Raw genomic sequence first — 56,076 nt, 5'->3', positions numbered from 1 at the left:
GGCGGAGGCCATGGTCACGGCGCGAAAAATGGCGCGCGCCTTGTTCATGGTTTCATTCCATTCATTGCGCGGGTTGGAGTCGGCCACGATGCCGGCGCCGGCCTGAATGTACAACCGGCCATTCTTGATTACCGCGGTGCGGATCGCAATGGCGGTGTCCATGTTGCCGGACCACGAGATGTATCCGACTGCGCCGGAATAAACGCCGCGGCGCGTCGGTTCGAGTTCCTCGATGATTTCCATGGCGCGCACCTTGGGGGCGCCGCTCACGGTACCGGCCGGAAAGGTGGCGCGCAACACGTCGATCGCGTCCATGCCGGGTTTCAGCGTGCCCGTCACGTTGGAAACGATATGCATGACGTGGGAGTAACGTTCGATGACCATCCTGTCGGAGACCTGAACGCTGCCCTCCCTGGCCACCCGGCCGACGTCGTTGCGACCGAGATCCACCAGCATGATGTGCTCGGCGCGCTCCTTGGGGTCGGCGAGCAGTTCCTGTTCCAACGCCTGATCTTCGGCGTCGGTCGCCCCGCGCGGGCGTGTTCCGGCGATCGGTCGCACGGTCACCTGACCGTCTTCCAGGCGCACGAGAATCTCCGGCGAGGAGCCGACAATCTGGAATTCCTTGAGATCCATGAAATACATGTATGGCGATGGATTGAGCGTGCGCAGCGAACGGTAAAGATCTATGGGGGCGGCCGTGAAAGGAATCGCGAGGCGCTGCGACAGCACCACCTGCATGATATCTCCGGCGCGGATGTATTCGAGCGCGCGCGTTACCGCTTGTTCAAACCCCTCCTGGCTGAACGCGGAGACAAAATCGGTCTCATTCACGGAATTGATGCTGGGTGGTGAAACCGCCCGCGACGGTGTTGTGCCCAGTTTCGCCACCAGTTCATCCAGCCGGGCACTGGCCTTGTTGAAGGCGTCACCGATGGCCGGGTTCACGTGGATCACCACGTAAATCTTGCCTTTCAGATTGTCGAACACGACCACCTCGTCCGACACCGTAAGCAGGATATCCGGCGCCCCGATGGCGTCCGGCTTGGCCATCGGGCCGAGCCGGGGTTCGATGTAACGCACGGTCTCGTAACCGAAGTAGCCGACGAGGCCGCCGGTGAAACGCGGGAGTCCGGCCATTTCGGGCACGGTGTACTGGGCCTGGAACCGGCGCACGGCCGCGAGCGGATCGGGCACGGTTTCGTGCTGGATGGTTTGGCTATCCTTTTCCACTTTCATCTCATGGCCAAAAACCATGAGCCGCGTCCGCGCCGGCAGACCGATGATGGAATAACGGCCCCATTTTTCGCCGCCTTGCACGGATTCAAACAGATAGGAATACGGCCCGCGCGCCAGCTTGAGGTAAACGCTGAGGGGAGTATCGAGGTCCGCCAGGACCTCGCGCATCAGGGGGATGCGATTGAAACCAAGGGTGGCGTAGTTATCGAATTCTTTTTTGCTTAGCGGCATGAATCACCATGAGATCACCGGTTAAATGGTCGGACAGCATCACGGCTGGCGGCCCAAGGCCACCACCCGCGCGCGTCCTGCCATTTACGTATGTCGTGTCTCATGGGTGTCGTTCAAGCATCCAGCTGCAGGTATGTCGGCAATTCCAGCAGCGAATCCACCAACGCGTCCGGGTGCGATTCACGGATGGATTGACCGTGATTATAGCCATAAGTGACGCAAATGACAGGCATGCCCGCCGCCCGCGCCGCCAGGACGTCATTGGCTGAATCGCCGACGATAACCGCCTGCGAGGCAGAGATGCCGAAATACTCACAGGCATACCGCAGCGGAAGCGGATCGGGTTTCTGCGCCGGCAAACTGTCGCCCGACAGCACCAGCTTGAAGTAATGGGACAAGCCGAGATTCCTGAGGAGCGGCAAGGTAAAAGATTCGGCCTTGTTGGTGATGCAGGCGAGCGCGAACCCCTGGTCCTGTAGCCGCACCAACGCATCCACCGCGCCCGGATAGGGCCGGCTCAAGTCGGAAACGGCCGCGGCGTAATGCCGGCGGAACAAACCGAGCGCCTGCTCGAAGAGTTTGGGCTCCGGCTCAGCCTGCATCTCGCCGGTGAGCGAACGCTTCACGAAACGCAGCATGCCGCTACCGACCCAGGAGCGAAGCAACGCCGTGGCCCGGGCGGGCCGGCCGATATCGGCGAGCATCCGATTCGCCGCCACGGCCAGATCCGGCACGGTATCGATCAGCGTGCCGTCGAGATCGATCATGACCATCCTCACGGTCAGGGGGAAAACACCCCGGTTGCGGGCGGCGGGAGTAATCACTATTTGGCCTTGGCGAGCTCGTTGCGCATAGCCTGGATGACGGAATTGTAGCGCCGGGGGTCGGTGCTGTTGCCGGCACTGAAGATCGCCGAGCCGGCGACAAAGGTATCGGCGCCGGCTTCGGCAATCTCGCGGATATTTTCAAGTTTCACGCCACCGTCAATCTCGAGGCGAATTTTTCGCCCGCTGGCATCGATGACCTTTCTGACCGCGCGCAGCTTGGCGAGTGACGAGTGAATGAAACTCTGGCCGGCGAAACCCGGATTCACCGACATGAGCAGCACCATGTCGACCTTGTCCACCACGTAATTCAAATAGTCGATCGGGGTGGCCGGGTTGAACACGAGGCCGGAACGGCAACCCGAGTCACGCACCAGCTGCAGGCTGCGATCGATGTGTCCGGTGGCTTCCGGATGAAACGTAATATAAGTCGCGCCGGCCTCGGCGAAGTCGGGAATGATGCGATCCACCGGTTTTACCATCAGGTGCACGTCAATGGTGGCTTTCACGCCATGCTTGCGCAATGCCTCGCAAACCAGCGGGCCAACGGTCAGGTTCGGCACGTAATGATTGTCCATCACGTCGAAATGCACCATGTCGGCGCCCGAGGCGAGCACGTTGTCAACTTCCTCGCCCAAGCGGGCAAAATCAGCCGAAAGGATGGATGCGGCAATCAGGTATTCACGCATGGTTTCAAATTGTAACTGCCGCGAGGAAGAAAGCCACGTGCCGGTTTTCCGTTATCCCTGCCCGGAATGACGTCAACGCGTCAACAAGAACCGGCTGATGTTCCGCACGCTCTTGCCGACATATCGCGCCGTTTTTTCCAGCCACGTATTGCGGTCGCGGGCGAGCGCCTGCTTCTCGGTTTCGGTCAATAATTCCGGGGCGCGGCTGTTCTTAAGGCGCGCGACAGCCACCCGGTCGGCCTCACAGAATTTCCCGTAAATCCAACGGGCCGCCAGGTTCCATTCGCGTCCGCGGCGGAAGTGCGCCGTGAAATCCACCGCGTGCGGTTCGCCATCGGCGCCCACCAGGATGTTTCCCTCGCTGCGCAAATCGCAATGGGCCACGCCGAATTCATGCAGCCGGTCCACCAGCCGGTAAAATCTCTCGAAGAATTGTGGCGGCAATCCGCCGGCCGGGACCTCGCGCGCGCTCGTGCCCGGAATGTACTCCAGCAACAACGCGTTGTGTCCCACGATTCGCAGCAACCGCGGCACGCCTTGGACTCCTTCGAGTTGCTTGAGTGCGCGCGACTCCCGGCGTATCGACAGCGGGCCCACCAAACGTCCGAACCAGGGATCGGCCCGGCTGTAATCCTTCAGGACGGCTTGCTCATTGCCCGCTCTGATGAGCAGCACATCGGGGCGCGAACCGCCTCCCCGGCGAAATGTTTTCACCGCGCGGGCGCGCAAATCCTCGAGTGAAAGTTCACGGAGTGATGTCATACGGCAGAGAATAATATGATCGTCACAAGAAATCTTCTTCCTTTCACGACTCGGGGTATATGCCCGGCACCCATGACGTTGTTGGTGCTAGCTTGCTGATCCTAAACGTTTATTTTTGCCTATCTAGTGATGCGAAAACGGGCGCGTAAATTCGAAAACAATCCGATAGTTCATTCGTTAATTTAAAAATTAATAACGGTTCTGATTAGCGATTTAGTAGTCATGGAGCAGAACAACGTGAACTGAGGGATGACAAAACGGAGTTGCGCGACAACAATCGTGACTTTCGTGATGAATTAAAGGAATCGCGGCGGCAAGACCTTAGGCAAATGGCCGAGGCAATCTACGGTTAACATAGATTTCCTCCTCCACAATAATGATTACTGAAGGAGATTACGTTCGATAGGTTGTGGTCAGATAGTGATCGTCACTGGCGGCTGATATAACCAACAGCACCAGACAATGACCCCGATGAAGCCCCCCGCCAAACTAACAATCCACGCCGCCTTGGTTGATGCCATCCGCTCCGATCGTGAGCCGGAATCCTGTCAGCATCGATCGTCTCCGCTCCCGCCCTGTAGCAGCACGCGCCAGTCCACCTGTCGCCATCACCAGTTGTAATAGACAGAGGTGCCGATAAAGTGAACCCGCTTATCCAAATCCTCCATCAGTTGCGTGCCGTCGAGATATGTCCAGGTGGCCCAGGTCCAATCATCCGTGCTCCAGCGCTGATACCCGTAAACCACCCGGACACCCATATTCTTCTGAAGCGCGTACTTGGCCGTCAATTGCAGGCCGGTGATTTGGGTATTGATATCGGGCGGTGACGTGATGGCGGCGCCGGTGATGGCCTCCTGGCCAAACTTGTCGTTGTAGCTGGCGTATTGAAGCTCCGCCCCCAGCTCGAGTTTTTTTGTCGGTTTGTTGAGCAGACTCAGGCCGAACGCATCGCCGGTGCTGCGGAGGGCCGCGAACCAAAGCTGTCCACCCGAGGTACTCGTTGCCTGGTCGATCCGATTTTTGTTTTGGGAAATCCACGCGCTTCCCTGCCACGTATCCGAAAACACGTAGGTCGCGTCGAGTGCGTAGTTCTCCGCCTTGCCTTTTCGGATACCCAGATCCGCCGCGGTGCGCGAAGAATAGTCGTCTTCGGCGTAGTCCGTCATCAACTGGAACGACAACGGTTCGCTCGGCATCCAGTTCATTGTCAAGCGAACTTTATCGCGATCGCGGTCGGCCAGATGCACCGGCGCAATGAGATTGCTGCCCGCGGCACCGGTGGTCAAAACGGTCGTCAGAAAATCGGACCCTGTGCGGTTGCTGTGAATGTAAGTCAGGCTGCCGGTAACCGTTTCCGACATGGAGCGGCGCAGTCCAAGCCGATACGACGTTTCCTCGGTTTCTTCCCGCGCGCTCACGACGCGAACCGCCGAAAAGTTGCGATCCTTTATGTCATGCTCGATGCCACCGGTCAGGCGGAATCCCGCGGGCAAAGCGTAATTCGCCTCGACCTTTCCCGCGATGGTTTTGATGGAGCGCGGTTCGTTTTCGCCAGTCGCCGTGGTGCTCGCACCGCTGAAATAATCCTCCACGGGCGTCTTGTCGCTGCGGTTTTCGTAACGCAGATTGGCCAGCAGCGACAGCTTGGGCATGGGGCGCGCGGTTATGCCGGCCTGGAGCAAGGACGCGTCAATTTTGCCGCCTAAATCCGTCCGTCCCGGCAAGGATGGGAGGATGAAGGCGTCGTTCTGGGTCAGCCGGGAGTAGGCGGCCTTGAATGTCCCCCGCGTGGTGTTGCTGAAGCTGTAGCCCCCGGCCAGGAAAAGCTGGTGTGATTCGTTGTCGGGCGGCAATCCGATCGGGGTGAACCCGCTCAGCGAGGTCGAGCCTCCGGTTTCGGTGATGTTCAAGGCGGTATTGTGATTATCGTACGCGGTTCCGTAATAGCCGCCGGACAGTTGCAGTTGCTTTCCCGTATAGCCGACGGTGGCCTCGATCTGGCGGGTCGTGGAGTCGATCGGTTCCGGAGTGAATTGAAAAATTCCGGGCGTGCCACGCGCGAAAATCCGTTCTCCGGTCTTTTCCTGCTGCCGGAAACGCACTTGGATATCGAGTTCTCTGGAAAGGTGTTTGCCGAATCCAAGTCCAACCGTGTCGCGCCTGGTTTTCAGATCAACGGGTACGCCGGCCGTGGCGGCCGAAGGCACGGTCAAATCCGGCGTGCCAATGCCGGAGACGGCGGTAGTGGCCTGGAACGGCTCGTAACGGGGGGTCTGGTCGACCTCCAGGAAATACTTCCAGTCGCCTTGCTTGTTGTGCTCGAAGCGAAGCTCGCGATTGGGCAGTCCCAGGTTGCGACCATCGAGCATCGTCCAGGTTCCGGTGTCATCGTCCCGCAAGACCATGTCGAGATCGATTAACCCGTAAAAACCGTTGTCACGCAAACCGGTATACTGGCCGAAGCGCCGGTTATCGTCGGAGACGTAGCCGGCTCCCACACTGATAGTGCTCTCGGGTTTAGCGGAAACTTCATCGACTTCGGCCGCTTGACCCGGGCCGATCACGAAAAGCAGGGCCGCGGCCAGGGCGATCGGTGAGATAACTTTGTGCGTCAGAGTATTCATGATCGTTTACCCCATATATCGACTAACGCCGGAAGGTACGTTCATTGGAAATATCCGCCGGATTGTTGGTGCCATGAATATTGGTGTGGCAATTCAAGCAACCCCGCGCCGCCAGATTCGCGCTGGTGCTGGTCCCGGTGAGCGAACCGATGTTGCCACGGTGGCTGGTCGGCTCGTGGCACTCCTGGCAGAGATACGGCGGGCGCACCCTAAGCAGATTGGGCAACGTCGACCCGTGGGGGTTATGGCAAATGGCGCAGTTCTCCTGCACCGGCTGATGGGTGCGCACAAACGGGCCACGCTTTTCCATGTGGCAGGCGTAGCAGGTATCATTCACATTGTCGCGGACCAGTTGTTTTTCCCCGGCGGTACCATGCGGGTTATGGCAATCGGAACAGGCCACCTTGCCTTCGAGGATAGGATGACGCGAAGGCCGCCTGATCTCCGCACGCTTATCCTTGTGACAGGTGAAGCACACTTCGGTCTGGGTGTGTTTGTCGCGTACCTTGTCTTGGACTGCGTGAACCTGGTGGCATGTGGCGCAGGCCACGTCGTTCGCCGAATGCGCGCTCATCGACCAGTGGATGCGTTTTCCACCCTGATGGCAGGTCAAACACGTCTGATTGCGGACATCGACCGGTGTGGTGGAGTTTTTGGTGAACGTGCGGTCGGGTTTCACTTTATCCTGCTGACCCGAGATGATGCTCGCTATATGCGCCTCACTAGTCCCATGGCAGTTGGTGCAGGTAGGTGTGCGCTCATCGGCCTTCACACCATGGCGGGTCTTGCGCATGGATAGGATCGGGCCCTCCACGGTATCGACATGACACGTGGTGCAGACCGGTTTGACTTCCTTGGCTGGCTGGTCCTCAGCAACCGCCGGCTCAATTAAACCCGTGACCCCCCATAGCAGAAGAACGATCGATAGTCGCCACTTTGTTGACGATTTCATGTGTCCCTCGACCCTGCCGCGCGCTGCCTGCATAGAAAAAAGATTCATGTCCGTTCTCCAGTGACGATTGCGAAGCAAAAAATAATTTCATGAAACCGGGTATTTCGCTGATAACGGCGATCTGGTTGTCGTGACGCGCTCATTTCTCGGCCTTGACGAATTCCGCCCGCCTTGATCGAGGAAACACAGACTGATATATCTTCATACGCCACCTCGCGGACAACCGGGTTGGTACCTTAAATACTAATACCAGAATAGCAACGTGGGAATTTCCGACATTGATGCAGATCAATTTCTGATATGAAAAAAGTTTCCACCGACTTTCGTGCCGATAATTGAAATAAACCCGTGGCTTGTAATGAATGCCGACGAGTTTTCGCCTTGTGAAACCAGGGTAACCCGATGAACCGGTGGCTACCGCATGGGCGATGCCAAGCGATAAAAATTCGTAAAAAAATGCATCGAGCGTTTATTGACGACGGCCCGCGCGTGTGCCGAAAATCGTCATTCTTTTAGCCCAGACCGCTCCGACGCCGACCTGTTTCATGCCGCTGATTACTCGACATGGATTTCAAGAAAGGAAATAAAACCGAGGATAAACCGGTGCGGCCACGGCCGCGATTCGAAAACGTCGAATTACTGCCACGCGTTGAAAACGGCCAGCTGCGTTTTAGTCCTGTTTCAACTCAAGATATTTGATAACTTCAAGTCTGAATCAATACCCCTGTCGTATCAGTTGTTCTTCGCACCCTGGTCAATCCATTTTTTGATCAGGCCGATCTCATCCGTCGAGAGTTGTTCGCTAGACCATGCCAACAGATGTGCCCGGGATTTCCCGGTCAAATCCTTCCGGGGTTTCGGCATACTGATGGAGGGGTCAGCTTTGTGTTCGATCAGAAGGACCAAGGAACTGTTCAAGCTCGAGCCCGGCACGATTACGGGGCCGAATTTAGTGCCCTTCATCAGCATCTCATGATTTTCCATGCTCAGGCCACTCGCGGCGTAACCCTCGCCTCCGGGCTTGTGACAGGCAAGGCAATTCCGGCTCAGTACCGGATACACATCCGCTTTGAAGCTTACGTCCCGGGTGCAACCCGTGGCTGAAACCGCGAGTATTCCGGCTACAACGATGAATGAAATCCTGGTATCCATATATCCCTCCGCAACGCAGGATACCTCAATATCTTATAGTCTGGATACACCCGGCTTGTCATTGAGGAATATCAAAATATTGCAGTCAAGCCAGTACAGTAAACCATCGCCTGGGTTGAAACTGAATTTTTGTATTAGTAACACGATTCACGGTCAGCGGTATTTCTATCATATATATCACTGATCCCCTGGTACCCGTGAAATCCGGTAAAACAAAAAAAGAAAGGATGCCGGTTCGACCGTCGTGATTTGCCTCGCGGTCCCGGAACGTAAAGGCACACAAGTTCGGTAATATCCAAATCCTCCGACAGAATGAGCGCGGGGTTGTCACTCCGCTTTTTCATATCGGATTGCTAACGCGCTACCCGCATACCGCGGTACCTGCGCAACCAGCAGGTTTATTCGTATTCACCGGATTTTGGCAGTGTCACCGTCACGTCCCGAGGTTTACCCACCGGGAGATCGGCACTCACCGCCCCATGTCATCGAACAGTGACTTTTCCGCGCAGAACTCGGATCCTGGCGCAGGAAGCGAAGCGACACCGGCTGACTTGCTGGCATCTCACTGCGCGCGGGAGAACACGCACCGTTGTCGCCGATGGTCTCAATGGGACCGGTGCCCGACGCGAGCAGCGCCGATGGCAGGCGGATTCCGCGTATCATTCTTAGGCGCATATTTTTCCGGTTCAGCGGTAAATGCCTTGTGGCAGTCGTGGGAACAGAAGTAATAATTGGTTCCCTGATATTCGGCCTTGTCTACCGCCTTGTCGGGTTCAACGGCCATGTTGCATACAGGGTCTGTTGCCATAAAGTCCTCCTCAGGTTTCCTGCGCTCGCCTTTCCCGCCGTTGGGTACGCTGCAGCAGACCCCCACCGATCACACGACATGCGTGTCAGTGACAAAATGCTACAGTTGAACCACCGCACTGGTCAGCGTTGGATATTCTTGAACACACGTCCGGTCCGGCTCGGATAGCGAATATCAGCCAGGCGTTAAGTAGCCTTCCGTCTGGTGCGCGGGTCTTTCCTGATCAATCTGGGTATGCATCACGCGTTCCCGCAACTGCTTTTGCAGTGCCTCGGAACGATCACGCGCTTGCTTGAAGTACCCGGCGTTCTCCACGGATTCGCCAATATTCGTACACCCAGCCATGAACACAACCGCTGTTGCGGCGAGAAACATTTTCATATATTGCCCACTCATGACACGCCCTCCTTGCATTGACTGCCCGACTCGTTAATCAATTCATGAATCCTCAAACGTAGTTCAATATACAACATGTGTGCCACGCACAGGTCAATAGCGCAGGCCATTCAGGACCAAACTACATTCCGCCTCCCGTGTTTGCCATCTCACACACGGCAATTATGTCACGGTTTCCTGCCATGACGAGAGGCGTGGAAAGAACGCCGGCGTGCACGCCGCGTAGCGCCGGTACTCCGTGCCGAACTCGCGCTCGACTTCGCGCTCCTCGCGTCGCGCCAAGCGCACGTACATGTAGACCAGCACCGGGAACATGGCCAGCGTCAGGATTGTCGGCCACTGCACGAGAAAACCGAGCATGATGAGCACGAAGGCCACGTATTGCGGATGGCGGATGCGCGCGTAAGGGCCGGTAGTGGCAAGGGTGTGCGCCGCCTGCGCCGCGTACAGCACACGCCATGCCGCGGCCAGCAGCCAGAAACCGCCAGCGATGAAAACCATACTGAGCATATGAAACGGCCCGAAATGCGGGTTGGCCTTCCAGCCGAACAGCGTCTCGAGCAGGTGACCGGCGTCGTGCGCGAACCAGTCCACGCCAGGATAACGGCTTTGCAGCCAGCCTGAAAGAAGATAAATCGTCAGTGGAAAGCCGTACATCTCGGTGAACAGCGCCACCAGGAACGCCGAGATGGCGCCGAAGGAGCGCCAGTCACGCGTCGTTTGCGGCTTGGCGAAGCTGTAGAGAAAGATGATGAACACGGCCGAGTTGATCACGACCAGTGTCCAGAGGCCGTAGTCGGGAACACCGGTATCAGTGCTCATGATCGTCTCCTTTGCGTGATTCGCCGCCATGCCCGCCGTGTCCGAAGAAATGCAGCAGCGGGCAGGCGAGAAGCAGCAGGAACGGCAGGTAGTAAAGAAGCCCGGACAGATGCGCCTTGTGTTCCATAACCAGAAAATAGACGGCGATGGCGAGAAAGGTCAGAAATATCCAGCCCGTGCGCGAGCGCCAGAAGGGTTCGGGTCGATGCGGGTGCTCGTGATTCATGGTGCCCTCCTCGTGGATTCATTCGACGAACTGCCGGCGCGCCACAGCGCCCGGTGTTCGGTGACCAAAAAAGGCGGCGATCGCGGCGAAGGCCAGCAGCACCAGGCCCGATTTCGAATACCACCACGGGCCCGACCCTGACGGTTGGTTTTCAGTCATGGCGATACTCCGTGCGCGGCTTTATTGAAGCGCCCATAATTCATCGCATCCATTCGGCGATCGGTTTCAGGCAATCCGCGCGCCACGGACATTGGAAGTTCAGGCAGGTATAACGTTCGTCCGTGCCAAAACAGGAGGAACTCCCTTCGTGCCGTTGGATGGCCCTGATCAGAACCGGCATCGGGGTGCTCCAGCCATGATCGATACCCAGCGCAGACGCCTTGTCCCGCACCTCCTGTAAGTTCATCGCGACGCCCTCCTGTGTCTGATCCTTCCGTTTTCTGTCGGCTATTTTTCAGATTAGATATTCAGCGCCGCAATCCGTTCCCACCGTACCGGAAAAAAATCATGACGTGGTAAATTGAAACCGGTTTATCCTAAAACCTGAGTGTCGCGTACAGGTCTAGTCTACACTCCGTGGTCATTCGATCTGGGTCGGTACCAAGGGACACCATCACCCGATCCGACCATTAACCCAGGCGTCAAGTTGTCTGATTCCGTTCTTTTGGTTGCGGTGCCGCCGTGCAGAATCCCTGCGCTTCAACACCCAGGGCGGCGTTGAACTTGCTCGAGAGATTCTGAAACGCGATCAGCCCGGTCAGCTCGATAATGGCGTCATCGTCGAAATGGCGCCGCAGCCGCGCGAAGTGTTCCGCCGTGGGCCTGCGATTTGAAAAGGTGACCGCTTCCGCGTACGCGAGCGCCGCCTTCTCCTGCTCGGTGAACAGGTCACTCGACTCAAATCGATCCAGCGCGGCGAGCCGGGCCGGATTGCCCCCGCGTTTCAGCACCAGGGATGAGTTGATGTCGACGCAGAAGGCGCACCAGTTGATCTGCGATACCCGTACCGTAATGAGCGCGCGCAGCCGCGGTTCAATCGGCGATGCGCGGCGATCGAGGGCGCCGAAGAGCAGCGCCACGGCGATGAACACCTTGGGCGTGCGTCCCCACAGGCGGGCGGGCTCCAGCACCGCGCCGTAACGCCGCCGCTGGTTCCAGAAGAACAACCGCACGTACCACGGGAAACGATGATTTGCCGGCGTAACGATGACGGGCATGGTGACCACCTCCTGGGAATCAAGCCGGTATCACCCTGGATGAGGTGATGCCGGCGTATGTTACGTGGCGCAGTCGCGTTGACCGTTTTCCAGGAAGACGCGATGGAGCCACCTGAACCAATCGATGCCTGCAATCGTCCCAGTGTGGGCGCCGTTTTACCGCAGCGTTTGTGCTAGCAGATATACGCCTCTAGCGGATATATGCCTCGGTGGCATAGCGGCGCATCATGCGATGACTGTTGAAAAACGAGGCGCTCTTGCAGATCGCGCCTTTCATCACCGCGATCCACGCGGCCTGGTCGCCGGCATAGCCGTAATACAGCGGCAGGACCACGTGCTCCAGCTTGTCATACAGCGACGCCGCGTCCGCGCCGTCGGCGGACTGCGCGGAATCACCCACGGACCAGCCGGTCACACCCTCGATGCAACCCTCGATCCACCATCCGTCCAGCACGCTCAGGGATGGCACGCCGTTGAACGCCGCCTTCATGCCGCTGGTGCCGGAAGCCTCCAGCGGCTTGAGCGGCGTGTTGAGCCAGACATCCACGCCGGCGACCATCGCCAGCGCGATATCCATGTCATAGTCCGGCAGATAGGCAATGCGGATCACGTCGCTGAGTTCATGCATGTGACGATGCAGCGTTTCAATCAGTTGCTTGCCGCCGCCGTCGCGCGGATGGGCCTTGCCGGCCAGCACCAGTTGAAATGACCGCTGCCGCGCGATGGACTTGAGGCGTTCGAGATCGGAAAACAGCAGATCCGCGCGCTTGTAAGCGGTCATGCGCCGAGCGAAGCCGAGGATCGGAACTTTGGGATGCAGGCCGACACCGGTCAACGCCTTCACCTTCTCGATCAATCGATTTCTCGCCTCGACATGCGCCCCCCAGATGGCGGCATCCGCAATGCGGTCGGCGCGCACCAGCAACTCGGGTTCGTGGCACCAGCCGGGGAGATGGGCATCGTAGAGCTTAATGAAGCTTGGGCAAGTCCAGAGGTAAGGATGCACTCCGTTGGTCACGGCATGGACACGATAGCCAGGGAAGAACTGACGCGAGACCTCGGCATGACGCTTGGCCACGCCGTTGACAAAATCGCTCAAGTTCAAAGCCAGGCACGTCAAATTGAGCGCGTCTTCGCCGGCCAGTCGCTTCAAGACAGCCAGATCGACGTAATCGCCGAGGACCCGCTGCACCAGATCGTAGGGAAACTTGTCGTGCCCCGCCTCCACCGGAGTGTGCGTGGTGAAATTGCACAGCTCGCGCACACGCGGAATGTCATAGGGCGATTCGCCGGAGCGTACATCCTCGGGCGAGTAGGCATAGCGTCGCAGCAGTTCCAGCGCGAGCAGCGCGGAGTGCCCTTCGTTCATGTGATACTGGCGCACGCTGAATCCCAGCGCCTGCAACATGCGCACGCCACCGATACCGAGCACGATCTCCTGCTTCAGCCGGTAGGTTGTGTCGCCGCCGTAAAGATAATGCGTGATCTCCCGGTCGTCGGCACGGTTTTCATCGAGATCCGTGTCCAGCAGGATGACCGGCTCGCGGCCGTTCATGTGATCTTTTAATATATAGAGCCAGCCGCGCACCCAGACTTCGCGCCCCTCGATGGATACCGCGATCTTGGCTTCGAGCGGCGTGGCGAAGCGGCCGGGGTCCCACGGGTTCGGGTGCTCCACCTGCCGACCCTGCGCGTCGATCTCCTGGCGGAAATAGCCGGCGCGGCTGACGAGGGTAACCGTCACCAGCGGCAGTTCCAGGTCGGCACCGGTGCGCACGGTATCGCCGGCAAGCACCCCCAAGCCCCCGCTGTAGGTGGGAATTTCATTGCGCAGTGCGATTTCCATCGTGAAATAGGCGATGCGATCTTCGTGAATGAATTCAGCGTGCATCGGTTGCTCTCCAGCCGGTCACCAACGCAAGCCGGCGTGACTCATTCAGGCAAAAACAGCCGTCAGTATGACCAACAACGCCGAACGATTGCCGGTATTACTGATCCATCTCCTTCATGCGCGGCCACCATGACGATTACGCATAGCGCGATACGAAGACTTGTGCGTTGACCATGCATACATCCTTCACCTACATCCTGATCCGCCGCAACCGCAATGCGTTCGTGACGACCGACACCGAGCTGAAGCTCATGGCCGCCGCAGCGATGATGGGCGAAAGTAACAGGCCGAAGAAGGGATAGAGGACGCCGGCCGCGACCGGCACGCCCAGGCTGTTATAGATAAAGGCGAAGAACAGGTTCTCGCGGATGTTGCGCATGGTTGCGCGCGACAGCCGCCGAGCGCGGGCGATGCCGCGCAGGTCGCCCTTGACCAGCGTCACCCCGGCGCTCTCCATGGCGACGTCGGTGCCGGTGCCCATGGCGATGCCCACCTGCGCCTGCGCGAGCGCCGGCGCGTCGTTGATGCCGTCACCCGCCATCGCCACCTTGCGCCCTTCGGCTTGTAGTTTCTTGACGATCTCCGCCTTCTGCTCCGGCAGCACCTCGGCCTGCACCTGGTCGATGCCGAGCTTCGCGGCCACCGCCTGGGCGGTGGTGCGGTTGTCGCCGGTGAGCATTACGACTTGCACGCCTTCCCAGTGCAATACCTCCAACGCCTCCGGCGTCGAATCCTTGATCGGATCGGCTACGCCGATCAGGCCGCCGGGCTTGCCGTCGATCGCCAGGTACATGACGGTCTGTCCTTCCTGGCGCAGGGCGTCCGCGCGCGCCAGCATGGCCGCGGCGTCGATGCCCAATTCCTCCAGCAGCTTGCGGTTGCCGAGGGCCACCGCCTTGCCCTCGACTTTGCCGATCACACCGCGGCCGGTCCGCGAATCGAAGTCTTCCGGCGACGCGAGCGCCAGCTTGCGATCCTTGGCGCCGCGCACGATCGCTGCCGCCAGCGGATGTTCGCTCGCCTGCTCCAGGCTCGCTGCCAAGCGCAGCACGGTCTCTGCCTCGAAGCCCGGCGCCGGTTCGACCGCGACGAGTTTGGGCTTGCCTTCGGTGAGCGTGCCGGTCTTGTCGACGACCAGCGTGTCGATCTTGCACAGGATCTCCAGCGCCTCGGCGTTCTTGATCAGCACGCCCATGGTGGCGCCGCGGCCGGTGCCGACCATGATCGACATCGGCGTCGCCAGTCCCAATGCACAGGGGCAGGCGATGATGAGCACGGCCACGGCATTGATGACGGCGTGCGCCAGGCGCGGCTCCGGCCCCCAAAAACCCCAGACGATCAGCGTGAGCACGGCGATGATCACCACCGCCGGGACGAAGTAGCCGGCGACGATATCGACCAGCTTCTGGATCGGCGCACGCGACCGCTGCGCCTCCGCCACCATGCGCACGATCTGCGCCAGCAGCGTGTCGGTGCCGACCTTCTCCGCGCGCATCAGCAGACCGCCGGTGCCGTTGACGGTGGCGCCAATGAGCTTGTCCCCGCTCTGTTTCGTCACCGGCATGGGCTCGCCGGTCACCATCGACTCGTCCACCGCGCTGCCGCCTTCGAGCACGACGCCGTCCACCGGGATTTTCTCGCCAGGGCGCACGCGCAACCGGTCGCCGGGCTTGACCTGCTCGAGCGGGATGTCCTCCTCGGCGCCGTCCTCGCGCACCACGCGCGCGGTCTTGGGCGCGAGCCCGAGCAACATCTTGATGGCGGCGCTGGTGCGTGAGCGGGCGCGCAACTCCAGCACTTGGCCGAGCAGCACCAGCGCGGTGATCACGGCCGCGGCCTCGAAATACACCGGCACCTGCCCCGCCGCCATCTTCACCGAGGCGGGGAAGATCCCCGGCGCGACCGTGGCCACCACGCTGTAGGCCCAGGCGATCGCCACGCCCAGGCCGATCAGCGTAAACATGTTGAGATTCCAGGTCACGACCGAGCGCCAGGCACGCACGTAAAAAATCCAGCCGCCCCAGACCACGGCCGGTGTCGCCACGACCAGCTCCAACCACTGGCGCAGGCGCGGGTGAATGAGCTGCGCCATCGCCTCCGGCCAGAACTCCGCCGCCATTGCGCTGAGGAATACCGGGACAGCCAGCACGGCGCTGGCCCAGAAGCGGCGCGTCATGTCGCGCAGTTCGGGGCTTTCCTCTTCTTCCATCGTGACTGTGCGCGGCTCGAGCGCCATGCCGCAGATCGGGCACTCGCCCGGCTCATCGCGCACGATCTGCGGATGCATCGGACAGACATACTCGGTTTTAGTCGTTAACGCCGGCGCACCGGCCGGCTCGAGCGCCATGCCGCACTCGGGACAGTCGCCCGGCCCTTCCTGCCGGACCTCCGGATGCATCGGGCAGGTGTAGATCACGCCCTTGCCTGCCACCGCCGCCGTCTTGCCCGCACCTCCGCCTGCACCGAGGTAACGCTCAGGCTCGTCAATGAATTTGTCATGACAGTGGGTCGAACAGAAATAGTAAACGCGGCCTTCATGCTCGGCCTTGGCCGCCGCGCGACCGGGTTCGACCGTCATGCCACATACCGGATCGGAGATCGTGATCGTCTCTTTGTCCATAAGGTTTATTTAAAGAAATCCTCTCAACTTGATTTTAATTTTAAACCCGCGTGTGACGCGCAGGTCAAACCGCTCGGCCGTAACCTTGCCAACACCAGACAGGGACGACTGGACTACTCAAGCTGCCAGCGAAACTTCCGCACCTCAACTCCGCCGATGCCCGTAACACGGAGTTCCACCGCGGCTTGCTTGCCCGGCAGTGGCTGGAAGCGCAGCACGCCGCGACGATGATGGGCGCCCGGCGGATCGCCTTCCCAGCCGACGGCGGGGTGTGATTTGCCCGCAGCATCAATCAGGACAGCGGAGCGGGACATGTCCTGATTCAGCGCCTGAGTGTGGGTATCCAGTATAATCTCGAATTCCCAGCTGGCGGCATCCGGTGCGAGGTTGCGCGGCGTGATTTTGACGGTAACAGCGCCTTCGCGGTTAGTCTGCGCTGCCGGGATCGCCCGGGTACCGGCCGGCGTGGCCGCGAACGCGCTTCCGTGCCACAGTGGATCCAGTGCTGAAAACACCGCTCCCGCAAGCCCGATTACCAGCGCGATAACAACTCCGCTTCGGTGCAAATGGATATCTCTCATGTCAGTGTCCCTCCATCAATGCCATATGCCTCGATGCCTGAACGGCCTTGTTACCGACGTAGACCACTCCGGCCAGGTTAAACGCCAAACCCACCCAGAAAAGCTGGGTCTGGTATTGCGCCACCAGTGCCACCACCCCGGTCGCACCCAGCACGGGCAGCACATTGGTCAGATAGTGGGCGCAGCAGGCGATCATCGACCCGGTGGACGTGGCCCCGGAGACGGTCACGACCTTGCCCGAAGCGTCGGTATGGGAGGTGATGCGCCTGAGATGAGTGTACAAACCGATCTGCACGCCGAAACCAACCGCAAGCGTCACAATGAAGTACCAGTACATCGTGAATTGCGTGAGCGTGAACTCCCAGCCAGAGACCAGGGTCAGCACGGAAAAATAAACGGCGAGCAGCAGTACACATGCAAGTGTACCGATCAGTCCTGGTTTAATGAGAGTCTGCAATTCCATCCTCCTGGGTTCAATCGAGCACTTCACCTGGAAACGGCTGATGCGATGTTCGCATTTCGGCCACCGCTAAGGCGCCGCACACGCAGCACCAAACCATTCACGCCCATAATGCTTACCCGATCCCCGGCACGCAGCTTATCCAGTGACTCGGCGTTCCAAATCTCGCTCTGCACCCGGACGCGTACCCTGTGCCCATGCACCTCGATGACTTTGCCGGTTCCCTGAAGGATTGCTTCCGTCCCAGTCACCACCGGTCGCCGCATGGCCAGAAAGATGAAGTAATAAAGCGACAGGGATAAAAGGAAAATACCCGCATACACCGCTATCGCGACGGGCATGGACCACAACCAGAATGCTGCCAGACCCAGCACCGGCAGCGCCAATATCAGGTGACACATACTGCCTCCGCTCTCGCCCAACAGAACACGGTCGAGGTTTTATCCGGCGTGTGATTCCCCATCACCCGAGATCGCGCTTTTTCTGCTCGAATTCCTCGCGGCCAATGGCACCGCTTGCATATCTTTCCTTAAGGACATCGAGCGCGGATTTCCCGCCGGATTTGTCGCCCTGTCCGGAACCACCGAACAGCCACCGCGCGAGCACGACAGCAGCCGCGATGATCACCACCCAGAACAGGATCATGAAAATCCCGCCGAAACCCATGCCCCAGCCCATGCCGTTACCCATGTGATCCCAACCCCAATTGCCCATGACTCACCTCCGGATGAAATCCGCTCCCCAGAAATCCGGGGAGCGGTCGGACTTCAGCGTCCCATCATGTTACCAGGCATGTTCCCGGGGCCCATGGTGCCGCGCTGGCCACCCGCCGGACCGCGCGGTCCCTCGCCCGTGCCCCTTCCACCACGATGCCACTGACGGAGCTGATCCCGTTGCTCTTTGGTCAAGATATCCTGCATCTGGTTTGTCGCTTGAACATGCGACTCGATCATCTGCTGCTGCAGCTTACCAATCTCGCCGTACACCGCGCCGACTTTTTTCGGATCCGGCTTGTCGGCGGCGTATAGGTCGCGCAGCTTATTTTGCCCTTCCATCATCTTGCCCATGATGGCCCAGTGTTGCTGCTGTTGAGTGTCGCTGATTTTGTTGATCTTGGTACGCTGCTCGTCGGAAAGATCCAAACTTCCCAGCGGGCCTAAGCCCATCATACCGGGGCCCATCATGCCCATGCCGCCGTGACCACCCATCATGCCCTGGCCCATGCCCATCATCCCGCCCATCATTCCCATGCCGGGACCCATGCCGCCGTGACCGCCGCCCATCATACCGGGGCCCGGGCCATAGCCGCATGTCACATTATCGGTACCAGCGGCCCAGATGGTCGCCGCGGATGCCGTCAGTGCCGCCGCGAATACCAGACTCGCCAATCTCGGAATCATCGATTTATGCATCACACATCTCCTTTTGAACAATAGTTAAATGAAAACCAGCCACACAAATTTTTCCTCTTGCTTGGTGTTATCCAATCCAGGTGCTGCGGATCTTTCCTTCAATCTTCGACAGTGGAAAGATCTTTCATTCATTCCCGTCCGTCGGTAAACACGCTGAGCATAATCATCAGGGCTGTGCGCTGCACACATGTCAAGCGTTCATTGGCGTAACTTCTGTTGATTCAATCAAGTGGCACCGCGACTCACCCTGCGGTTTATGGTCTGGCATCCGCTCCCAACTGGCCAAGGCATGTTCCATCCGTTTCTGCAACGTCATAAGCTCATCCAGCTTGCCGCGATTTTCTTTTATCCGCTGCCGTAGAATTTGCCTGACTCGGGCGCACGGCGACTGACCGTGGCTGCAAGTCGCGAGGATTTCGCCGATTTCGTCCAAGGTATAACCCAGGCTTTGGGCCTGGCGTATGAAGTGTAACCGGCTGATATCCGAGCGCGAGAACAACTTGTACCCGTTATCCGGATCGCGCGCCGGATTTAGCAAGCCGATACGGCTGTAAAAACGGATCACATGGGAAGGAACGCCGCCTTGCATCGAAAATTCGCTTACCGTCATCATGATTGATTCCTCGTGTAAAACTTCATGTTGTCCAGACACAATAAATTTCTTGAACAACGCTTACATCCGTCCTGGTCTTGTGGCGTAACCGGTCGCTCTCCGCCCGGAATTATCCGGTGGAGCGGTGAATATCAGATCAGAAGATGCAGGTAACGCAGATAAAGCCGGAAAGGCGGGGCAGAAATAGAATAAACCGACGTCAAAACATTACGCGTAGCAGAAGCAAAAGTTAACGACGAGATAACGGCGTAGGCACCGCCATCAGATGAAGAAGTATATTCAACAATCGCCGGCGCGGCTTTGGCTAAAGCTGGACCAGTGTTTGCGCCATGACCGCAGTAATCTTGCGACTTGTCAGAAACACAGTTAGAGAAAACATGGTTATGGCTAATTCCAGCAGGGGTAACAGCTGATGCTCGACTGTGCTTCGCTAATTTTCCTATAGATGGAGATAATTCGCAGCAGGGCTGGAAACCTATGGCTATTAATAATATGGACAGCAACATAACCATCATCGACGCTGTAACCCGCGTTCCGCGCCCGTTGCCATGAACGGCTTGTAGCTGTCCGCCGATTTTCATCGCCGATGCTCAATCAGGATCGTTTTGACCCTCGCAGGTATGGAAATCATAACGAGATAAGTTAACGCCAGTATCTGACACCGTAGGTTACAAACCTTCCCGGTTCATTACTTTGACATGCGTCAAAATTAACAGTTCTGCTTATGGGCGATATTTGGCAAAAAGACGCCAAAAGTCCCTTATTCCGTTCGTTTCCAGTCCTTGGCCAGAAAATAACAGCTCTTGCCAGGCAATACACGAGAAAAAATGAGAGGAACCTCGGGTATATATCGATTCACTACACTGTCCAGAAATACAAAATCATGAGGATTGATGCCATCAGCCATTGCAGCAAAGTCGCAATGCCCGCGGCGAGGATAACCAACGCGGGCTCGCCCCTTTACCACCGAACCGTCTCAACGTCAGTCTGCGGCGATAAAATTATTTCCCGACTAACTTGTCCCGTACGCGCTCGAGCTTTCCGCGCACTTCTTTTGCCAGGGTCGTGACCATGGGATCACCGGTGAGCTTCAAAACCGCAATCGGATCCATGAATCCCACGTTGATCTTTTTATCCGGCTGCTCGCGCACCACCACACAATTTCGTCGGGAACGAAATTGGGCGCGCGTCGCGCGCCCGAAGGGCGCGGACCATGGAAGGTCCGCGTCATTGCAGGGCAGCAGCAGGCCGATATCCGGATCGGCCGTGAGGGCCTTGTGTGCAAGTGGGGGATTGCACGCGCCGAGGATGCGGTAGGGTGGTCCGTCGACGTTGAGCTTCGCCTTCATCGTCGCCTGCACGTCGATATCGGTCAAGACGCCACAATTCTGCCGGGAGCAGAATTGGACGCGCTTCAGCGCGCCCCGAAGGGGTGCGCGCCAGGGATGGCGCGCATCAAAGCCTTCACTCTTGAGCGCCTCGGTGACGCGCTTGACCGTGTTGTCGAAACTGTCCTGTAACATTATATTGAATCCGTACATGATTACTCCTTGCTTTTGTTTAAACAGATCACTTCTTTCCCGCGTCGCTCAGCAGATATTTGATCAGCGCGGCGATCACCAAAATGACAATGATCCAGATGGCAATGCCCATTAGCGGGTCTCCTTGGGATAACTGCTGCGATTAAAATCGACCGGCCGCTCAGCTTTCCGGCAAGGCAGATTGTACCGTGGCTTCGCGCCAGCGGTCATAGACATCCGGCGGCCATAAGGCTTGATACCAATTGATAATATCGCCGATATCGCTCTCGCTCAGTCTTCCGCTCCAACCCGGCATGACGGCGGTTCCGTGGCGACTTGCCCCTTTTTTGATGATCGCGATCATTTCCTGCTTGCGGCGCTTCCATGCATTGCCGGTACCGTTCAGCGGAGGAGCGGCGACAACCTTGGGGTTGCTCCAGTCCGGATGGCCCTGCGCCTCCGGGCCATGGCAGAGCGCGCAATGCTCCTGATACAGGCGCGCCCCGCGGACCAGGCTCTCGGGAGAAAAACGCCGGTCATGGGCGGAGTCGGATTCCGCGCCGGTCGGGGTTTCCGGTTTTTGCTTGCCGCAGGAACTGATCAGCAACGCAAACATCACGATAGCCATGATCAGTTTCATGCTTTGGACACCAGCGCACGTGTGGCTTGCCAGTTATGATAATCGGGATGACGTTTAATTAAAATCAAGCCGGCGAGCTGGCTGACTTCCACGGGCACCGACGAGAACTGAATTAGCTTTAAGAATTTCCAAAGTTTACTTACCATCTCCCGAGTTTCAGAACCAGAAGCGCAAGCCTCCCATGATGCGCGTTTCATTTGTCCGTTTTCCCGCCGCACGGATAAAATCGGCGGTACCGCCGAAATTCCCGACCCGCTCGACCCCGAGGTAAGGGGCGAATTCACGCCGGACTTCATACCGCAAACGCAGGCCGGCCGTCAGGTCGGATAAGCCGGAGCCGGTCTCACGCGCGGTATCGCGCTTGCCGTAGAAATTGGCTTCTATTCGGGGTTGCAGGACGAGCTTCTGCGTCAACAGCAGTTCGTATTCCGCCTCGACGCTCAGCGCCGTGCGACCCTGCTCTCCGGCGAAACCAGTGATATCCATTTCAAACCAGTAGGGAGCCAAACCCTGGACGCCGAAGGCCAGCCAGGTTCGGCTCGGCGCTTCGCCGCTGTCATGGCGCACGCCCAGTTGCGTATCCCAATAAGCCGTCACCGCATGCCCCCATAGTAGCTGCGAGTGGGCGTCCTGGAGCTTGCCGTCATCCACGTCACCTTCGGCTTTGAGTACGGCGCGGTCGTATGTCCGGCCAAACCAGGCCTGCAGGTCATAGACCGTGGACGAGTTGTCGCGCGTGCGCACCCTTTCCAGCCGATCCATCCACAGCGATCCGAAATTGTGCTCGTCCGCCATCCGCAGCGGCCGGGCCGGATCGAGGGTATAGCCCCCGGAATAGGCATGCGGGTCGCGGGCGTCGGGCGGGGCCGAACCGCCCTGCATGGAACCGTGATCCATGCCACCCATGTCTTGGTCTGCAGTCGGTGCCGTCCCTGACTTGGTGCCGTGATCCATCTTGGTCGCTCCCGACATCCTGTCTTCCGCGACACTTGTACGTCCCTGTACGTCGCTATGGTCCATTTCCGGCATCGGCGGGGCCGTCGGTTCCTGCGCCCACGCGCTGGAAATCCCGAACAGCGTCACGGCGGCGATAAAAATCGTTCTGCTATTCATCATTTCGTTCTCCGTTGTTCGATGTACCGCATTCATGCCACCACCTCCGTCAGCGCATTGCACACATCGCTGCCGTGGTGTCGGTGGTCGGTGGCATTCGCCACGGTTGCATCCCCACGCTGCGCGTGGGGCCCCTGCGCCCTGCTCATGCCACCACCACTTCGCGGAACATGCCGGCATCCATATGCAGCAGCAAATGACAGTGCCAAGCCCACCGGCCCAAGGCATCGGCGGTAACGAGAAAGCTCACACGCTGCGCCGGCTGCACATTAATGGTGTGCTTGCGCACCTGAAAACGCCCGTCAGGACTTTCCAGTTCGCTCCACAGGCCGTGCAAGTGCATCGGATGAGTCATCATGGTGTCGTTGACGAGTAGCACGCGCAGCCGCTCGTTGTGGCGGAAATGCACCGGCGTGGATTTACCGAATTCCAGTCCGTCGAACGACCATGAATAACGCTCCATATTGCCGGTGAGGTGCAGCTCGATTTCCCGCTCCGCTGTTCGCCGGTCTATCGGTCCGCCGAGGGTGTGCAAATCTGCATAGGTAAGTACGCGCCGGCCGTTGTTGCGCAGACCGATGCCCGGGTCGTCCAGGTTGGTGCGCGGCGTGTCCACGCGCATGTCGACGCTCGGACCGTACTCGGTCCTGGCATGACGCACGCGTGCGGTGCCGGCACCCACGTCCATGCCGCCGTGGGCGCTGTGATCCATCGCGCCCATGCCACCGCCCATGTCGCCCATCATGTCACCCATGGTGAGTGGCTCGGGCGCGTCCGGCGCGGGCGCCGCCGCCGTCATGCCGGCACGAACCGCCAAGGTGCCGCGGGCGAAGCCGGTGCGATCCATGGACTGGGCGAAGATCGTGTAGGTCTCGTCCTGGGGCTGGACGATCACGTCATAGGTTTCGGCCACGCCGATACGGATTTCATCCACCGTGACCGGGTCGACGTTTTGGCCGTCGGCCTGAACCACGGTCATCTTGAGCCCGGGGATGCGTACGTCGAAAAAGGTCATCGCGCCGGAGTTGATGAAGCGCAACCGCACCTTATCGCCCGGGCGGAACAGGCCGGTCCAGTTGCCGGCCGGCGTGACGCCGTTCATGAGATAGGTGTAACCGTAGGCGGAGATGTCGGCCAGATCGGTCGGGTTCATGCGCATCTGGTTCCACATGCGCCGTTTCGCCAGGGCGGCCGATACGCCGTCCCGGGACACATCACGGAAGAACTCGACCGCCGTCGGCTGGTTGAAATTGTAATAATCGCTTTGCGCCTTGAGTTTGGTGAGCACCCGCATCGGGCTTTCATCGGTCCAGTCGGACAGTTGCACGACGTATTCGCGGTCGGCGTGGATCGGATCCTTGCCGGGCGGATCGATAACGATGGTGCCGTACATGCCGGTCTGCTCCTGCATGCCGGAATGGGAGTGGTACCAGTAGGTGCCGGTCTGCGCGACCTTGAAGCGATAGGTGAAGGTCTCGCCGGGACGAATGCCCGGGAAGCTGATGCCCGGCACACCGTCCATTTGGTACGGCAGCAGAATGCCGTGCCAGTGAATGGAGGTGTCCTCGGCGAGCCGGTTGGTGACTCGCAGCGTCACGGTATCGCCCAAACGCCAGCGCAAGACAGGTCCCGGGATCGCGCCGTTGATGGTGGTGGCCATGCGCGGGCTGCCGGTGAAATCGACCGGCGTTTCCGCTAGCGTGAGATCGAACTCGGTGCCGGTGAGCACCGGGGCGCTGCCCGTGGCGGTGCCGGCCGCGCGCGCCCAGTCCGGCTTGAGCCAGGGTGCCATTCCCAGCACGACACCGCCGGCGGCCAGGCCCCGGAGAAATTGCCGGCGCGGCCGATTCATCAAATCACGACGTTTAGACATATCGATCTCCCGAATACATGAAAGCAAAAAACTGATGATTCGCCGTACGTAACGACACGACGCGCTATGGCGCCGTCAACAATCGAAAATCACAGGGAGAGTGAACGCGGGGGACGGTCGGGTGACGCGATGAGAACGAATGAATACAGCCGGGACAGAACCGGCGTTGTTACCGGATGCGAATGGACGTGCAGCGGTTGGACCAGGGAAACCGCGCCGAAACAATTCGCACAGCCGGCACAGCACGGACCGGCGCAGGCAGCGTGCGCGGTGCACGGCTTCGACGGTTGATCCGCCTGGACCGGCCCGCCCGCGCCGTGGTCACCGCCATGCGAAACATGCGCGGCGTGCGCCCCGTCGCTCCCGGCCCCGGTGGCCAATGCCGACGCCAGTGGCGCAAATACCACGCTCACGGCCAACAGGAGCGTCAGCGCACGTTTAATGAAATAGGAGTGAAGCATGCGTCGAACTTTAACAGATACCGTTTCCGGCAAACATGTCCTCGGTACGACCGTGGTCCGGCGCCGGAAGTTCCCGCCGTCGAGCGCCGCCGGACACGTCAGCCAGCGGGGATTTTCGCATCCGAGCCGTTTTCGATATTATTCAGGCGCTTGAGCCAACCGGCTGCGCGGAGTCATCCGCACGCACCGGCCGCATCGTTCAGGAGTGCCGCATGAAAGAGCCCGGATACGCCAGCGAAATCGACGCCATCGACGATCTGCGCCGGCGCGGCTATACCGCCAATTTCCAGATCCGCGACAATACGCTGAGCGAAGTCACGAGCGGCCGCATGTTCCGGCCCGGCGAACTGGTCATCGTGGAGCACCATCGCTTCGAGGGCGCGAGCGATCCCGAGGACATGTCGGTGGTGTACGCCATCGAAAGTGATGACGGCGTGCGTGGCATCGTGGTGGACGCCTTCGGTGTCTATGCCGATCCCGCGCTCGCGGTCTTTCTGAAAGGTATCAAAAAGCGGGAGCATGTCTAACCGCGAACGCGTTATATTTCCAACCCCATTTGCCCGCTCACCCGGCAAGCCGCTTCGGCGCCCCGCGTCGCATCGGCGCTGTTCCAAGCTTGCAGTAACCAGCCGGCCGCATGTTATGTCCCCGTAGACATGTACATACACATTCTATAATATGTACATATCGTGCATGGAGTCGCCGTCATGAGCCAGATTTCCCTCACTACCCTGCGTCAACAATTGTTCAAGGTGGTTGACCGCATCATCAAGACCGGTGTCCCGGTCGAAATCAGTCGTCGTGGGCACAAACTGCGCATCGTGCCCGTAGTGAAAACCAGCAAGCTCGCGCGCCTCACGCCGCACAAGGCCATCGTCGGTAACCCCGAAGACCTCGTTGAGTTCAAAGCAGGAAAATGGCGAAAAGGAAGGAATCTCTAGCCTATCTCGACACGCACGTCGTTGTCTGGCTTTATGACGCGCTCACCGACCGCCTGAGCCAGGCCGCGGCCGAAGCCATCGAAGACAACGATCTGGTTATCTCATGGATGGTCGAGCTCGAACTGCAATTCCTCCACGAGATCGGCCGCGTTCGCGTCAAGCCGGCCGAAATCATCCGGCACCTCTTGACCCGGATCGGCCTGCGGCTGTCCGACGTCAACCTTGAGCGGATTGTCCGCGCGGCGGCGGAGATGGACTGGACGCGGGATGTCTTCGACCGCCTGATCGCCGCGGAATCGGCAGCGATGGATATTCCGTTGATCACCAAAGACAGATCGATACGCGCCCACCACAAGCTGTCTATCTGGTAAGTCTACCGCGGCATCATCTTCACCGCCGTGGACGGGATGAAAGTCGCCGAGGCCGTGGCACAAAAAATCATTCAACGTAGGTTGGGCTGAACGCCGGTGAAGCCCAACTTCGAACCGTAAGCTTGCTTGTTGGGGTTCATTACATTCACATCAACCTACAAGCAACTGTCAGGCATTAATTGCTCGAAGCTCTGTAATTGCTCCACGCAGCACAAACAGCGCTGATCGAAGAAAGAGCGCGGCGAGTGCCAGGCCAACCAGAATGTCGGGCCAACCTGAACGGGTAAGCCATACTCCCACGGCGGCAAACAACACCGAGACATTCGCAATGATGTCGTTGCGAGAACACAACCAAACTGAAGTCATGTTTATGTCATCGGCTCGATGCCGCCAGAGCAAAACAAAACAAATACTATTCGCGACAAGCGCCAGCAGGCCAATTACACCGATGGCCTCGAATACTGGAACGTGCGGGAAAACGATCTTGTAAACTGCTTGCCCAAGAACGAAAAAACCAAAGGCCGCCATGATGCCGCCTTTGAACAGGGCTGCATTGGCCTTCATTATTGCGCCGCGCGCAACAACGTAAATGCTGAAGCCGTAGACCAGTGCATCACCCAGCATATCCAGCGAATCCGCAACCAGCGAGACGGAACCAACAACTAGTCCCGCTGTGAGTTCTACTACGAACATGACAGCATTAATACCCAGCACTATCTTAAGCGTCGAGCTTTGGCGATTACGAAGCGCCTCGATCTCGCAAGCTTTGTCGTTGCAACAATCAGCCATTGTCTGTCCTGAAAAATGTCTAATAATGATATAGCTGAATCAAGCTCCGTAATTAAAAAGACGAAATGCCGTGTCGCTGGTCGCTTTCCCAGGAACAAGGACTACCTGACAGCGCGCGTACCGGTTTCGCCGCCGGTCAGCCGCGTCAGGGCTTCGCGATATTTTTCCGCGGTCTTCGCAATGACTGCCGCAGGCAGTTTGGGCGCCGGGGGCTTTTTGTCCCACCCAAGACCCTCGAGGTAATCGCGCACGTATTGCTTGTCGTAGCTCGGGGGACTTGAGCCCGGTTTGTAGGAATCCGCCGGCCAGAAGCGCGAGGAGTCGGGCGTCAGCACTTCATCGATCAGCGTAAGCGTGCCGTTATCGTCCAGGCCGAATTCAAATTTGGTATCGGCAATGATGATCCCGCGCGTCAGCGCATAGGCGGCGCATTCCTTATATATGGTCAGGCTCGCGTTCTTTACCTTCTCCGCCATGTCCCGGCCCAGGAGTTCGGCAGCCTTTTCGAAACTGATGTTCTCGTCGTGCTGCCCGATATCCGCCTTGGTGGAAGGGGTGAACAGCGGCTCGGGCAGTCGATCCGCTTCCTTGAGACCCGCCGGCAATTGAATACCGCACACGGTACGGCTCTGCATGTATTCCTTCCAGCCGCTCCCCGCAAGATAGCCGCGCACCACGGCCTCCACCGGCAACGCCTTGAGTTTCTTCACGATGATGGCGCGACCTTCCACCTGTTTGCGTTCGCCGGGATCCTTGAGGACCGAGGCAAGCGGTATGTCGGTAAGCTGATTCGGGATCAAGCTATGCGTCCGCGCGAACCAGAAATTCGACATCGCGGTCAACACCGCGCCCTTGCCGGGAATGGGGTCGGGCAACACCACGTCGAATGCGGACAGCCGGTCGGTCGTGACGATCAGCAGATGCTGGTCGTCGACATCGTAAATATCGCGCACCTTTCCCCGATTGCGCAGCCGCAAGCTGTTAATGTCAGACTGAAACAGTGTTTCCGGCATGGTCCACCCCGAGCGATGAATCGAAAAAAGGCGATTCTAACCGTTCGGGCCGACAGGCACTATACGGATAGCGCTACCGGTACTTAATCTTAAAAACCAGAATCGTCAGCGATAATCCGAGCGTCAAAGCATTTGCGAAGATTACCGGCCAGGCTTCTATCTGGATGCCATAGAACAGCCACAACAGCACCCCTAAGCTGAAAATCGCGAACATGCCGGAGGAAATGTCGCGCGCGTGTTTTGATTTCCAGATCTTGACGACTTGGGGAACGAAGGCCACCGTGGTCAGGGTACCGGCCAGGAGGCCGAGTGTATTGGCAGATTCCAGGTTCATTTTTATTGCTCCAAGACCAATGGCGGGATTGTACCTGTTCCTCAGGCGCGCCGGCGGGCGCCGCTGTTGCGCTTCAACCTTCAAGCCCCAATCGCTGATGCCACTCGGCGATGGATTCTTCCGGGTACTCGTCGAACTTCCTGTCGCGCTTGCCGGCAAGGACCGGCACCCAGTTCGCTTTCGATCCCAGCATCACGTGCGTGCGCTCGGGCGGAACCGGAAGATCGGTGTCGATCGCCGAGGCGAACGGATGCACCAGCTCCGGCCACTGCGGGTCCCAGAGCCACAGCGCGCTGCCGCATTTCTTGCAGAAATGCCGGCGTCCCGTGCTCTTGGTGATTTTCCCGGTGGCTTCGTCGCGCAGCCGTGCGCGGTAGACGGAAATATTTGCCTTGCCCGTAACCTTCATCGTTTTGTAGTGGCCGCTGAGGTTGATGGCATAGCCCCCTCCGCCCGCAGTCTTGCGGCAGATCGAACAGTAACAAAGATTGAACGGATACGGGTGCGGCGACTGGACGGTGAATCTGACGCTCCCGCAGTGGCATGATCCCTTGAGTTCCATGGGTAATCTCCCGGCATTCGTTCGTCAGAACCAGGGCTTAGCCTACACCTCCAAGGGTTGATTTCGTATTGTCAGCGGAACATGGTTGGCGGCGGTGAAGAAACAGCTTTCAATCGAGGCCGAACGGCGCCGAGGAGACCGGCGCGCGGGGATCAATCCGTGAGCGACTGGTAAACGGCGCGCGCAAGCGCGAGCAATTCGGGCTTGTCCACGTCGCCCGAGAGGGCGTAACCGAGCGGGCCGTCGACCCAGTAAAAGGTGCCGACACTGTCGGCGTGCAGGTAGCTGAAACCGCTGGTTACGTTGCTCCCGACGCCGCGGCGGATATAGAGCGTGATGCGCCGGCCATTCGGCTTCTGATACATGAACTGCGCAGCCATGAGATCGGTCGAAGGCAGCAGCCGCCCCCCGACGAGCGCATATCCCTGGGCCGCGAGGCTCGGTACCTTCAACGGCGTCTCCAGTCTGCGCGACAGCCACTTGACCAGGTGTTGCTCGTCTTCGGCGGTCACTTCCACCGGATGCAGCTTTTCGACGGCGAAGACGCGGTGCGCGTACACCGCCGGCTGCGCGAGCAACTGCCGCGGGCCCGGTTCGACGGATAACACGGCGGGCTTCAGGACCCAGCCGAGCACGGCGCCCAGCGCCACCCAGCCGAACACCGCCGCGACGCGCCACGGCCGGCGCCGCGGACGCGGCGTCACGCGCAATTGCGGCGGCAGGGGTTCGGACAACACCGGGTCGTAGAGCGCGCGCAAACCCTGGTTGAAGTCACGGTAAGACTTCACCTGCGCCACCGCCCCGGGGTTTTCAGCGAGGTAGGCCGCGACCTCCTGACGCCGCTCCGGGTTCAGCTGGCCGTCGACGTAGGCATGCAGGTCGGCTTCGGTAATGGGCGTGCGATAGTTCATTTGATTCTCCGCAGGGTCACTTCGGCACCTCCCTCGAGCGCGCGGCGCAGCCGCTCGCGCCCCCGCGCCAGGCGCGACATCACGGTGCCCTCCGGCACGCTCAGGATCGTCGCGACCTGCTGGTAACTCAGGCCCTCGAGCGCGACCAGCAGCAGGATTTCGCGCTGGTCCGGATGCAGCCGCGAGAACGCGCGTTCGAGTTCCAGCAGCGACACGGGATCGGCCGCGGGCGGCGCGGCGATTTCCTCGATTTCTTCCGGCGCCTGCGCGAACGTCGCCTCGTGGCCCGCGCGCCGCAGCCGGTTGACGTAAAGATTATGCATGATGGTGAACAGCCACGCGCGCAAATCGGAATCGTGCCGCCACAGCCGCTGGCGGCTCAGCGCACGTTCCAGACAATCCTGGACCAAGTCGTCGGCGGCGGCGACGTCGCCGCGCAACAGCGCGCGCGAATACCGCCGCAGCCGCGGTATGTGTTCAACAACCTGCTGTTCGATGCTCTGCATGCGTGGCCACCTTCGACACCACTTTAGCGAGCTCGGCTCCCTCCGGCTAGAGCCCGGCCCGGTCATGGTGCGCGGCAGCTTTACCGTCGCGGACTGCGAGCCGGAATTCACGGTCTGTCCGGATCTCCGATCCGCTAATACTTCAGCCTTCGGGGGTCCCGCTCGCCCCCAGGGATGGCATACATGGAGTAAACGCTTGAACGAGCGCTTTATTCCCTGACTGCCTGCCCTCCGCGGCAGCACCAGCAATATCGGAGATTGAACGGGTACGGATGTGGCGACGGGACGGTGAATGTGACGCTCCTGCCGTGGCATGATCCCTTGAGTTCCACCGGTAATCTCCCTAACCTTCGACCCGTCAACCTCGAGCCTTTACCTGCACCACAATAACTTGGCATCGCCGCCCGCTCGCAGGCCGCGGCGCGCGCGTCGGCGTCTTCGGCCGCGTGGGTCGCGTCACCCTGCGCGATGCCTGCGCCACATCTTGTACACCGTGTCACACAACCAGGCGACGGCGAAGCATATCCACGCCGTCAACAGCACGTGGGAAAGAAAATGCGCGCCGCGCACGATCTGCGTCAGCCCCGTCAGGGCACCCAGCACCAGGCTGAAGGCCAGCGCGGAAAGCGCCGCCGTGCGATCGACACCGCGCAATGCGACATAACCGGCGAGCCAGACGAATCCGGACGCGGCATGGCCGCTCGGGGCGCAGCGTCCGGAGCCGGGATTCAGGGGCACAGCATCGAAGAACCGGAAATAGTCGGCGCTTCCGCCAAACAAGTTCAACTCCCAGGGGCAGCTGTGCGCGGAAAGGGCGCGCAGGGATGACACGGTGAGCGAGGCCAGCAACGCAACCGGGAGTGTAAAGCCGATGGCGCGGCGCAGCGGCTGCCGGGAAGGCCGACGTCGAAGGCTTACCCACCACAGCAGGAGCGCGAACCATACGGCCACACTCAGGTACTTGAGTCCCGTATGCATGATCGCCGCCCAGAAGGGCTGGTCGCGCAGCGGAAACTGGCGTGCGGCGGGATCATAGAAAAGCCCCGTCAGCGCGTGATCGAGCGGGGTGTGACGCGCGAGCAGGATGATCAACGCCAGGGCCCCGACCAGCCACCACAGTTCGCGCAGCGGCCGTGACACGGCAGTGGCCAGGCGCGCGGGTTGGCGCACGTCAGTAGCCCGGCGCCATGAGTTTACGGTACTTGAACGCCGCGGACGCCGTCTGATAGTACGCGATGGCCTCATCGCGCAGCGTTTCATTGATCGGTATGGGCGTTGCTTCCAGTGTTTTCGGATCGATTTTGAAACTCTCGATTTTGCGCTTGGGCTTGAGCACGGTAAGGATGTCCTGCTTGTAGTAACCGAGCGACTGGTAATTGCTGACGAACGCCCGCTCTCCCGTCAGCTCCTGTTCGTGAACCGGATTGCCGAAATAATGATCGTCGCCTTCCACCCCGAGAATGGCGAAGATGGTGGGCGGCACGTCGATCTGGGAGACCAGGCGCGAAAAGTGGCCGGGCCTGACTATCTTGGGTCCATAGAGAATGAGCGGGATATGGTATTTCGCCACCGGCAATTCGGTCTTGCCGGAGACCGAGGCGCAGTGATCGGCAATGACGACGAACAGCGTGTCGTCGAACCAGGGATGGCGCCGCGCCTGCTCGATGAACTGGCCGATGGCGAAATCCGTGTACTTGACCGCGCCTTCACGCCCGCCGGGCGAGGGAATGTCGATGCGCCCGTCCGGATAGGTATAGGGACGGTGATTGGAGGTGGTCATGATGTGCATGAAAAACGGCTTGCCGTTATTTCCGGCCTTGTCGAGCAGGGGTAAAGCGTTGTTGAAAAGAACTTCGTCGGCCACGCCCCAGACGTTCTCGAAGGTCACCGATTCTTTCGGGAAATCCGTGCGGTCATGGGTGACGTAGTCGTTGCCGGCGAAATACGCGTTCATGTTGTCGAAGTAGCCGTAACCGCCGTACACAAAAGAGGTCGCAAAACCCAGATGCTCGAGCAATTCGCCGATCGTGATGAGATGCTCGTTGCTGGGCCGGCGCACGATGGCCTGCCCCGGCACCGGCGGCGTGCCGAGCGACAGCGCCTCGAGACCGCGCACCGTGCGCGTGCCGGTGGCCAGCACCCGGTCGAACTGCACGCCGTGGCGCGCCAGCTCGTCGAGCCGGGGCGTCAGGCCCTGGCGCGAGCCGTAGACTCCGAGATACTCCGCGGACAGGCTTTCGACCGTGATCAGCACCACGTGGCGCGGACGCCGGAGCAGGAAATCGGGGGTGGGTTCCTGTGCCTCGGGAACCGAATGGCGCTTTTTAAGCACGACGGAAAGCGGCACGCGCTCGACGCCGAGGTCATACAAGATGCGGTCCGCGCGCGCCTGCGGCATCGTCGCATACCAGCGCTCGTAGTCGAGCTCGTTGCGCCGGAACGCGCTAGCGAATGAAAACAGACCGTTCCCGGAAAGCTCCTCGACAAAATTATTTCCGTGGCCGTACATCTGGTCGATGTTCGCGAACAAACCGCTGGCGAGCGGCAGGAGTATCGCGGCCAGCAGCAGGTGGCGGCGCGCGCCGCGCGCCAGACGCACGCTGAACGCCAGCGCCAGCGGGCCGCGCAGCGCCCAGGTCAAGAGGGCGGCCAGCACGGCAACCGCCAGCAGCAAAGGCAGAACAGGATAAGACTCGCGGATGTTGCCGATCACCTCGCGGGTGTAGACGAGATAATCCACCGCGATGAAATTGAAACGGGTTTCGAACTCGATCCAGAACAGCAGTTCGGCCAGCGCATTGAACAACAGCGCCGCCGTCACAAACCAGAACACCCCGTAGCGCACCCAGCGCTGCCAGCCCGCCGGGCGCCAGCGGTTACCGAACGCGGCTTCGTACAACAGGAACGGCACCAGCAGGTAACACAGGACGGCCACGTCGAACCACACTCCCACGGCCAGGAAACGCGGCCAGCCGGACAGCGGGACGCTGTCCATGCCCGTGTAGAGCGCCAGAACGATCCGGGTGGTGGTGAAGATACCGAGCGCGACCAGCACCAGCAGCGCGATGAACAACAGCAGCCCTCTTTCCGCCAGCCACGCGGCCGATCCTCGCGGATTTCCTTGCATTATTCTATTGTCTCCGAAACAGCGGCCATCGCCGTCGAAGAGCGATCGCTAAAAACACAATTATCCACGAAAGGAGGAACCCCCGCATGAGCATCAGGCCGTACCGCATCGAAGGCGGAAAGCCGGTCGGTGGCGACGATAAGCAAGTGCCGGTCAATGATGTGCCTCCGGCATGCTTGGATTTCCGGGTTTTAAGGACTTGTGGCACGAAAGCCAGGGTAGTCAGGGCGCCGGCAACGAGAACCAAGATATTGGCGTAATCCACATATAATGATCCGGTTATGAAGTTTTGAACTCCAAAGGCACGCCTGGCCGCGGCGATCCGAAATGGAGACCGTAGCCACCGGTTTTGCATGTGGTAACTGAAGTGGAATATTCTTGCATCATGGACACAACGAAGTCCCCGGACTCTCGAGTCGAAATTTCGCGGGCACTCCCAAACAAGGGCGCCACGGCTAACCGTGTTGCCGAAATAATCATTACCGTGCTAGCGAGCGTTTTTGCCACCCACGCGGTTTCGGCGCAGATGTTCGACGTACCATCGGCGGAAAACGGGCTCGTGGGTAAAATCACGGTGGTGCGGGCGCACCAGGAGGACACGCTGTCCGACATCGCCCGCGCTAACTTCGTCGGTTTCAACGAAATCGTGCACGCCAATCCGCGGGTCGACCCATGGCTGCCCGGCGAAGGAACGGGCGTCATCGTTCCCACGTGGCATATTCTCCCGGACACGCCGCAGAGCGGTATCGTGCTCAACCTCCCCGAGATGCGGATTTATTATTACCCGCCACCGCAAAACGGAAAACCGGCGAAGGTCATGACATTTCCCGTGAGCATCGGCCGGATGGATTGGTCAACACCCCTGGGGCTGACACGCGTGACGGCCAAGGTCGTTAATCCGCCATGGTATCCTCCCGCCTCGGTCAGGGCCGAACATGCGGCGGAGGGAGATTACCTGCCCGCCATGGTCCCGCCCGGCCCCGACAATCCGCTCGGAGAATATGCCATACAACTCGGTATTCCGGGTTACTTCATTCATGGAACGAACAAGCCATACGGAATTGGCATGCGCGTGACACACGGGTGCGTGCGGATGTATCCGGAAGATATTCGCTTGCTGTTCAGTGAAGTGCCAATAGGAACGCCGGTACGGATCGTCAATCAGCCTTACAAGGCCGGTTGGAATCGCGGCGTGCTTTACTTCGAAGCGCATCCGCCACTTGAAAAGCTTGATACCGGCGCGAGTCGCAACCTTACTCCGGCGACGCGCGTGGTGGTCGACGCCACCAACCGGCAATCAGCGCGTGTGGACTGGGAGCGGGTGACCCACGCGGCTGTCGAGACGCGTGGTGTTCCCGTGGCTATCTCGCACTAACTTACTTTTGCACCGACTTCTTGAATGCGCGATCAATCTTTTCGTTGGTCTGCATGGCGGCGGCCTTGGCCTCTTCGGCCGCGCGGCGCGCGGCCTCGGCGGCGGCACGGGCAGCGGCGGCTTCTTCTTTCGCCGAACGGGCGAGGGCGGCCGCGTCCAAGGCGGCGCGGTTCGCTTCATCCGCCCTGTTCATGGCGTCTTGCGCCAATTTTCCCGAGTCATCCGTGGGTGTTGAGGCGCAGCCAGCCCCGAGAACAAGGGCGAACAATGCCGCTGGAAGTCCGAATGCACGAAGTGCGGTGAAAGTCATAAAGTATTCCTCCTAATTAAATTAAATTTCTGCAGAAAGTCAATTACTACGTCCTGGGTCTTACACGGCACGGCTGCCATTTCACTGTGCCAGATCGAACACCATTTCCGTGGGTTTGTATATTTTTCCCCAAGTGTAAGGCCTAGTCTACCGATATACGGTACATGCGCCAATGCGCGATTTTCGACTTTTATAATCCAGGTGGCTTGGCGCTGGAAAAACTTCTTCTGAAATGTCGATATACCGCAAATTCACCGCATGCGTGGTGGTGACTGGCCTCCCTGGTAATCCGTATCCTCGTTAGCCGAACACGGTCTGCGCCCCGGAGTGCCGGAGCTATCTCCGATCAGCGCGCGCGGGAATCCGCCACGCCGCGAAAGATCACCATGGCGGTGCCCTGCGTCTGCCGGTACCGATCGTAACCCACCAGGCGCACGTGATTTTCCGGGTAAGCCCGCAGACAGGCTTCGGCTTCGGACAGAATCTTCTGGACATCGGATTCGCCGAACAGCGGCAGCTTCCACATGGACCAGTAGCGTTCGCGGGCATTTTCCGGCTTGGCATGCTCTATGGCCGGATCCCAACCGCGCCTGACGATGTATTCTACCTGCTTGCGGATTGCATTCGTCGTCAGCGCCGGCAAATATGAAAATGTCTCGAATCTCCTGGCGGATGAATCGGTGAGATTGGAGTTGGAGTCATTGATTTCGCGCACCACGGATTCCTCAATCGAAAGTTCATGCCACATCGAGCTTGTCGACGGTGTCGAACTCGAATTTGATTTCTTTCCACGTATCCATGGCGGCCTTGAGCTCGGCACAGGATCGCGCGGCCACGGTGAGAATCTCCTTGCCCTCCTTTTCGACGGCACGCCCCTCGTTGCGCGCGGCCACGCAGGCCTCAAGCGCCACCCGGTTCGCGGTCGCGCCGGCGGCGTTTCCCCACGGGTGGCCGAGCGTGCCGCCGCCGAACTGGAAAACCGCATCGTCACCGAAGATCGCCAACAGGGCCGGCATGTGCCACACATGGATGCCGCCGGAGGCAACCGCGAACACTCCCGGCATCGTGCCCCAATCCTGGTCGAAGAAAATTCCGCGGCGACGGTCTTCCTCGATGTATTTTTCACGCAGCAGGTCGATCCACCCCAGCGTGGAGGCTCGATCGCCCTCGAGCTTGCCCACCACCGTTCCGGTATGCAGGTGATCGCCGCCGGAGAGACGCAGGGCCTTCGCCAAGACCCGGAAATGGATGCCGTGGTGCGGATTGCGGTCGAGCACCGCGTGCATGGCGCGGTGAACGTGCAGCAGCACGCCATGCTCGCGGCACCAGTTGGCGAGTCCGGTGTTGGCGCAAAATCCTCCGGTCAGATAATCGTGCATGATGATCGGCGCGCCCAGCTGCCTGGCGTATTCCGCGCGTTGGTACATCGCTTCCGGAGTCGGCGCCGTGCAGTTCAGATAATGGCCCTTGCGCTCGCCGGTTTCCTGCTCGGCCTGGCGGACTGCTTCCATGACGAACTCGAAACGATGCCGCCAGCGCATGAACGGCTGGCTGTTGACGTTTTCATCGTCCTTGGTGAAATCCAGGCCGCCGCGCAGGCATTCGTACACCGCGCGGCCGTAATTTTTCGCCGACAACCCGAGCTTGGGCTTGATGGTGCAACCGAGCAGCGGACGGCCGTACTTGTTCAATTTGTCGCGTTCAACCTGGATACCGTGCGGCGGACCGCCGCAGGTCATGACATAGGCCAACGGGAACCGCACATCCTCGAGACGCAGCGCGCGGATGGCTTTGAAGCCGAACACGTTGCCGACCAGCGAAGTGAACACGTTCACCACCGAGCCTTCCTCGAACAGATCGATGGGATACGCGACGAAGGCGTAACAGCAGGTGTCATCGCCCGGGACATCCTCGATCCGGTAGGCGCGCCCCTTGTAATGTTCCAGGTCGGTCAGTAAATCCGTCCACACCGTGGTCCAGGTACCGGTGGAAGACTCGGCGGCCACGGCGGCCGCCGCCTCTTCACGCGCTACCCCCGACTGCGGGGTGATCTTGAAGCACGCCAGGATGTCGGTGTCCCGTGTCCTGTAGTCCGGCTCCCAATAGGTCTCGCGATACGCTTTGACGCCCGCCTGGTAAGTTTTCATTTTGCCCGCCATACACTTCCCTCGCTGAATAATGGCCATGCGATGTGGAGTTTCAAATTGCCCTCCGACCCGTGGGGCCGGCAGGACACAACACAGCGTAGCCCTGTCTTGCCATAAATAACATTCATGATATTTTGTGTTTATAATAAGCTATTACTTATGATAAATCGCTGGGGGTTCTTTGCACCTTACACTGCGGCAACTCAAGGTTTTCGAAACCGTGGCACGGCATCTGAATTATACCCGCGCCGCCCGGGAGTTGTTTCTGACTCAACCCGCCGTGTCCATGCAGGTACGACAACTCGAGGAGGCGCTGGGCGTCCCCCTGTTTGAGCAGCTTGGAAAACGCATACACCTCACCGAAGCGGGACGCGAGGCATTGACGTACGCGCGCGCCATTCACCTGCAGCTCGATGAGCTTGAGACGGTGCTGAACCACCTCAAAGGCTTGAGCGGTGGACGGCTGCGTCTCTCGGTCGCTTCAACGGCAAATTACTTCATCCCGGCGCTGCTCGGGGAGTATTCTCGCCGCTATCCGCAGGTAACGATCAGCCTCGAAGTCACCAACCGCGAGACGCTCTTGCGCCAGCTTGCCGAAAACACGGTGGATCTCGTCATCATGGGACAGCCGCCTGACGGGCTCGACGTCGAAGCGCATGCCTTCATGGAAAACCGGCTGGTGATTGTCGCTACGCCGAATCATCCGCTGGCGCGGGAAAAGCGGATTCCGCTGACGCGGTTGCAAGACACGGTGTTTCTCGTCCGCGAGCCGGGATCGGGCACCCGCAGCGCCATGGAACGTTTCTTCAGCGAACACGGCGTGCGGATCAAGACCGGCATGGAAGCTGGCAGTAACGAAGCCATCAAGCAAGGTGTGCAAGCGGGGTTGGGCCTTGGGTTGCTGTCACGTGCGACCATCGATCAGGAGCTGGCGCTGAAACGCCTCGTGGTGCTCGATATCCGGGACTTACCGATCATACGCCACTGGTATGTCGTACACCGGCGTGGCAAACGCCTCTCGGCCGCCGCTCAGGCGTTTAAAATTTTCATTCTCGAAGAAACACACACCGCAACGCGGGACATGAAGCGTTCACAGGGGAAATCCGCGAAGGCCCGCCGTCACTGATCCGGCTGTCGATGTGCTTGCGTGTGTGTGACGGATTGGCACAGTTCACACATGGTTCCAGCTCGCCCTTGGCATAGCGGTTGGTCATGGCATCGAGCGAAAACGCCCTGATTTTCGAGGCCTGTCCGGCGCAGCCAAAAGACTCATAGCGCGCCTTGCAGATTTCTTTCATGGCTTTGGTCGCGACGGCAAGCTACCGAAGAAGGTTTGTCCCCCGGAATCAAGAATGACGCACACTCATTGACCGCCTATCGTCGGGCGGTTAGTCTGTGCTTGCTTGGTTCCGCCTTCACGGGCGGAGGTAAGAGGGAATCCGGTGTCAATCCGGAACGGTCCCGCCGCGGTAACGGGGACAGGCTGCCACAAACGCCACTGGGCTAGACCCGGGAAGGCGTGTCAGCGGTGACGCCATCGGCGTCACACCCGAAGTCCGAAGACCTGCCAAAGCGCCAACACAGCCTGCGATCCTCGTGAATTGGGATGTCAGGACGTCGCCACGTAATTACCCGTTGTTGGGGAATGCGCGTTGTCGTCCGCCGCTCCTCTTTCCGCTTCGACCCCGAGCTGTTTTTTCTTTAACTCTCCCGGCGAGACCCGGGCAAACGGAGCAATCATGACGACGGTACATATTCTGGGTTTCCCGCGCATCGGCGCGGGACGTGAACTCAAAACCGCTGTGGAGAGTTACTGGAAGGGCGAGAGTCCGCGGGCGGAGCTGGTACAGACCGGACGCGAACTGCGCGCACGCCATTGGCGGCAACAAAGGGACGTGGGTCTAGATTTCGTTACGGCGGGCGACTTCTCGTTCTATGACCAGGTGCTCGACATGAGTGCGACGCTCGGCGCCGTGCCGCCGCGTTTTGAATGGCCGGGCGGAGACGTCGATCTCGACACCTATTTCCGCATGGCGCGTGGTACCGCACCTAGCGGCAAGGCCACGCATGCCTGCGAGATGACCAAGTGGTTCGATACCAACTATCACTATATTGTCCCGGAGTTTCAGCCGGACCAGGGCTTTTGCCTGGCCTCCCACCGGCTGTTCGACGAGGTCGCCGAGGCCAAGGCACTGGGTTACCGCGTCAAACCGGCGTTGGTCGGCCCACTCACCTATCTGTGGCTCGGCAAAGCCAAGGGAGGCGATTTCGATCGTCTCGATCTGCTCGATCGCCTGCTGCCGGTGTATCGGGAAATTCTTGCGCGCCTCGGCGCCATGGGCGTGGCATGGGTGCAGGTAGACGAGCCGGCGCTGGTATTGGACTTGCCGGAAAAATGGCGCGCGGCCTACACCCGCACCTATGAAGCGCTGCGAGATACGCCGGTAAAACTTCTGATCGTCACGTATTTCGAAAGCTTGGGCGCCAACATCGCCATAGCCTGTCGCCTGCCGGTAGCCGGGCTACACATCGATCTCGCGCGCGGCGCGAGCCAACTCGACGCGGTGCTCGCGGAGCTGCCAACGAACAAGATCCTCTCTCTCGGAGTGATCGACGGGCGCAATATCTGGCGCGTCGATCTCGATCACGCTCTGGCGATCTTGAGGCGTGCCGCGGACGTGCTCGGCGAACGCTTGTGGCTCGCCCCGAGCTGTTCGCTGCTGCACGTGCCGGTGGACCTCGAGCGCGAGGACAAACTCGATGCGGAACTAAAATACTGGCTCGCCTTTGCGACGCAGAAAATGAACGAGCTGAGCGTGCTCAAGGCGGCGCTCGAAAACGGCGCGAACAGCGTGCTCGAGGAGATGGAGGCGGTCCGCGCCGCGCGCCGGACACGCCTAAGCTCGGTGCGCATACGCAACCCGCGGGTGCGACAGCGCGCGGCTTCCCTGGCCGCTAAAGATGAGCACCGCACGAGTCCCTTTGCGCAACGGCACGCGGCGCAGCAGCAGCGCCTCAAGCTACCGCCGTACCCAACCACCACCATCGGCTCATTCCCACAGACCGCGGACATCCGCGCCCCGCGGCGCGACTTCAAGGCCGGGCGCTTGAGCGAAGCGCAATACAAAGAAAAGATGTGCGCCGAGATCGCGCTCGCCGTGAGCAAACAGGAACAGATCGGCCTCGATGTGCTGGTGCACGGCGAGGCCGAGCGCAACGACATGGTCGAGTATTTCGGCGAGCAGCTCGAGGGCTTTGCCTTCACCCGCCATGGCTGGGTGCAGAGCTACGGCTCGCGCTACGTCAAGCCGCCAATCGTCTACGGCGACGTGTCGCGCCCTGGGCCGATGACAGTCGAGTGGGCCGTGTACGCGCAGTCGCTCACCCGCAAACCCATGAAGGGCATGCTCACCGGCCCCGTGACCATCTTGCAGTGGTCGTTCGTGCGCGACGACCAGCCGCGCGCCGACACCGCGTTGCAAATCGCACTCGCTATCCGCGATGAGGTGCGGGACCTGGAAGCGGCCGGTATCAAGATCATCCAAATCGACGAGCCGGCGCTGCGCGAAGGCCTGCCGTTGCGCGCTGCCGACCGTCCGGTCTATCTCGCCTGGGCAGTTCGCGCGTTCCGCATCGCCGCGAGCGGCGTACGCGACGATACCCAGACCCACACTCACATGTGCTACGCCGAGTTCAACGACATCATCGAGGCGGTCGCGGCGATGGACGCCGACGTCATTACCATCGAAACGTCACGCTCGGACATGGAATTGCTCGATGCCTTCGTCAACTTTAAATATCCGAATGAGATCGGCCCGGGCGTCTACGATATCCACAGCCCGCGCGTGCCGGACACGGACGAGATGGTGCGGCTGATGCGTAAAGCGCGCCGCGTGCTGCCGCCCGAGCAACTGTGGGTCAATCCCGATTGCGGTTTGAAGACACGCGGCTGGCCGGAGGTCGAAGCGGCGCTCGCCAACATGGTGGCGGCGGCGCGGGTGTTGCGAACAGCGCCCCCGCAAGCCGAAAACTAATGGACCGGGGTGCACGCCAGGCTCGTTGGGCCCGGCGTGCGCATTGTGCGGTTAGTCCCAGCTCAGTGCACCGCCGGTTTGATACTCGATGACGCGGGTCTCGAAGAAGTTTTTCTCTTTTTTCAGATCCAGCATCTCGCTCATCCATGGGAAAGGATTGGTGATCCCTTGATACTGCACCGGCAGGCCGATCTGCTGGCAGCGGCGGTTGACGATGAACTTGAGGTAGTCGTCGAACATGGTGACGTTGAGTCCTAACACGCCGCGCGGCAGGGTGTCGACGGCGTAGCGGTGTTCCAGTTCGACGCCCTTGCGGATCAACCCGATCGCTTCTTGCTGGAACGACTCGCTCCACAGGTGCGGGTTTTCCAGTTTGATCTGGTTGATGACGTCGACGCCGAAGTTCAAGTGCATGGACTCATCGCGCAGGATGTACTGATACTGCTCCGCCGCGCCGGTCATCTTGTTCTGGCGGCCGAGCGCCAGGATCTGCACGAAACCGACGTAGAAGAACAACCCCTCCATGATCACGGCGAAGCCGATCAACGCGCGCAGCAATTTCTGGTCGTTCTCGGGCGTGCCGGTGTGAAAGTCGGGATCAGTCAGCGTTTGAATGAATTCGAGCAGAAATTCGTCCTTGGCGCGGATGCTGGGGATTTCATGATAGGAGTTGAAGATCTCACCCTCGTCCAGCCCCAGGCTTTCGACGATGTACTGATAGGCATGGGTGTGGATCGCCTCCTCGAACGCCTGGCGCAGCAGGTATTGGCGACACTCTGGATTGGTGATATGGCGATAGGTGCCGAGCACGATGTTGTTGGCGGCGAGCGAATCGGCGGTGACGAAAAAGCCGAGGTTGCGCTTGACCAGGCGCCGCTCGTCTTCCGTCAGCCCGTTCGCGCTTTTCCACAACGCGATGTCGCGGCTCATGTTGATCTCCTGCGGCATCCAGTGGTTGGCGCAGGCGGCGAGGTACTTCTCCCACGCCCATTTGTACTTGAACGGCACCAGTTGGTTTACGTCCGCTTGGCAATTGATGATGCGCTTGTCCTCCACGCGAACGCGCCCGAGGTTCTCCCCGTTATTGTTCCGAGCGAACGCGGGCAGGTTGGGGTTGGGCTGCAAGCCGGCGCCCTTGGGCGCGGCGGGAATGGCATCGTCAAACGTCAGCATGTTGTATTCCTCCGAGTGGTATTACTGACAGGATTCGCAATGGGGATCGTCGAGGGCGCACGCCTTCGGCGCGGCGTCCCCTGGTACAGCGTTTAGCGCGCCGTCGGCGATGGTGGATTTTTCCGCCGCGGTGGCGCCCAGCGTGCGCAGGTAGTATGTCGTCTTCAGACCCTGCTCCCACGCCAACAGATACATCTCGGACAGCTTCTTGCCCGAGGGCTCGTCCATGTACAAATTGAGGCTTTGCGCCTGGTCTATCCACTTTTGCCGGCGCGACGCGCACTCGATCAACCACGCGGGCTCGATTTCGAAGGCCGTGGCATAAAGCGCCTTAAGGTCTTCCGGGATGCGATCGATCGGCGCGACGCGCCCGTCGAAGTACTTGAGGTCGTTGACCATCACCGCGTCCCACAACCCGCGCACCTTCAGGTCGCGCACCAGGTACTCGTTCAATACCGTGAACTCGCCCGAGAGATTGGATTTCACGAACAGGTTTTGATACGTCGGCTCGATGCTCTGACCGACCCCGGCGATGTTTGAGATGGTCGCGGTCGGCGCGATCGCCAGGCAATTGGAATTGCGCATGCCGTGCCGGACGATGGCCTCGCGCACCGGTTGCCAATCGAGCCGCGTGCCGCGGTCCATCCGTAACGCGCCGTCCCACGCGGCGCGCTGCGCGGCCAACAGCCCGATGCTGTCGATCGGCAGAATGCCCTGGCTCCACAGCGAGCCGGCGTAGCTCGGGTACGTCCCGCGCTCGGCCGCCAGCTCGGTCGAGGCGAGGATGGCGTGATAGCCGATCGCCTCCATGGTTTCGTCGGCGAATTCCACCGCCGCGTCGGAGGCATAGGGGATGCGCCGCTTGAACAGCGCGTCCTGGAAACCCATGAGCCCGAGGCCGACCGGACGGTGCCGCAAGTTGGAGGCGCGCGCCTGCGGCACCGCGTAGTAATTTATGTCGATGACGTTATCCAGCATGCGCAGGGCGATGCGCACCGTGCGGCCCACTTTGTCGAAGTCCAGGCCGCTGTTCGGATCCAGGTGCCGCACCAGGTTGATCGAGCCGAGGTTGCACACCGCGATCTCTTCGTCCGAGGTATTCAGGGTTATTTCCGTGCATAAGTTCGAGCTATGCACCACGCCCGCGTGCTGCTGCGGGCTGCGTACATTGCACGGGTCCTTGAACGTCAACCACGGGTGCCCGGTTTCGAACAGCATGGTGAGCATCTTGCGCCACAAGTCCTGTGCGCGGATCTTCTTGAACAGTTTCAGCTCGCCGCTCGCGGCCTTTTGTTCGTAACCCAGATAGGCCTCGGTGAATGCCTGGCCGTAGCGATCATGCAGGTCGGGCGCGTCGGACGGCGAGAACAACGTCCACTCGCCTCTCTCGCGCACGCGCTGCATGAACAGATCGGGAATCCAGTTGGCGGTGTTCATGTCGTGCGTGCGACGACGGTCGTCGCCGGTGTTCTTACGCAGTTCCAGGAATTCTTCGATGTCGAGATGCCAGGTTTCGAGATACGCGCACACCGCCCCATTGCGCCGGCCGCCCTGGTTGACCGCGACCGCGGTGTCGTTGGCGACTTTAAGGAACGGAATCACGCCCTGCGAGCGGCCGTTGGTGCCCTTGATCCACGAGCCGAGCGCGCGCACGCGCGTCCAATCGTTGCCGAGGCCCCCGGCATACTTCGACAACAGCGCGTTGTCCTTGATCGCGCCGTAAATACTGTCGAGATCGTCGGCTACGGTGGTGAGGTAGCACGATGACAACTGCGAGCGCAGCGTGCCGGCGTTGAACAACGTCGGCGTCGAGGACACGAAGTCGAAGCTCGACAGTACCTCGTAGAACTGAATCGCGCGCGACTCGCGGTCAATCTCGTTGAGCGCGAGCCCCATGGCCACGCGCATCCAGAACGCTTGCGGCAATTCGATGCGCCGATCCCGGATGTGCAAGAAATAACGGTCGTACAGGGTTTGCAGGCCGAGATACGTGAACGCCAGATCGCGGTCGGGGTTCAGCGCCGCGCCCAGGCGCGCCAGATCGAATTCGGCGAGACGCGGGTCGAGCAGTTCGGCCTCGACGCCCGTGCGCACGAATCGGTCGAAATATTCGGCATAGCGGGTACGCATCTGCGCGTGCGTCGCCGCGTCGCCCAGCACCTCGTGACGCAAGGTGTCGAGCAGCAGGCGCGCGGTGACGTAGGTGTAATCTGGCTCGGTCTCGATCAGTGCGCGCGCGGATAAAATCGCCGATTGCATCACGTCGCCTTCGTCCACGCCGTCGAACAGGTTCTTGAGGGTGGCGTGCAACACCCGTTCGGCGTCGACTTCGTTCAAGCAGGCGCAGGCTTCGCGCACGACCGTCGCCAGGCGGTTACGGTCGAGCGGACGCAGTTCGCCGTTCGCTGTGCGCACGTTGAGGCCGGGCGCCGGCGGTTCGGGCGGTTGTTCGGCGGCGCGTGCGTGCGCACGTTTTTCGCGATAGAGCACGTAACGGCGCGCTACCTCGTGGTGGCCGTTGCGCATCAACGCCAACTCGACTTGGTCCTGGATGTCCTCGATGTGCAGCGTGCCGCCGCCTGGAAGGCGGCGGGTGAGTGCCTGCACTACCTGCCGCGTCAGACCGGCGACGATTTCGCGCACGCGCGCCGAGGCCGCGGACGTGCCGCCCTCGGCGGCGAGAAACGCCTTGCTGATCGCCACGGCGATCTTGTTGGCGTCAAAATGCGCGGCCGCGCCGTTGCGCCGGATGACATGCAGGTTGTTCGGTACGGGCAGCGCCGGGCTGTCGGTGAACGGTGGTGTGCGAACGGGTGGCGACGGCGAAGCGACGGATGTGGCGTGCATACATTCCTCCTCGGGTGAGCGTTGAGCCGGCAGCACCAGTCCCAGGGAGGAGGCATTAGGCAAACACGAAAACCGCGAGGCGGAACCTAGTTTCGTGGTCATCCCGAAGTCCCAATCCACGAGGACTCTCGTAGCCAGAACCGGCTTATACAAACCCCGGAGGGTCACCAGCCGATCGATTGCGAGGTGTGCTGTGCTTGGCAGGTCTTCGGACTTCGGGTGGCGACGCAAAACGGTCTTGCGTCGCGGCTGCTGCGCCTTCCCAGGTTTAAACCCAGTGGCGTGTGCGGCAGCCTGTCCCCGTTACCGCGGCGGGACCGTTCCGGATTTACACCGGATTCCCTTTCTACGCCTCAGGTATAACACCCGAGGCACCAAGAAAACACAATATATTGTGTAGACTACACTGAGTCAACTCAAGATATAGTGGTCAGATGGGGCGTACGCTTTCGGCAGGATGCGTCGCGGGTGTTGCTTGCTTACAGAACCCAACGTCCGCCGTGGGACGTGACGACATTACACAGGTTCTGCAAACAACTTAGGGGCGGTCGCCCGCCCCTTAGTTATTGACTACTCGACACAACCTCGCCCTTGGCATAGCGGTTGGTCATGGCATCGAGCGAAAACGCCCTGATTTTCGAGGCCTGTCCGGCGCAGCCAAAAGACTCATAGCGCGCCTTGCAGATTTCTTTCATGGCTTTGGTCGCGACGGCAAGCCATTTGCGCGGGTCGAATTCTTTCTTGTTCCCGGCCGGGAACTGGCGCACCGCGCCGGTGGACGCCATGTGCAAGCATGGGCGCTTCCATGATGGCGCGCATTTGTTCGAGATCGTTGACGTTGAACGCCGGGACCCCGTAATCCCGCTCGGCGGCATGGTCCAGAAGCTGGCGCAGCGTGATTAAAACCATGAGCCCCCAAAAAAGTGAATGAAAGATTATTCCGAAAAATCAGGCAGCGGGCAGCTTGCTCACTGTGACGATCTTCATCGTATTGGTGCCACCCATGATGCCCGACAAATCGCCTTTGGTGATGATAACCTGATCCCCATCACGCACCGCGCCGCGTCGGCGCAGTTCCTCGACGGCTTCCTGGTTTATTATCGCGTGATCGGATGTTCCCGGATCGAACACCACGGGGCAAACGCCGCGAAAGAGACTCATCTTTCTGCCTGTCTCCAGTTGGCGCGTCAAGGCATAAATGGGAACACCGGAACTGATGCGCGACATCCATAACGGCGTCCCGCCGGATTCGGTGAGCGCGATGATGGCCTTTACGTCGAGATGATTGGCCGTATACATGGTCGCCATCGCGATCGCCTCGTCGACGCGCTCAAACGTTACGCTCATGCGATGTTCCGAGTGGGTGGCTTCTTCCTCCATCTCCGCCACGCGGCAGACCCGATCCATGGCCGCCACCGCGGCGACCGGGTGCTTGCCGACCGCGGTCTCGGCCGACAGCATCACGGCATCCGTGCCGTCCAGCACGGCATTGGCCACGTCGGAAACTTCGGCACGCGTCGGCAGCGAATTCTCGATCATGGATTCCATCATCTGGGTGGCGGTGATGGTGATCTTGTTGAGCTTGCGCGCCATGCGAATGATGCGCTTCTGGATCGGCGGCACCGCGGCATCGCCGATCTCGACCGCCAGATCGCCGCGCGCAATCATGATCACGTCCGAGGCGCGCACAATCTCTTCGATATTCTCGATCGCTTCGGCGCGCTCGATCTTGGAAACGATCCCCCCGTGCCCCCCCGCATCGTGAAACAGACGTCGCGCCTCCTCCACATCCTCTGCGCGGGATGGAAAAGACACGGCCAGATAATCCGCCTTGATGGCAGCCGCCACTTTGATGGCCTCACGATCCGCATCGGTGAGCGCCGCCGCGGACAGGCCACCGCCCTGGCGATTAATGCCTTTGTTGTCGGTCAGGTGACCGCCGACAACCACCCGGCATATGACCCTGGTACCTTCCACCTTTTCAACCTGCAGCGAGATGCGCCCGTCATCGAGCAGCAGGATACTGCCGGGAACGACATCCTGCGGCAGAGTCTTGTACGTGGTTCCGACACGCTCCACTGTCCCCCCGTCAAGAGGAAAATCAGTGTCGATAATAAAAGTGGCTCCCTCCTCCAGTACGACGCCGCCCTCCTTGAACTTGCCGACGCGGATTTTCGGTCCCTGCAAATCGACCAGCACGCCGACCGTTCGGCCCCGCGCTTCGGCGGATTCACGCGCAACCCTGGCGCGATTGACATGAACCTCGTGGGTACCGTGTGAGAAGTTGAGGCGCGCCACGTCCAGACCAGCATCGATCAGTTTGCCGATAACTTTAGGATCGTCCGTGGCGGGGCCCAGTGTGGCGACAATTTTCGTTCGACGCAGCAATGTTGACTCCTATCAAAAATAAAAAGCGCGGCAGAATCGCGCGTGAATTCGGTTTAAGTTATTTTTTTGCCCGCGCTTCAAGCATGGCCACCGCGGGTAATTTCTTGCCCTCGAGAAATTCAAGAAACGCTCCACCGCCGGTGGAAATATATGAAATCATTCCGCCGATTTTATACTTGGCCACGGCGGCCAGGGTATCGCCGCCGCCGGCGATGGAAAAAGCCGGGCTCTCCGCAATGGCCAGCGACAGCACCCGGGTGCCTTCGGCGAATTGATCGAACTCGAACACGCCGACCGGACCGTTCCAGATGATCGTGCCCGCCTGTTTCAACATCTCCGCGAAGTGTTTCGCCGTTTCAGGACCGATATCGAGGATCATGTCGTCGTCGGCCACCTCGGTGACCGGCTTGTGCGTCGCCGGGGTGGTTTCCGCCAGTTCCTTGCCACAAACCACGTCGCTCGGGATGGGAATACGGGCGCCGCGCGATTCGGCCTCGGCCATCAGTCTCCTGGCGGTGTCCACGAGTTCCGGTTCGTACAGCGACTTGCCCACCCGGTGGCCGGCCGCCGCGATAAAGGTATTCGCGATTCCGCCGCCGACGATCAGCTGATCGACCTTTCTCGAAAGCGATTCGAGAACGGTCAGCTTGGTGGACACTTTAGATCCGCCCACGATGGCCACGAGCGGCCGCTTCGGGTCGGCGAGCGCCTGGCCCAGCGCCTCCAGTTCCGCGGCCAGCAATATCCCGGCGCAGGCGACGGGCGCCAGCAGACCCACGCCGTGCGTGGAGGCCTGGGCGCGGTGTGCCGTGCCGAAGGCATCCATCACGAATATATCGCACAACGCGGCATATTGCCTTGACAATGCTTCGTCGTTTTTTTTCTCGCCCTCGTTGAAGCGGACATTTTCAAGCATCACCACTTCGCCATTTTCCATACGCGGAGCGGTGTCGAGATAGTCCTTCACCAGCGGTACCTTTCTGCCGAGCAGTTTTGAAAACGCCTCGGCGACGGGTTGCAGCGAATTTTCCTCGCTGTACTCTCCTTCATTGGGTCGGCCCAGATGCGACATCAACATCACCTTGGCGCCGGCCTGCATGGCGTATTCGGTTGACGCCAGTGAAGCGCGCAGGCGCTTGTCGCTGGTGATCCGCCCGTCCTTCACCGGCACGTTGAGATCCGCACGGATCAGCACGCGCTTGCCGGCGAGGTTGAGCTCGGTCATTTTTATTACAGGCATTAACAACTCTTCATAATTTATTTCGCCGATGACGATGCCCGTGAATCGAGCTTTTTCTTGAGTAGCAAGTAGCAAGAGTAGGGCGTCATGCGCCCCTTCAGGTGGCAAGTAGCAATGAACTTGCTACTTGTCACTTGTCACTTGCAACTTATTTCGCATTCATCAACGCCACGGTGGTATCCAGCATGCGGTTGCTGAAACCCCATTCATTGTCATACCAGCTCAGTACCTTGACCAGATTGCCGATGACCTTGGTCTGGGGCGCATCGAAGGTGGCAGACACGGCGGTATGGTTGAAGTCGCTGGAAACGAGCGGCTGGTCATTGTAGGCCAGAATGCCTTTCAATTCGCCATCGGCGGCGGCTTTCATGATGCGATTGACTTCATCGTTATTGGTGGCGCGCTGGGCGATGAACGTCAAATCCACCACCGAAACGTTGATGATCGGAACACGAATGGCAAAACCTGAAAGCTTGCCGTCAAGTTCCGGCATCACCAGACCCACCGCCTGGGCGGCGCCGGTCTTGGTGGGAATCATGTTGTGCGCCGCGGCGCGCGCGCGATACAGGTCGCTGTGGTACACGTCGCTCAACACCTGATCGTTGGTATAGGAATGCACCGTGGTCATCAGCCCGCTCACGACTCCGATTTTCTCGTGCAACGGCTTCACCAGCGGGACCAGGCAGTTGGTGGTGCACGAGGCATTCGAGATCACGCTGTGGACGGATTTGAGTGTTTTGTGATTGACGCCATAGACAATCGTGGCATCGCACTCGTTCTTGTCCGCCGGCGCGGAAATGATTACCTTTTTCGCCCCGGCCGCGAGATGCGGCTGACACTTGGTTTTGGTCCGGAATATTCCGGTGCACTCGAGCACCACGTCCACCCCCAGTTCCTTCCAGGGCAACTTCGCGGGCTCGCGTTCGGCGCAGGCGCGGATCTTGTCGCCGTTTACGACCAGCCGGTCGCCTTCGACAGTTACCGTGCCGGGGAATTTTCCATGCACCGTGTCGTAACGGGTCAGGTGGGCGTTGGTCTCGGCGTTTCCCAGATCATTGATCGCGACGATCTGAATATCCTTGCGGCCGGACTCGTAGAAAGCCCGCAAGACGTTGCGGCCGATACGGCCATATCCGTTAATAGCGACTTTGATTGCCATTTCGCATCTCCAGAAAGTTTATAGTTACAGTTGCCACGGAGGTCATTTCGGTCATTACGTCGCGTCCGATCACCCGGGTTTACAACGTCATGCCGCGGTCAAGAAAAATTTAAAGCATCGCTTCCACAGTTTTCGCGATGTGTTCAGCGGTGAAGCCGAAGTGCTTGAACAGCACCCCGCCCGGCGCGGACTCGCCAAACCGGTTCAAACCCACGATCCGCCCCTGCTCGCCGACATGCTTGTACCAGCCATCGGTGACGCCTGCCTCAACGGCCACCCGTCTGATGTCTTTCGGCAGAACATTGTCGCGGTAAGCGGCTGCTTGGGAATCGAAGACATCGGTGGACGGGATGGAGACGACGCGCACCTTGATGCCCCTCATGGCGAGCAGTTTCTGGGCTTCCATGGTACAGCCGACCTCGGAACCCGTCGCCAGCAGCACGGCCTGCGGTGTGCCGCCTTCAGCCTCGGAGATTATATAACCACCCCGCGCTATCGCGGCGATTTGTGCCGGTGACCGTTGCTGATGCGCCAGATTCTGGCGCGAGAAGACCAGGCAGGTTGGACTCTGTTTCCGCTCAATGGCCAGTTTCCACGCCACCGCGGTTTCGACGGCGTCACACGGGCGCCACACAGACATATTAGGTATGAGTCGCAAAGTCGCGAGTTGTTCCACCGCTTGATGGGTCGGGCCGTCCTCGCCCAAGCCGATGGAATCGTGGGTATAGACAAACAGCGTGCGGATTTTCATCAGCGCCGCCAGCCGCAGCGCATTGCGCGCGTAATCCGAAAAGATGAGGAAAGTCGCGCCATACGGGATAAAGCCGCGGTGCAAGGCGATGCCGTTCAGAATGGCGGACATGCCGAATTCGCGCACACCGTAATGAATGTAATTGGCATTGGCCACGGTTTTGTTTAATGCCTTCGAGCCGTTCCAAAGGGTCAAATTCGACCCGGTGAGATCCGCCGAGCCGCCCAGCAATTCCGGCAGCAGCGGACCATAACCGTTCAGGGCATTCTGCGATGCCTTGCGCGACGCGATGTTTTCGGCTTTCGCATCCACCGACAGGATGAATGCCTCCACCTTCGATTTCCAGTTTTCCGGCAATGCGCCGTTCTGGCGCCGGTTGAATTCAGCCGCCAGTTCCGGATAGGCCTTTTCGTAGGCAATGAATCTTTCGTTCCAGGTTTTCTCCGCCTGCGCTCCCTTGGCGCGGGCGTCCCACGCGCCATAGATCTCTGCCGGTATCACAAAGGGCGCGTGTTTCCAGCCGATGTTCTCACGGGTCGCCGCCACTTCGGCTTCGCCGAGCGCCGCGCCGTGACATTCCTCCTTGCCCTGCTTGTTGGGGGCCCCCCAACCGATGATCGTTTGGCAACAGATCAATGACGGTTTGTCGGTAACCTGACGCGCGGATTCAATGGCTTGCTTCACTGCCGCGGCATCATGGCCATCCACCTTCGGAACCACGTGCCAGCCGTAGGCCTCAAAACGCCGGGGTGTATCGTCGGTAAACCAGCCGCGCACCTCGCCGTCGATGGAGATGCCGTTGTCATCGTAGAAGGCAATGAGTTTACCCAGTCCCTGGGTGCCTGCCAGCGAACAGGCTTCGTGCGAGATGCCCTCCATGAGACAGCCGTCGCCGAGAAACACGTAGGTATGATGATCCACGATCCGGTGCCCGTCCCGATTGAACTGGGCCGCGAGAATTTTCTCAGCCAGCGCCATCCCCACGCCGTTGGCCAGTCCCTGACCCAGGGGACCGGTCGTGGTTTCAACGCCCGGCGCGCAGCCGTATTCGGGGTGGCCCGGCGTCATGGAATGGAGTTGACGGAAATTCCTGATTTCTTCCAAGGGCAGGTCATATCCCGTTAAATGCAACAAACTGTAAAGCAGCATGGAACCATGACCGTTGGACAGGACAAAACGATCGCGGTCGACCCAGTTTGGATTGGCGGGATTGTGCTTCAGGTAGTCGTTCCATAGCACTTCGGCGATATCGGCCATGCCCATGGGAGCGCCGGGATGGCCGGAATTCGCTTTCTGCACCGCGTCCATGGAAAGCGCGCGCAGGGCATTCGCCAGCATGCGCCGTTTCATGAGTGGCTGATTCCTGTCGCCATGGGCGCCTGGGTATCGATAGTCAGGGAGTAATCCATTTTTATTCAAGCGGCCTGTCCAGACGCCGGTCAACGTTTAATTGGCAACGAACCGGCGCGCCGCTCCTGCCGGGCAATTAATTCCTCGGCAAGAATGGCTTGAGTAACCGCCATCGGGAGCGGGAACCTGGACGTTACCGATGAATCATTCAGCTGGATTGCCGTTACCTTGTATGGCTGCAATGACTTGGGGTCCTGGCGGCACGCCTGAATCGCGCGCATTTTCCCTCACGCACCGTTTTTGGGCAATAGCCGCGGTTATTTCACTGCGCGGAAAAATAGCGTTGCCGCTACCGGCCCGACATATTCCAGTTATGGTCGATCCACCCCTTCCATTCCGAAAACAATGACGGCGAGGCCGCCGCCACTACAGAGCGTGTTGCCACGCCGAGGCAGAAGACATCTTCCCCGTCCAGCGTGCAGGCACGGCCACCGGCTTCGCTCAAGATCAAACTGCCCGCGGCATAATCCCAGAGTTTTTGCGCCCCATGCAGGTAGAGATGGAACCGTCCATAAGCCACCCAACACCATTCGAGACTGCTGGCACCGAAATTTCGCTGCGAGCCATACGGAGGATGCGCGCCCAGCTGGGCAGCCAGCGGCGGGGCCAAGCGCTTGAAATCCACCGCGGCAATGCAGCGGCGGATCCCGTCCGGCAACGACGGCTTGGGTCCGGAAAATGCGATATTGTCGAGCCAGGCGCCTTCGCCTCGCCGCCCCATGAAGCATTCATCGCGTATCGGATCGTACACAAGGCCCACTTCGGAACGGCCATCCGCAATCAGCGCCAGTGAAACGGCGAAGAAAGGAATACCGGCCGCATAATTGCTGGTGCCGTCGAGGGGATCGACACACCACAAACCATTACCGGCGGAGGCGGTCAGCCGTTCCTGTTCGCGACCGGTCATTTCTTCGCCCAGAAAAGCAATGTCCGGCCAGTGGTGCAGCAAATCCGCCTTCAAACGCCGCTGCATCGCCACATCCGCTTCGGTCACGATGCTGCCATCGTGCTTGATTTGCCGGGCTACTTCCGCAAACAACGGCAACAGTTCATCGCGCGCCGCCGCACGGACGATATCTCGCAACTTCTCAAGCGACGGCAATGTCATCGGGTTTTGCCGGTTTTGAACCTTTCGATTGTGAGACAAAAGCGATGAACAACAAAAACATTATCAGGAACCAGTTGCCTTACCGGTACTCCCAAATTGTCATGGATTCGATTTTTTCCACTTGATCGAGCAGCCGATGCTGGGAATCTGGTCTTTGGGTCCCTGACCGGTTTGCGCCACCTGCTTCATCGCCTCGAAAAGATCGCGTCGCGCATTGGGCAGCGTGTCCTTGCGCGAGGCATCGAGCCGGCCGCGGTACTGGAGTTTGAGATCCTTGTCGTAGCCGAAAAAATCCGGGGTACAGACGGCGCCGTAGGCTTTGGCGATTTCCTGCGTCTCATCATAAAGGTATGGAAACGGATACTGGAATTCGGCAGCCACCTTTTTCATGTTGTCGAACGAATCTTCCGCGTATTCTTCCGGATCATTCGACATAATGGCGACAGAATTAATACCGTGTCCTTCGAGCTCGCGTGCATCGCGGATAATGTGTCGGCGCACGGCTTTGACATAAGGACAATGATTGCAGATGAACATCACCAGCAAACCGTTCTTTCCGCGAACATCTTCCAGCGTCCGGATTTTCCCGTCCACACCGGTCAGTCGAAATTCCGGGGCGGGCCGGCCAAAATTACATACCAGAGACTCAGTTTGCGCCATGGCATCGCTCCTTAGGATCGAATCGTGTATGCCGGTCGTCTGTTCCCTTCGAAGAGAATTGTGCGTGGGCCACTATCGGTATTCTTCATTAACACGGGGCAAGTCGTCCTGATATGATCTCGCAGTCTATGGATAACGACACGTTGATGCAACGCGACCTGCGCGTGGTGTGGCATCCCTGCACCCAAATGCACGACCATGAGGCCCTGCCGCTCATTCCGATCCGTCGCGGTGAAGGCATCTGGCTTGAAGATTTCAACGGCAAGCGTTATCTCGATGCCATCAGTTCCTGGTGGGTCAACCTCTTCGGCCACGCCAATCCGCGCATCACGGCCGCCATTGAAAACCAGCTGCAACAACTTGAACATGTGATCCTGGCGGGATTCACGCACGAGCCCGTGGTCCGGTTATCGGAACAACTGGTGCAACTGGCGCCACCCGGGCTCACGCGTTGTTTTTTCGCCGATAGCGGCTCCGCGGCCATCGAGGTCGCGCTCAAGATGAGCTTTCACTATTGGTTGAACCGGGGCGAGAAAAAACGCACACGCTTCGTCAGTCTTGCAAACGGTTATCACGGTGAAACCCTCGGCGCCTTGTCGGTGGGAAATATACCGCTCTACAAAGACACCTACCGGCCCCTGTTGCTGGAAGCGATCACGGTTGAATCACCGGATTGCTATCACCGGGAATCCGGTCAATCCTGGGCGGATTATTCCACGCAGGCATTCGCCCGCATGGAGGAAGTCTTGGCGCGTCACGCGGAGGAAATCTGCGCCGTGGTGGTGGAACCGCTGGTGCAGTGCGCCGGATCGATGCGCATGTACGACCCGGTTTATCTCCGGCTGCTGCGAGATGCGTGCGATAAGTACCGGGTGCATCTGATTGCCGATGAAATCGCCGTGGGCTTTGGCCGCACCGGGACGATGTTTGCCTGCGAGCACGCGGCCATTGCGCCCGATTTTCTCTGTCTCGGAAAAGGACTGACCGGCGGATACCTGCCGCTTTCGGTGTGCCTGACGACGGAAGACGTGTACCAGGCCTTTTATGCGGATTACCGTACCCGCAAGGCGTTCCTCCATTCCCACAGTTACACCGGGAACCCGCTGGCCTGCCGCGCCGCCCTGGCCACGCTCGACATCTTCCGCGACGATGATGTGATTACCCGCAATAAAGTGCTCGCTGCGCACATGGCGGTGGCGACGGCGTCGCTGGCCGATCACCCTCATGTCGCCGAAGTGCGGCAGACCGGAATGATTCTCGCGATTGAAATGGTTAAGGACAAGCAGACACGCTCATCATTTCCGTGGCAGGAGCGGCGTGGCCAGGCGGTTTATCGTTATGCGCTCGAACGCCAGGCGCTGTTGCGGCCGCTCGGCGACGTGATCTATTTCATGCCGCCGTACGTGATCCAGCCGGATGAAATAGATTGGCTGACGGGAGTGGCCTTGGAAGGAATTAACCGCGCCACAACCTGACGGTCAAGCCGGATAGAACACCCGGTGCAGCGCCTCCAGATCCGGAACAATCATCACTCGTCCGTCCACCTTGATTCCCCCGGCCACGTAAGGTGAATCGGGCAATTCGGAATTATCGGCGATCGGTTGCGAGCCGTCCGCCGACTGGGGCCGCGGTTCCGTGTTCGTGAGCAATCCAAAAAATTCCCACTCTTTTCTTCCGCTCAGGGGATAGAGGACGACGATTTTCCCGGCGGTTGGGTTTACCGGCGCCATCCCGCCGAGAAGCACCTCGTAAGAAATGACCGGCACGGCGAGCGTGCGCCAACCGATCACGCCT

58 protein-coding genes, 3 pseudogenes and 2 riboswitches (2 of these 63 cut by a window edge) are annotated in these 56,076 nt (G+C 59.7%); of the genes and pseudogenes, 8 read left to right on the top strand and 53 right to left on the bottom strand.

The features are described from left to right. From trpE to WD823_RS02050, 6 genes are all read right to left on the bottom strand, one after another. Positions 1 to 1,470: the 5' portion of an anthranilate synthase component I gene (gene trpE / locus WD823_RS02075; protein ID WP_368427811.1), read on the bottom strand. The gene continues 27 nt to the left of window position 1, outside the view; only the first 1,470 of its 1,497 coding nucleotides appear in the window; its start codon is at positions 1,468 to 1,470; its stop codon lies beyond the left edge, outside the window. A 113-nt stretch (positions 1,471 to 1,583) separates the two neighbouring features. Beyond that, complete coding sequence (locus WD823_RS02070; RefSeq protein ID WP_368427810.1) at positions 1,584 to 2,294, bottom strand: phosphoglycolate phosphatase; 711 nt, start codon at positions 2,292 to 2,294, stop codon at positions 1,584 to 1,586. Beyond that, complete coding sequence (rpe, locus tag WD823_RS02065) at positions 2,294 to 2,983, bottom strand: ribulose-phosphate 3-epimerase (protein WP_368427809.1); 690 nt, start codon at positions 2,981 to 2,983, stop codon at positions 2,294 to 2,296. The genes WD823_RS02070 and rpe overlap by 1 nt, the downstream gene beginning before the upstream one ends. A gap of 72 nt (positions 2,984 to 3,055) precedes the next feature. Further along, positions 3,056 to 3,745 carry a hypothetical protein gene (locus WD823_RS02060; RefSeq protein ID WP_368427808.1) on the bottom strand — a complete coding sequence of 230 codons (690 nt, stop codon included), beginning with the start codon at positions 3,743 to 3,745 and terminating at the stop codon, positions 3,056 to 3,058. Between the two features lie 608 nt (positions 3,746 to 4,353). After that, complete coding sequence (locus tag WD823_RS02055) at positions 4,354 to 6,369, bottom strand: MtrB/PioB family decaheme-associated outer membrane protein (protein ID WP_368427807.1); 2,016 nt, start codon at positions 6,367 to 6,369, stop codon at positions 4,354 to 4,356. Positions 6,370 to 6,391: 22 nt separating this feature from the next. Further along, positions 6,392 to 7,369 (bottom strand): DmsE family decaheme c-type cytochrome, encoded by a 978-nt coding sequence (locus WD823_RS02050; RefSeq protein WP_368427806.1) that lies wholly within the window; start codon positions 7,367 to 7,369, stop codon positions 6,392 to 6,394. A gap of 516 nt (positions 7,370 to 7,885) precedes the next feature. Here WD823_RS02050 and WD823_RS02045 point away from each other — a divergent pair. Continuing rightward, positions 7,886 to 8,020, top strand: coding sequence for a hypothetical protein (locus tag WD823_RS02045; RefSeq protein WP_368427805.1), 135 nt, complete (start codon positions 7,886 to 7,888; stop codon positions 8,018 to 8,020). A gap of 33 nt (positions 8,021 to 8,053) precedes the next feature. On the opposite strand, the gene WD823_RS02040 is transcribed toward WD823_RS02045, so the two are convergent. From WD823_RS02040 to WD823_RS01935, 22 genes are all read right to left on the bottom strand, one after another. Beyond that, the gene (locus WD823_RS02040; protein WP_368427804.1) at positions 8,054 to 8,473 is read right to left on the bottom strand and encodes a c-type cytochrome domain-containing protein; all 420 of its coding nucleotides are present in this window, start codon (positions 8,471 to 8,473) and stop codon (positions 8,054 to 8,056) included. 604 nt (positions 8,474 to 9,077) lie between these two features. Next, positions 9,078 to 9,281 carry a YHS domain-containing protein gene (locus tag WD823_RS02035; protein ID WP_368427803.1) on the bottom strand — a complete coding sequence of 68 codons (204 nt, stop codon included), beginning with the start codon at positions 9,279 to 9,281 and terminating at the stop codon, positions 9,078 to 9,080. A gap of 174 nt (positions 9,282 to 9,455) precedes the next feature. Beyond that, positions 9,456 to 9,677 (bottom strand): hypothetical protein, encoded by a 222-nt coding sequence (locus WD823_RS02030; RefSeq protein WP_368427802.1) that lies wholly within the window; start codon positions 9,675 to 9,677, stop codon positions 9,456 to 9,458. A 162-nt stretch (positions 9,678 to 9,839) separates the two neighbouring features. Beyond that, positions 9,840 to 10,499: an isoprenylcysteine carboxylmethyltransferase family protein gene (locus WD823_RS02025; RefSeq protein WP_368427801.1), complete on the bottom strand. Its 660-nt coding sequence runs from the start codon at positions 10,497 to 10,499 to the stop codon at positions 9,840 to 9,842. Beyond that, on the bottom strand, positions 10,489 to 10,725 hold the full coding sequence (locus tag WD823_RS02020) for a DUF2933 domain-containing protein (RefSeq protein WP_368427800.1): 237 nt from the start codon (positions 10,723 to 10,725) through the stop codon (positions 10,489 to 10,491). The genes WD823_RS02025 and WD823_RS02020 overlap by 11 nt, the downstream gene beginning before the upstream one ends. A gap of 18 nt (positions 10,726 to 10,743) precedes the next feature. Next, complete coding sequence (locus WD823_RS02015; protein WP_368427799.1) at positions 10,744 to 10,884, bottom strand: hypothetical protein; 141 nt, start codon at positions 10,882 to 10,884, stop codon at positions 10,744 to 10,746. Positions 10,885 to 10,924: 40 nt separating this feature from the next. Beyond that, positions 10,925 to 11,131, bottom strand: a complete 207-nt coding sequence (locus tag WD823_RS02010; protein ID WP_368427798.1) for an SAP domain-containing protein — start codon at positions 11,129 to 11,131, stop codon at positions 10,925 to 10,927. 235 nt (positions 11,132 to 11,366) lie between these two features. Then, positions 11,367 to 11,942, bottom strand: coding sequence for a carboxymuconolactone decarboxylase family protein (locus WD823_RS02005; protein ID WP_368427797.1), 576 nt, complete (start codon positions 11,940 to 11,942; stop codon positions 11,367 to 11,369). Between the two features lie 190 nt (positions 11,943 to 12,132). After that, positions 12,133 to 13,833, bottom strand: coding sequence for an alpha-glucan family phosphorylase (gene glgP / locus WD823_RS02000; protein WP_368427796.1), 1,701 nt, complete (start codon positions 13,831 to 13,833; stop codon positions 12,133 to 12,135). 190 nt (positions 13,834 to 14,023) lie between these two features. Continuing rightward, positions 14,024 to 16,453: a heavy metal translocating P-type ATPase gene (locus WD823_RS01995; protein ID WP_368427795.1), complete on the bottom strand. Its 2,430-nt coding sequence runs from the start codon at positions 16,451 to 16,453 to the stop codon at positions 14,024 to 14,026. Between the two features lie 113 nt (positions 16,454 to 16,566). Next, the gene (locus WD823_RS01990; RefSeq protein ID WP_368427794.1) at positions 16,567 to 17,034 is read right to left on the bottom strand and encodes a hypothetical protein; all 468 of its coding nucleotides are present in this window, start codon (positions 17,032 to 17,034) and stop codon (positions 16,567 to 16,569) included. 1 nt (position 17,035) lies between these two features. After that, positions 17,036 to 17,491: a hypothetical protein gene (locus tag WD823_RS01985; protein WP_368427793.1), complete on the bottom strand. Its 456-nt coding sequence runs from the start codon at positions 17,489 to 17,491 to the stop codon at positions 17,036 to 17,038. A 29-nt stretch (positions 17,492 to 17,520) separates the two neighbouring features. Further along, a complete protein-coding gene (locus WD823_RS01980; RefSeq protein WP_368427792.1) occupies positions 17,521 to 17,895 on the bottom strand; it encodes an NfeD family protein in 375 nt (124 codons plus the stop codon). A 61-nt stretch (positions 17,896 to 17,956) separates the two neighbouring features. Further along, positions 17,957 to 18,208, bottom strand: coding sequence for an SHOCT domain-containing protein (locus WD823_RS01975; protein ID WP_368427791.1), 252 nt, complete (start codon positions 18,206 to 18,208; stop codon positions 17,957 to 17,959). Positions 18,209 to 18,261: 53 nt separating this feature from the next. Then, on the bottom strand, positions 18,262 to 18,906 hold the full coding sequence (locus WD823_RS01970; protein ID WP_368427790.1) for a Spy/CpxP family protein refolding chaperone: 645 nt from the start codon (positions 18,904 to 18,906) through the stop codon (positions 18,262 to 18,264). A gap of 190 nt (positions 18,907 to 19,096) precedes the next feature. Then, positions 19,097 to 19,519, bottom strand: coding sequence for a MerR family transcriptional regulator (locus tag WD823_RS01965; RefSeq protein WP_368427789.1), 423 nt, complete (start codon positions 19,517 to 19,519; stop codon positions 19,097 to 19,099). Positions 19,520 to 19,650: 131 nt separating this feature from the next. Next, positions 19,651 to 20,100 (bottom strand): hypothetical protein, encoded by a 450-nt coding sequence (locus WD823_RS01960; RefSeq protein WP_368427788.1) that lies wholly within the window; start codon positions 20,098 to 20,100, stop codon positions 19,651 to 19,653. Between the two features lie 420 nt (positions 20,101 to 20,520). Beyond that, complete coding sequence (locus tag WD823_RS01955; RefSeq protein WP_368427787.1) at positions 20,521 to 21,060, bottom strand: DUF302 domain-containing protein; 540 nt, start codon at positions 21,058 to 21,060, stop codon at positions 20,521 to 20,523. A gap of 160 nt (positions 21,061 to 21,220) precedes the next feature. Further along, complete coding sequence (locus WD823_RS01950; RefSeq protein WP_368427786.1) at positions 21,221 to 21,679, bottom strand: cytochrome c; 459 nt, start codon at positions 21,677 to 21,679, stop codon at positions 21,221 to 21,223. Between the two features lie 156 nt (positions 21,680 to 21,835). After that, positions 21,836 to 22,792: a copper resistance protein B gene (locus WD823_RS01945; RefSeq protein ID WP_368427838.1), complete on the bottom strand. Its 957-nt coding sequence runs from the start codon at positions 22,790 to 22,792 to the stop codon at positions 21,836 to 21,838. Positions 22,793 to 22,937: 145 nt separating this feature from the next. Next, the gene (locus WD823_RS01940) at positions 22,938 to 24,665 is read right to left on the bottom strand and encodes a copper resistance system multicopper oxidase (RefSeq protein ID WP_368427785.1); all 1,728 of its coding nucleotides are present in this window, start codon (positions 24,663 to 24,665) and stop codon (positions 22,938 to 22,940) included. Between the two features lie 89 nt (positions 24,666 to 24,754). Continuing rightward, positions 24,755 to 25,126, bottom strand: a complete 372-nt coding sequence (locus WD823_RS01935) for a hypothetical protein (RefSeq protein ID WP_368427784.1) — start codon at positions 25,124 to 25,126, stop codon at positions 24,755 to 24,757. Between the two features lie 212 nt (positions 25,127 to 25,338). Between WD823_RS01935 and WD823_RS01930 the strand changes: the two genes are divergently transcribed. The 3 genes from WD823_RS01930 (at position 25,339) to WD823_RS01920 (ending at position 26,438) form a co-directional block, all read left to right on the top strand. Further along, a complete protein-coding gene (locus WD823_RS01930) occupies positions 25,339 to 25,653 on the top strand; it encodes a phosphoribosylpyrophosphate synthetase (protein ID WP_368427783.1) in 315 nt (104 codons plus the stop codon). Positions 25,654 to 25,833: 180 nt separating this feature from the next. Next, on the top strand, positions 25,834 to 26,067 hold the full coding sequence (locus WD823_RS01925; RefSeq protein ID WP_368427782.1) for a type II toxin-antitoxin system Phd/YefM family antitoxin: 234 nt from the start codon (positions 25,834 to 25,836) through the stop codon (positions 26,065 to 26,067). After that, on the top strand, positions 26,043 to 26,438 hold the full coding sequence (locus WD823_RS01920; protein WP_368427781.1) for a type II toxin-antitoxin system VapC family toxin: 396 nt from the start codon (positions 26,043 to 26,045) through the stop codon (positions 26,436 to 26,438). The genes WD823_RS01925 and WD823_RS01920 overlap by 25 nt, the downstream gene beginning before the upstream one ends. Positions 26,439 to 26,606: 168 nt before the next feature. On the opposite strand, the gene WD823_RS01915 is transcribed toward WD823_RS01920, so the two are convergent. The 9 genes from WD823_RS01915 to WD823_RS01875 all read right to left on the bottom strand — a co-directional run bounded on the left by WD823_RS01915 (position 26,607) and on the right by WD823_RS01875 (position 34,035). Next, positions 26,607 to 27,227 carry a cation transporter gene (locus tag WD823_RS01915; RefSeq protein WP_368427780.1) on the bottom strand — a complete coding sequence of 207 codons (621 nt, stop codon included), beginning with the start codon at positions 27,225 to 27,227 and terminating at the stop codon, positions 26,607 to 26,609. A gap of 101 nt (positions 27,228 to 27,328) precedes the next feature. After that, positions 27,329 to 28,240 carry a phosphoribosylaminoimidazolesuccinocarboxamide synthase gene (locus tag WD823_RS01910; protein WP_368427779.1) on the bottom strand — a complete coding sequence of 304 codons (912 nt, stop codon included), beginning with the start codon at positions 28,238 to 28,240 and terminating at the stop codon, positions 27,329 to 27,331. Positions 28,241 to 28,313: 73 nt separating this feature from the next. Beyond that, on the bottom strand, positions 28,314 to 28,574 hold the full coding sequence (locus tag WD823_RS01905; protein WP_368427778.1) for a SemiSWEET transporter: 261 nt from the start codon (positions 28,572 to 28,574) through the stop codon (positions 28,314 to 28,316). 73 nt (positions 28,575 to 28,647) lie between these two features. Further along, positions 28,648 to 29,136 (bottom strand): GFA family protein, encoded by a 489-nt coding sequence (locus tag WD823_RS01900; protein ID WP_368427777.1) that lies wholly within the window; start codon positions 29,134 to 29,136, stop codon positions 28,648 to 28,650. A 152-nt stretch (positions 29,137 to 29,288) separates the two neighbouring features. Continuing rightward, positions 29,289 to 30,047: an anti-sigma factor gene (locus WD823_RS01895; protein WP_368427776.1), complete on the bottom strand. Its 759-nt coding sequence runs from the start codon at positions 30,045 to 30,047 to the stop codon at positions 29,289 to 29,291. Then, positions 30,044 to 30,553: a sigma-70 family RNA polymerase sigma factor gene (locus tag WD823_RS01890; RefSeq protein WP_368427775.1), complete on the bottom strand. Its 510-nt coding sequence runs from the start codon at positions 30,551 to 30,553 to the stop codon at positions 30,044 to 30,046. The genes WD823_RS01895 and WD823_RS01890 overlap by 4 nt, the downstream gene beginning before the upstream one ends. A gap of 456 nt (positions 30,554 to 31,009) precedes the next feature. Continuing rightward, positions 31,010 to 31,723: a phosphatase PAP2 family protein gene (locus WD823_RS01885; RefSeq protein ID WP_368427774.1), complete on the bottom strand. Its 714-nt coding sequence runs from the start codon at positions 31,721 to 31,723 to the stop codon at positions 31,010 to 31,012. A gap of 1 nt (position 31,724) precedes the next feature. Continuing rightward, a complete protein-coding gene (locus tag WD823_RS01880; RefSeq protein ID WP_368427773.1) occupies positions 31,725 to 33,680 on the bottom strand; it encodes an LTA synthase family protein in 1,956 nt (651 codons plus the stop codon). Positions 33,681 to 33,684: 4 nt separating this feature from the next. Continuing rightward, positions 33,685 to 34,035, bottom strand: coding sequence for a PQ-loop domain-containing transporter (locus WD823_RS01875; protein ID WP_368427772.1), 351 nt, complete (start codon positions 34,033 to 34,035; stop codon positions 33,685 to 33,687). A gap of 30 nt (positions 34,036 to 34,065) precedes the next feature. On the opposite strand from WD823_RS01875, the gene WD823_RS01870 reads away from it, so the two are divergent. Then, on the top strand, positions 34,066 to 35,055 hold the full coding sequence (locus WD823_RS01870) for a L,D-transpeptidase family protein (RefSeq protein WP_368427771.1): 990 nt from the start codon (positions 34,066 to 34,068) through the stop codon (positions 35,053 to 35,055). 1 nt (position 35,056) lies between these two features. Here WD823_RS01870 and WD823_RS01865 read toward each other — a convergent pair whose 3' ends face one another. From WD823_RS01865 to WD823_RS01855, 3 genes are all read right to left on the bottom strand, one after another. Next, positions 35,057 to 35,365, bottom strand: a complete 309-nt coding sequence (locus WD823_RS01865) for an Lpp/OprI family alanine-zipper lipoprotein (RefSeq protein WP_368427770.1) — start codon at positions 35,363 to 35,365, stop codon at positions 35,057 to 35,059. A 346-nt stretch (positions 35,366 to 35,711) separates the two neighbouring features. After that, complete coding sequence (locus WD823_RS01860) at positions 35,712 to 36,080, bottom strand: ribulose bisphosphate carboxylase small subunit (RefSeq protein WP_368427837.1); 369 nt, start codon at positions 36,078 to 36,080, stop codon at positions 35,712 to 35,714. A 22-nt stretch (positions 36,081 to 36,102) separates the two neighbouring features. Then, complete coding sequence (locus WD823_RS01855) at positions 36,103 to 37,524, bottom strand: form I ribulose bisphosphate carboxylase large subunit (protein WP_368427769.1); 1,422 nt, start codon at positions 37,522 to 37,524, stop codon at positions 36,103 to 36,105. Positions 37,525 to 37,693: 169 nt separating this feature from the next. Between WD823_RS01855 and WD823_RS01850 the strand changes: the two genes are divergently transcribed. Then, positions 37,694 to 38,638: a LysR family transcriptional regulator gene (locus WD823_RS01850; RefSeq protein ID WP_368427768.1), complete on the top strand. Its 945-nt coding sequence runs from the start codon at positions 37,694 to 37,696 to the stop codon at positions 38,636 to 38,638. Between the two features lie 43 nt (positions 38,639 to 38,681). Here the strand turns inward: WD823_RS01850 and WD823_RS01845 are convergent. Continuing rightward, positions 38,682 to 38,822, bottom strand: a pseudogene (locus WD823_RS01845) (fructose-1,6-bisphosphate aldolase); the annotation flags it as partial. Between the two features lie 77 nt (positions 38,823 to 38,899). Continuing rightward, a riboswitch (cobalamin riboswitch) is annotated at positions 38,900 to 39,099 on the top strand. 152 nt (positions 39,100 to 39,251) lie between these two features. Between WD823_RS01845 and metE the strand changes: the two are divergent. Next, the gene (metE, locus tag WD823_RS01840; RefSeq protein WP_368427767.1) at positions 39,252 to 41,546 is read left to right on the top strand and encodes a 5-methyltetrahydropteroyltriglutamate--homocysteine S-methyltransferase; all 2,295 of its coding nucleotides are present in this window, start codon (positions 39,252 to 39,254) and stop codon (positions 41,544 to 41,546) included. Between the two features lie 51 nt (positions 41,547 to 41,597). Here metE and WD823_RS01835 read toward each other — a convergent pair whose 3' ends face one another. The 11 genes and pseudogenes from WD823_RS01835 to WD823_RS01785 form a co-directional block, all read right to left on the bottom strand. Beyond that, on the bottom strand, positions 41,598 to 42,719 hold the full coding sequence (locus tag WD823_RS01835) for a ribonucleotide-diphosphate reductase subunit beta (protein WP_368427766.1): 1,122 nt from the start codon (positions 42,717 to 42,719) through the stop codon (positions 41,598 to 41,600). Positions 42,720 to 42,740: 21 nt separating this feature from the next. Next, the gene (locus WD823_RS01830) at positions 42,741 to 45,566 is read right to left on the bottom strand and encodes a ribonucleoside-diphosphate reductase subunit alpha (RefSeq protein ID WP_368427765.1); all 2,826 of its coding nucleotides are present in this window, start codon (positions 45,564 to 45,566) and stop codon (positions 42,741 to 42,743) included. Positions 45,567 to 45,747: 181 nt separating this feature from the next. Then, positions 45,748 to 45,960: riboswitch (cobalamin riboswitch) on the bottom strand. Between the two features lie 169 nt (positions 45,961 to 46,129). Further along, positions 46,130 to 46,357, bottom strand: a pseudogene (locus WD823_RS01825) (fructose-1,6-bisphosphate aldolase); the annotation flags it as partial. A 52-nt stretch (positions 46,358 to 46,409) separates the two neighbouring features. Further along, a pseudogene (locus tag WD823_RS01820) lies at positions 46,410 to 46,475 on the bottom strand (hypothetical protein); the annotation flags it as partial. A 39-nt stretch (positions 46,476 to 46,514) separates the two neighbouring features. Continuing rightward, a complete protein-coding gene (gene pyk / locus WD823_RS01815; protein ID WP_368427764.1) occupies positions 46,515 to 47,954 on the bottom strand; it encodes a pyruvate kinase in 1,440 nt (479 codons plus the stop codon). Positions 47,955 to 48,012: 58 nt separating this feature from the next. Further along, the gene (locus WD823_RS01810; RefSeq protein ID WP_368427763.1) at positions 48,013 to 49,194 is read right to left on the bottom strand and encodes a phosphoglycerate kinase; all 1,182 of its coding nucleotides are present in this window, start codon (positions 49,192 to 49,194) and stop codon (positions 48,013 to 48,015) included. 148 nt (positions 49,195 to 49,342) lie between these two features. Beyond that, positions 49,343 to 50,353 carry a type I glyceraldehyde-3-phosphate dehydrogenase gene (gene gap / locus WD823_RS01805; protein ID WP_368427762.1) on the bottom strand — a complete coding sequence of 337 codons (1,011 nt, stop codon included), beginning with the start codon at positions 50,351 to 50,353 and terminating at the stop codon, positions 49,343 to 49,345. 109 nt (positions 50,354 to 50,462) lie between these two features. Further along, positions 50,463 to 52,454, bottom strand: a complete 1,992-nt coding sequence (gene tkt / locus WD823_RS01800; RefSeq protein WP_368427761.1) for a transketolase — start codon at positions 52,452 to 52,454, stop codon at positions 50,463 to 50,465. Between the two features lie 89 nt (positions 52,455 to 52,543). Next, complete coding sequence (locus WD823_RS01795; RefSeq protein WP_368427760.1) at positions 52,544 to 52,735, bottom strand: hypothetical protein; 192 nt, start codon at positions 52,733 to 52,735, stop codon at positions 52,544 to 52,546. Between the two features lie 68 nt (positions 52,736 to 52,803). After that, entirely contained in the window at positions 52,804 to 53,622 is an 819-nt protein-coding gene (locus tag WD823_RS01790) for an inositol monophosphatase (protein ID WP_368427759.1), read from the bottom strand. A 99-nt stretch (positions 53,623 to 53,721) separates the two neighbouring features. Further along, a complete protein-coding gene (locus tag WD823_RS01785; protein ID WP_368427758.1) occupies positions 53,722 to 54,282 on the bottom strand; it encodes a thioredoxin family protein in 561 nt (186 codons plus the stop codon). 128 nt (positions 54,283 to 54,410) lie between these two features. On the opposite strand from WD823_RS01785, the gene WD823_RS01780 reads away from it, so the two are divergent. Next, on the top strand, positions 54,411 to 55,757 hold the full coding sequence (locus WD823_RS01780) for an adenosylmethionine--8-amino-7-oxononanoate transaminase (protein ID WP_368427836.1): 1,347 nt from the start codon (positions 54,411 to 54,413) through the stop codon (positions 55,755 to 55,757). Between the two features lie 3 nt (positions 55,758 to 55,760). On the opposite strand, the gene WD823_RS01775 is transcribed toward WD823_RS01780, so the two are convergent. Continuing rightward, positions 55,761 to 56,076, bottom strand: the 3' portion of a protein-coding gene (locus tag WD823_RS01775; RefSeq protein ID WP_368427757.1) for a chemotaxis protein CheW. The gene runs 146 nt beyond the window's last position; the window shows 316 of its 462 coding nt (coding positions 147-462); its start codon lies off the right edge, out of view; the stop codon is at positions 55,761 to 55,763.

Source organism: Sulfuricaulis sp. (assembly GCF_040901545.1).
In the GTDB taxonomy this organism is placed as follows: domain Bacteria; phylum Pseudomonadota; class Gammaproteobacteria; order Acidiferrobacterales; family Sulfurifustaceae; genus Sulfuricaulis.
The sequence above is the reverse complement of the archived record's forward strand: the minus strand, read 5'-3'. Positions and strand labels throughout refer to the sequence as shown.

Excerpts from the sequence above, each read along its gene's own strand:
- rpe (WP_368427809.1), bottom strand. The coding sequence starts at position 2,983 with ATGCGTGAATACCTGATTGCCGCATCCATCCTTTCGGCTGATTTTGCC.
- WD823_RS02060 (WP_368427808.1), bottom strand. The coding sequence starts at position 3,745 with ATGACATCACTCCGTGAACTTTCACTCGAGGATTTGCGCGCCCGCGCG.
- WD823_RS02055 (WP_368427807.1), bottom strand. The coding sequence starts at position 6,369 with ATGAATACTCTGACGCACAAAGTTATCTCACCGATCGCCCTGGCCGCG.
- WD823_RS02050 (WP_368427806.1), bottom strand. The coding sequence starts at position 7,369 with ATGAATCTTTTTTCTATGCAGGCAGCGCGCGGCAGGGTCGAGGGACAC.
- WD823_RS02045 (WP_368427805.1), top strand. The coding sequence starts at position 7,886 with ATGGATTTCAAGAAAGGAAATAAAACCGAGGATAAACCGGTGCGGCCA.
- WD823_RS02040 (WP_368427804.1), bottom strand. The coding sequence starts at position 8,473 with ATGGATACCAGGATTTCATTCATCGTTGTAGCCGGAATACTCGCGGTT.
- WD823_RS02035 (WP_368427803.1), bottom strand. The coding sequence starts at position 9,281 with ATGGCAACAGACCCTGTATGCAACATGGCCGTTGAACCCGACAAGGCG.
- WD823_RS02030 (WP_368427802.1), bottom strand. The coding sequence starts at position 9,677 with ATGAGTGGGCAATATATGAAAATGTTTCTCGCCGCAACAGCGGTTGTG.
- WD823_RS02025 (WP_368427801.1), bottom strand. The coding sequence starts at position 10,499 with ATGAGCACTGATACCGGTGTTCCCGACTACGGCCTCTGGACACTGGTC.
- WD823_RS02020 (WP_368427800.1), bottom strand. The coding sequence starts at position 10,725 with ATGAATCACGAGCACCCGCATCGACCCGAACCCTTCTGGCGCTCGCGC.
- WD823_RS02015 (WP_368427799.1), bottom strand. The coding sequence starts at position 10,884 with ATGACTGAAAACCAACCGTCAGGGTCGGGCCCGTGGTGGTATTCGAAA.
- WD823_RS02010 (WP_368427798.1), bottom strand. The coding sequence starts at position 11,131 with ATGAACTTACAGGAGGTGCGGGACAAGGCGTCTGCGCTGGGTATCGAT.
- WD823_RS02005 (WP_368427797.1), bottom strand. The coding sequence starts at position 11,942 with ATGCCCGTCATCGTTACGCCGGCAAATCATCGTTTCCCGTGGTACGTG.
- glgP (WP_368427796.1), bottom strand. The coding sequence starts at position 13,833 with ATGCACGCTGAATTCATTCACGAAGATCGCATCGCCTATTTCACGATG.
- WD823_RS01995 (WP_368427795.1), bottom strand. The coding sequence starts at position 16,453 with ATGGACAAAGAGACGATCACGATCTCCGATCCGGTATGTGGCATGACG.
- WD823_RS01990 (WP_368427794.1), bottom strand. The coding sequence starts at position 17,034 with ATGAGAGATATCCATTTGCACCGAAGCGGAGTTGTTATCGCGCTGGTA.
- WD823_RS01980 (WP_368427792.1), bottom strand. The coding sequence starts at position 17,895 with ATGTGTCACCTGATATTGGCGCTGCCGGTGCTGGGTCTGGCAGCATTC.
- WD823_RS01975 (WP_368427791.1), bottom strand. The coding sequence starts at position 18,208 with ATGGGCAATTGGGGTTGGGATCACATGGGTAACGGCATGGGCTGGGGC.
- WD823_RS01970 (WP_368427790.1), bottom strand. The coding sequence starts at position 18,906 with ATGCATAAATCGATGATTCCGAGATTGGCGAGTCTGGTATTCGCGGCG.
- WD823_RS01965 (WP_368427789.1), bottom strand. The coding sequence starts at position 19,519 with ATGATGACGGTAAGCGAATTTTCGATGCAAGGCGGCGTTCCTTCCCAT.
- WD823_RS01960 (WP_368427788.1), bottom strand. The coding sequence starts at position 20,100 with ATGAAAATCGGCGGACAGCTACAAGCCGTTCATGGCAACGGGCGCGGA.
- WD823_RS01955 (WP_368427787.1), bottom strand. The coding sequence starts at position 21,060 with ATGTACGGATTCAATATAATGTTACAGGACAGTTTCGACAACACGGTC.
- WD823_RS01950 (WP_368427786.1), bottom strand. The coding sequence starts at position 21,679 with ATGAAACTGATCATGGCTATCGTGATGTTTGCGTTGCTGATCAGTTCC.
- WD823_RS01945 (WP_368427838.1), bottom strand. The coding sequence starts at position 22,792 with ATGAATAGCAGAACGATTTTTATCGCCGCCGTGACGCTGTTCGGGATT.
- WD823_RS01940 (WP_368427785.1), bottom strand. The coding sequence starts at position 24,665 with ATGTCTAAACGTCGTGATTTGATGAATCGGCCGCGCCGGCAATTTCTC.
- WD823_RS01935 (WP_368427784.1), bottom strand. The coding sequence starts at position 25,126 with ATGCTTCACTCCTATTTCATTAAACGTGCGCTGACGCTCCTGTTGGCC.
- WD823_RS01930 (WP_368427783.1), top strand. The coding sequence starts at position 25,339 with ATGAAAGAGCCCGGATACGCCAGCGAAATCGACGCCATCGACGATCTG.
- WD823_RS01925 (WP_368427782.1), top strand. The coding sequence starts at position 25,834 with ATGAGCCAGATTTCCCTCACTACCCTGCGTCAACAATTGTTCAAGGTG.
- WD823_RS01920 (WP_368427781.1), top strand. The coding sequence starts at position 26,043 with ATGGCGAAAAGGAAGGAATCTCTAGCCTATCTCGACACGCACGTCGTT.
- WD823_RS01915 (WP_368427780.1), bottom strand. The coding sequence starts at position 27,227 with ATGGCTGATTGTTGCAACGACAAAGCTTGCGAGATCGAGGCGCTTCGT.
- WD823_RS01910 (WP_368427779.1), bottom strand. The coding sequence starts at position 28,240 with ATGCCGGAAACACTGTTTCAGTCTGACATTAACAGCTTGCGGCTGCGC.
- WD823_RS01905 (WP_368427778.1), bottom strand. The coding sequence starts at position 28,574 with ATGAACCTGGAATCTGCCAATACACTCGGCCTCCTGGCCGGTACCCTG.
- WD823_RS01900 (WP_368427777.1), bottom strand. The coding sequence starts at position 29,136 with ATGGAACTCAAGGGATCATGCCACTGCGGGAGCGTCAGATTCACCGTC.
- WD823_RS01895 (WP_368427776.1), bottom strand. The coding sequence starts at position 30,047 with ATGAACTATCGCACGCCCATTACCGAAGCCGACCTGCATGCCTACGTC.
- WD823_RS01890 (WP_368427775.1), bottom strand. The coding sequence starts at position 30,553 with ATGCAGAGCATCGAACAGCAGGTTGTTGAACACATACCGCGGCTGCGG.
- WD823_RS01880 (WP_368427773.1), bottom strand. The coding sequence starts at position 33,680 with ATGCAAGGAAATCCGCGAGGATCGGCCGCGTGGCTGGCGGAAAGAGGG.
- WD823_RS01875 (WP_368427772.1), bottom strand. The coding sequence starts at position 34,035 with ATGCAAAACCGGTGGCTACGGTCTCCATTTCGGATCGCCGCGGCCAGG.
- WD823_RS01870 (WP_368427771.1), top strand. The coding sequence starts at position 34,066 with ATGGACACAACGAAGTCCCCGGACTCTCGAGTCGAAATTTCGCGGGCA.
- WD823_RS01865 (WP_368427770.1), bottom strand. The coding sequence starts at position 35,365 with ATGACTTTCACCGCACTTCGTGCATTCGGACTTCCAGCGGCATTGTTC.
- WD823_RS01855 (WP_368427769.1), bottom strand. The coding sequence starts at position 37,524 with ATGGCGGGCAAAATGAAAACTTACCAGGCGGGCGTCAAAGCGTATCGC.
- metE (WP_368427767.1), top strand. The coding sequence starts at position 39,252 with ATGACGACGGTACATATTCTGGGTTTCCCGCGCATCGGCGCGGGACGT.
- WD823_RS01835 (WP_368427766.1), bottom strand. The coding sequence starts at position 42,719 with ATGCTGACGTTTGACGATGCCATTCCCGCCGCGCCCAAGGGCGCCGGC.
- WD823_RS01830 (WP_368427765.1), bottom strand. The coding sequence starts at position 45,566 with ATGCACGCCACATCCGTCGCTTCGCCGTCGCCACCCGTTCGCACACCA.
- WD823_RS01810 (WP_368427763.1), bottom strand. The coding sequence starts at position 49,194 with ATGCCTGTAATAAAAATGACCGAGCTCAACCTCGCCGGCAAGCGCGTG.
- gap (WP_368427762.1), bottom strand. The coding sequence starts at position 50,353 with ATGGCAATCAAAGTCGCTATTAACGGATATGGCCGTATCGGCCGCAAC.
- tkt (WP_368427761.1), bottom strand. The coding sequence starts at position 52,454 with ATGAAACGGCGCATGCTGGCGAATGCCCTGCGCGCGCTTTCCATGGAC.
- WD823_RS01795 (WP_368427760.1), bottom strand. The coding sequence starts at position 52,735 with ATGCGCGCGATTCAGGCGTGCCGCCAGGACCCCAAGTCATTGCAGCCA.
- WD823_RS01790 (WP_368427759.1), bottom strand. The coding sequence starts at position 53,622 with ATGACATTGCCGTCGCTTGAGAAGTTGCGAGATATCGTCCGTGCGGCG.
- WD823_RS01785 (WP_368427758.1), bottom strand. The coding sequence starts at position 54,282 with ATGGCGCAAACTGAGTCTCTGGTATGTAATTTTGGCCGGCCCGCCCCG.
- WD823_RS01780 (WP_368427836.1), top strand. The coding sequence starts at position 54,411 with ATGGATAACGACACGTTGATGCAACGCGACCTGCGCGTGGTGTGGCAT.